The sequence below is a fragment of the Arthrobacter sp. Soil764 genome (assembly GCF_001428075.1).
In the GTDB taxonomy this organism is placed as follows: domain Bacteria; phylum Actinomycetota; class Actinomycetes; order Actinomycetales; family Micrococcaceae; genus Arthrobacter.
The window spans coordinates 55,652-110,238 of sequence record NZ_LMSI01000023.1 but is presented as its reverse complement, the minus strand read 5'-3'; the positions used below and the strand labels follow the sequence as shown (position 1 = coordinate 110,238).

Here is a 54,587-nt window from a genome sequence, read left to right as displayed (position 1 = left end):
AGCCGAGGATGCCGTCCGCCACGCGCCGGTACACGTCCAATCCGGTGCCAAGGCGCGCTTCCTCCAGGACACGGCCATACCCCTGCGGGGCGTCGCCGTGTTCGGTGCCGCCGATCCCCGGATAGCTGAGCTGTCCCGCGTCAGTCATTGCCGCCTGCCTTTTCGAGGCGTGCCCACCCCAGTTGCTCCTGCTGCTTCCGGCTCAAGCCTGACACCACCAGGTCGTACGAGTCCTCCACCATGTCACGGATCATCCCGTCCGGCAGCGAGCCGTCAAGGCGGATGCCGTTCCAGTGGGTCTTGTTCATGTGCCATGCTCCGGTGATGGCAGGGTGGACTGCGCGCAGCTGCGCGGCCAGGGCCGGTTCGCATTTCAGGTTCACGTAAAAGTCGCGTTCGTCCATGGATGACAGGGCGAACAGCTTGGCCTCATGGCGGGCCCCGCCGGCAACGTGGGCCCGTACCTTGAACACCGAGGTCTCCGGTCCGAACGGAAAATCCTCATAGGCTCCCGGAAACGAAAGGCAGATCTCCCGCAGCGCACTTGGGTCCATAAGGGAAGCCTATAAAGCGGACCCGCGCGGTGCTAGTCTGCGAGGATGTCAGGCGACCAGGGAGCCATACCTGTTCTGGATCTAAGTTCCGCACGGCAGCCATACGGGTCCTTCAACCCGGAGTTCATTGAGCAGCTGCGGCATGCCACCCACGACGTCGGGTTCTTCCAGGTCACAGGCTACGGTGGACGGCCGGCCCAGGCCGAAGAGCTCCTGGACATCATCCGGCGCTTCTTCGACCTTCCCCTTGAGGAGCGGATGAAGCTGGACAACCGCCTGTCCCCCCATTTCCGCGGGTACACCCGCATGGGCACGGAGGTGACCCAGGGCCGGGCGGACGCGCGGGAGCAGATCGATTACTCACCGGAGCGCGAGCCGGTCAAGGACTACCCGGACGGCCAGCCCTACTGGCTCCTGCAGGGCCCCAACCTCTGGCCTGACGAAACATTCCCCGAGCTGAAGCCTGCTGCCATGGAGTGGGCGGAGCTGATGTCCGGGGTAGGCATGGAACTGTTGAGGGCCATCGCCGTTTCGCTGCACCTGCCGGAAGACTACTTCGACAAACCCTTCCGGGAATCACCGGCCTGGATGGGCAAGCTGGTGCACTACGTGGGCGGCGTGGTGGAAGCGGCCGGAGACCAGGGCGTGGGCTCGCACGCGGACTACGGCTTCGTGACCCTCCTCCTCCAGGACGACGTAGGCGGCCTCGAAGTGCTGCCGCCCGGTACCAACGAGTGGCTGCCTGTGGAGCCCCTGCCGGGAGCGCTGGTGGTGAACCTTGGCGAGATGCTCGAAGTCGCCACGGAGGGATACCTTGCGGCAACCATCCACCGCGTCCAGGCACCGCCGCCCGGCGTCGACCGTTACTCGGTGCCGTTCTTCTGGTCGCCCCGGCTCGACGCGGTGATCGACCCCGTCCCGCTGGCTCCGGAACTGAAGGCGGCAGCCCGGGGCATCACGGACGATCCGGACAACCCGCTCCTGGCATCCTTCGGCCTCAACATGCTCAAGGGCCGGATGCGGGCCCACCCGGACGTGACCGAACGGCACTATACGGACTTGATGAAGCGTTAAAGGTTGTACTTCCAGGCCAGCTGCGCGGGGCAGGCGTTCATCACCACGTCCAAACCGGCAGCCTTGGCGCGTTCCGCCGCTGCCTCGTCGATGACCCCCAACTGCAGCCACACGGCTTTCGCCCCCACGGCGATGGCCTGGTCCACCACGCTGCCCACCTTCTGCGAGTTCACAAAGCAGTCCACGACGTCGATGGGCTGCTTTTCCGGCGGGATGTCGCCGAGGGTGCGGTAGCCGGTTTCGCCGTGGACGGGGTCGCCGGGCAGGTTGACGGGGATGATTTCCATGCCGAGCCGGTCGCGGATCATCAGCGACACATCGTACGCAGAGCGCCACTCATTGGTGGTGAGTCCGACGATTGCCCAGCGGCCCCTGGTTCGCAGAAGGCGTTCGATGACTGCAGGATCGTTCGTGTGGCTCATGGCAACAGACTACGCTTCCGCCCAAGCAGCAGGCATTCATCGAATAAAAGAATGATGACTAAAGGCTGAAGGTGGTGTGAACGAATATTACGCGGCTCCAGCGAGAGTTTGCTCTCGCAGATTCATTGCTGTGTAGTGGTCTTTGACCATCCCGAGCGGCCGAGAGACCTGGATCGATGACGCCGCAGCAACCCTGGTCGCCGGACGCTCCCCAACAGCCCCGGTGATAGCAAGGACTCCAGCCATGGGTGTCCGGAACTGACCACTCCGGCGAAGGCTGGCTCCGTAGGGTGCTACTGCCAGGACCGATGGAGTGATCCTATGACCGCAGTCCTGTCGCCGCTGCCCGGCGCCGCCACCTCCGCCCATGCGCCTGCCCTTCCGGTGTCCTTCCGCGGCCTGCGCCGCACGTTCGGCACCGGCTCCGCAGCCCGGACCGTCCTGCGGGATGTGACCTTTGATGTTGCGCCCGGCGAGGTCCTGGCCATCCTGGGGCCCTCCGGTTGCGGAAAATCCACGCTCCTGCGCGCCACGGCGGGCCTGGACCATCCCAGTGCCGGCTCAGTCGTCATCGAGGACACCCCCGTGCACGGCATTGACCCGCGGTGCGCCTTCGCATTCCAGGAACCCCGGCTCCTGCCCTGGCACACGCTGCAGGCCAACGTGGCCATCGGGCTGCCGGCCGGATGCAGTGCAAGGGAAGGCAAAGCCAAGGTGGCCCGGCTGCTGGAACTCGTAGGACTGGAACATTTCGCCAAGCACCGCCCCCGCGAGGTATCGGGCGGCATGGCGCAGCGTGCGTCCCTGGCGCGGGCGCTGGCCCGGAACCCGGGCGTCCTGCTGCTCGATGAGCCTTTCGGCGCCCTCGATGCCCTTACCCGGATCAAGATGCAGGACCTGCTCCTGGAAATCCACCGGGCAGAGCCCACCACCGTCCTGCTGGTCACCCACGACGTGGATGAAGCCCTCCAGCTCGCAGACCGCATCATCGTGCTTGGCCCTGATGCCGCCGGAGAGGGCGCATCGATCGCCAGGACTGTTGAGGTACCCGGCAGCCGTCCCCGCGGGCGCGCCTCAGCCGAACTCGCCCTCATGCGGGCCTCCCTGTTGGAAACGCTCGGCGTGGACGGGCACTGATCCCGCTGACGGCCAAGCCACTGACAGGCATGCCGCTGGCTCCCCTCCCCTCACCGTAACCCGCCCTGCTGGCCCGGCCCGCCGTCGGACCCCACTCCTGGCTGGCGGCACCAGCCTTGCCTCCCCCTGATTCATACCGTTCCATCCCCGCTTTCAAAGGAAACCCATGCCGCACGCATTGCCCATCACCCGCCGTTCAGTCCTTGGCGCAGCAGCCCTTGCCGCTTCCGCCGTCCTGGCACTCACGGGCTGTGTTGCAGGGGAAGGTTCATCCGGCAGCGCAGCCGCGGCCGGCAGCAGCAAGGGCGGCACCCTCAACATCGACTTCGCCACCTACAACCCCCTGAGCCTGGTCATCAAGAAGCAGGGCTGGCTCGAGGCAAGCCTCAAGGACCAAGGCGTGACCGTGAACTGGGTCCAGTCCGCCGGGTCCAACAAGGCCAACGAGGCCCTGCGCTCCGGCGCCATCGATGTGGGTTCCACCGCCGGGTCCGCCGCGCTGCTGGCCCGCGCCAACGGCTCGGAAATCAAGACCATCGACATCTTCTCCCAGCCTGAATGGGCAGCCCTGGTTGCTCCCGCCGGATCGGACATCACCTCAGTGGCCGACCTCAAGGGCAAGTCCGTGGCCGCCACCAAGGGCACCGACCCCTACTTCTTCCTGCTGCAGGCACTGGAGCAGGCGGGCCTCAAGCCCGGTGACGTGACGGTACAGAACCTGCAGCACGCTGACGGCCGCACCGCCCTGGAAAACGGCTCCGTCCAGGCCTGGTCCGGGCTGGATCCCATCATGGCAGGCGCTGAGCAGAAGGGCGCCAAGCTCTTCTACCGCAACCTGGACTTCAACACCTACGGCTTCCTCAACGCCACGGAGCCGTTCCTGAAGAACAAGCCTGAACTGGCCCAGGCAGTGGTGAACGCCTATGAAAAGGCCCGCGCCTGGGCAGCACAGAACCCGGACCGGACCGCGCAGATCCTGGCCGACGCCGCCGGCCTGGACCCCGCCGTCGCCAAGATCGTGGTCCTGGAGCGCAGCAACCTGGACGTCGACCCGGCGCCGGGGGAGGCGCAGCGCAAAGTACTGGAGAAGATCGGTCCCACCTTCGTGGAAACCGGTGACGTGAAGACGCAGAAGCAGATTGACGACGCCGTGGCCTCCCTTCTCGATGACTCGCTGGTGAAGAAGGCTGATCCCTCAGCCGTCAAGGCCTCCTGATGGGCTATCCAGGAGAACCAAAGATCACCGGCAGCAGTGTTGCGGACGGGCGTGCTGCAGCCGCCCCCGCAACAACGGCAGACGCAGCCCAGGCGGGTGCCGTGCCGGCACCCGCTCCGGCAACGGGATGGTCTCCCGCCGGAGTCCGCACCAGGAACTGGGCGCGTCTGCCCCTTGGCCTGATCATTCCGGCCGCCCTCCTGGCTGCCTGGCAGGCAGCGTCCGCCAGCGGCCTGTTCACGGTAGTCCAGCTGCCTCCGCCCGCCATGGTGCTGGCCGCTGCCGGCGAACTCGTGGACCGCGGGGAACTGGGCATCCACATCGCCATCTCCACCCAGCGGGTCCTGATCGGATTCCTGGTGGGCGCCGCCCTGGGCCTGGTCCTGGGCGCCGGCGTGGGCCTGTCCAAACTCGCAGACGCCCTGCTGGCACCCACCATCGGCGCGCTGCGCGCCGTGCCGTCCCTGGCCTGGGTGCCGCTGCTGATCCTGTGGATGAAGATCGGCGAGGACTCCAAGGTAACGCTCATCATCATCGGCGCGTTCTTCCCAGTGTTCACCACGGTTTCCCTGGCGCTGCGCCACGTGGACCGCAACCTGGTGGAAGCCGCCCGCGCCTTCGGCCTGAAAGGCGTCCGCCTGCTGACCACCGTGCAGCTGCCCGCCGTCGTTCCTGCGGTGTTCTCCGGGCTGCGCCTGGCGCTCGCCCAGGCCTGGCTGTTCCTGGTGGCGGCGGAACTGATCGCTTCCTCGATGGGGCTGGGCTTCCTGTTGATCGACTCGCAGAACAACGGCCGCACCGACCGGCTGCTCCTGGCCATCGTAATGCTGGCCGTCATTGGAAAAATTACCGACGCCCTGCTGGGGCTGGCCGAAAAATGGGCGGTGAAACGATGGGCCTGAGCACCACCGAAACCTATGACCTGAACGCGGGCGTGCGCCCGGACAACGTCGCCTTCTGGGAGCAGCAGGCACTCCGCCTGGACTGGGACACCCCCTGGCACACAGCGCACCGCTGGATCCCGGCGGACCCGGAGGCCGGCCGCGGCCCGGAAATCACCTGGTTTGAGGGCGGCACACTCAACGTGGCCGCCAACTGCGTGGACCGCCACGTCGCGGCCGGCCGCGGGCAGAAGGTGGCGCTGCACTTCGAGGGCGAGCCGGGTGACCGGAAGTCCATCACCTACGCCGAACTCCAGCGTGAAGTGTCCAAGGCAGCCAACGCGCTCCTGGCCCTGGGCATCACCAAGGGTGACCGCGTGGTCATCTACCTCCCGGTCATCCCGGAAACGATCATCATCACGCTCGCGGTGGCCCGCATCGGCGCCATCCACTCGCTGGTGTTCGGTGGCTTCTCCGCAGAGGCCCTGAAGTTCCGGGTGGAGGACACCGGCGCCAAGCTCCTGGTCACCACCGATGGCCAGTTCCGCCGCGGCGTGGCGGTCCCCGTGAAGGACAACGCAGACGCCGCCGTCGCCGGGGACAACGCCATCGAACACGTCCTGGTGGTCAACCGCACCACCCCGGCCGCCGACCTGGCAACCGTCCCCATGACGGAAGGCCGCGACGTGTGGTGGCACGACGTCGTCGACAACGCCCCGGACGTGCACCAGCCCGAGGCGTTCGACGCCGAAACACCGCTGTTCATCATGTACACCTCCGGCACCACCGGCAAGCCCAAGGGCCTGGTGCACACCTCCGGTGGATACCTGACGCAGGCGTCCTGGAGCTTCGAGCACCTGTTCAGCAACCCGGATGCGGCCCTGCGGGACCAGGACGTGCACTGGTGCACCGCGGACCTCGCCTGGGTTACGGCACACACCTACGAAATCTACGGCCCGCTCTCCAACGGAGTGACCCAGGTGATCTTCGAAGGCACCCCCAACACCCCGCACCCGGGCCGTCACTTCGAAATCATCGAACGCTACGGCGTGACGCAGTACTACACCGCACCCACGTTGGTCCGTTCCCTCATGGGCTGGTTCCCGGACGGCGTCCCGGACACCTACAACCTCTCCTCCATCCGCCTGCTGGGCACGGTGGGCGAGGCCGTCAACCCGGAGGCCTGGCGCTGGCTGCGGGAGAACGTGGGCGCCGGCACCGCCCCCGTGGTAGACACGTGGTGGCAGTCCGAGACCGGCGCCACCATCCTCTCCCCCGCCCCCACGGACACCAGCTTCAAGCCCGGCTGTGCCGCGCGCCCGCTGCCAGGGGTCAGCACCAGGATCGTGGACGACGGCGGCAAGACGGTGGCGCCCGGCGTCCAGGGAAATATCGTGGTTGACTCCCCCGGCCCCGCCATCGCGCGCACCGTCTGGGGCAACCCGGGCCGCTATTTCGATTCCTACTGGAGCAAGTACGCGGACCGCGGCTGGTTCCTGGCCGGCGACGGCGCCAAATACGATTCCGACGGCGACATCTGGATCCTGGGCCGGGTGGATGACACCCTCAACGTCTCCGGCCACCTGCTCTCCACGATCGAGATCGAATCCGCTTTGGTGTCCCACCCGGAGGTGGTGGAAGCCGGGGTCTGTCCGGTCGCGGACCCGAAAACCGGCCATGCGGTGGTGTCCTTCGTCGTCCTGAAGGCAGGCGCTGAAGCCAGGCTTGTTGGCGATGTGGCCCACGAGCTCCGGAACCACGTGGCCAGGGAGATCGGACCCATCGCCAAGCCGCGCGACGTCGTGGTGGTCCCCGATGTTCCCAAGACGCGCAGCGGCAAGATCATGCGCCGGCTGCTCACCCAACTGTTCGAAGGTACCGCGCTGGGCGATACCACTTCACTCCAGAACGAACCGGCGATCGCCGGCATCCAGCACGTCCTGCACCAGCGGGCCCTAGCAAAGGAAAATTCATGACCGAGATCAGCAACGTCGCCCGACTCTCCGAACCGCTCAAGTTCGCCTACTGGGTGCCCAATGTCTCCGGCGGCCTGGTGGTGTCCACCATCGAACAGCGCACCGGCTGGGACTTCGACTACAACAAGAAGCTGGCGCGCATCGCCGAGGAGTCCGGCTTCGAATACGCCCTGACCCAGACCCGGTACGCCGCCTCCTACGGAGCAGACAAGCAGCACGAGGCAACCTCGTTCAGCCTGGCCCTGCTGGCCGCCACCGAGCGGCTCAAGGTGATCGCCGCGGTCCACCCCGGCATGTGGCACCCCGGCGTGCTGGCGAAGTACATCATCACGGCGGACCACATCTCCAACGGCCGCGCCGCCGTCAACATCGTCTCCGGCTGGCTGAAGAGCGAGTTCACCAACTTCGGCCTGGAGTGGCTGGAACACGACGAACGCTACGTCCGCACCGAGGAGTTCATCAACGTCCTGCGCGGCCTGTGGACCGAGCAGGAGTACAGCCAGTCCGGCAAGTACTACAACATCACCGACTTCACCCTGAACCCGGCGCCGGTTGATGTCCCCGGCCGCGCCCACCCGGAAATCTTCTTCGGCGGAAACTCGACGGCGGCCCAGGCCACGGCCGGCCGCGTGGCCGACTGGTACTTCTCCAACGGCAAGGACCTGGAAGGCTTCAGGGAGAACATCGCCGGCGTGGTCGCCTCCGCCGGCGAAACCCGGCGCGGCACCGAGGGCCGGCTGGCAGCGCCGAAGTTTGGCCTGAACGGATTCGTCATCGCCCGCGACTCGGAGAAGGAAGCACGGGACACCCTGCGCGAGATCGTCGAGAAAGCACACAAGCCGGCTGTCCAGGGTTTCCGGGACGCGGTCCAGGAGGCCGGTGCGTCCACCAAGGACGGCAAGGGCATGTGGGCCGACTCCACGTTCGAGGACCTGATCCAGTACAACGACGGCTTCAAGACCCAGCTGATCGGCACCCCGGAGCAGATCGCCGAGCGCATCGTGGAGTACAAGAAGATCGGCGTGAACCTGTTCCTCACCTGCTACCTGCACTTCCAGGAGGAGGTGGCCGCATTCGGCCAGGACATCCTGCCGATCGTCCGCGAACTGGAGGCCGACCTGGCAAGGAAGAACGGCACCGAACTTGACCTGTCCGCTACTCCCGTCGCGCAGGCGGTGGCTGTCTGATGGCTGACCGCACTTTCGGTTTCCGCACCCGCGCCCTGCACGCCGGCGGCACTCCCGACGCCGAACACGGCGCCCGCGCCGTCCCCATCTACCAGACCACGTCCTTTGTCTTCAAGGACACCGACGACGCCGCGAACCTGTTCGCACTGCAGAAGTACGGCAACATCTACTCCCGCATCGGCAACCCAACCGTGGCGGCCTTCGAGGAGCGCATCGCATCCCTCGAAGGCGGCATCGGCGCGGTGGCGACGTCCTCCGGCATGGCTGCAGAGTTCATCACCTTCGCCGCGCTTACCCAGGCCGGAGACCACATCGTGGCAGCCTCCCAGCTGTACGGCGGCACGGTGACCCAGCTGGACGTGACCCTGCGCCGCTTCGGCGTGGACACCACGTTCGTGCCCGGCACCGACCCCGCTGACTATGCCGCGGCGGTCCGGGAGAACACCAAGGCGATCTTCGTGGAGGTGGTGGCCAACCCGTCGTCGGAGGTCCAGGACCTGGCGGGGCTGGCGAAGGTGGCGCACGACGCCGGGATCCCCCTGGTGGTGGACGCCACCCTGAGCACGCCGTACCTCGTGCGCCCGATCGAGCACGGCGCCGACATCGTGATCCACTCCGCCACGAAATTCCTGGGCGGCCACGGCACCACCCTGGGCGGCGTGGTGGTGGAAAGCGGCCGGTTCAATTGGGGCAACGGCAAGTTCCCCACCATGACGGAGCCCGTGGCTTCCTACGGCAACGTCTCCTGGTGGGGCAACTTCGGCGAGTACGGCTTCCTCACGAAGCTTCGCAGCGAACAGCTGCGGGACATCGGCCCGGCCCTGTCGCCGCAGTCTGCATTCCAGCTTCTCCAGGGCGTGGAAACCCTGCCGCAGCGGCTCGACGAGCACCTGAAGAACGCCCAGGCCGTGGCCGAATGGCTCGAGAACGACGACCGGGTGGCGTACGTGAACTACTCCGGGCTGCCCTCGCACCCACACTTCGAACGGGCACGCAAGTACCTGCCGCTGGGCCCAGGCTCGGTCTTCTCCTTCGGGGTCAAGGGCGGACGGGCTGCAGGCCGGAAGTTTATCGAGTCGCTGCAGCTGGCCTCGCACCTGGCCAACGTGGGTGACTCGCGGACCCTGGTGATCCACCCGGGCTCCACCACCCACCAGCAGCTGAGCCCTGCCCAGCTCGAATCAGCGGGTGTGCCGGAGGACCTGGTCCGCATTTCGGTGGGCCTTGAGGACGTCGAGGACATCCTGTGGGACCTGGACCAGGCGCTGACCGAGGCGTCGAACCTTGCGGCCGGAACCGAACCCGTCATCGAAGAACCAGCAGACGCCTGCACGATCGGAGCAAACGCATGAGCACTGCCGAACGTACCTGGTCCGGCCCGTCAGCACCGGAGCGGCTTGCCCTGCTCCGGCAGGCGACGTCGATTGCGATTGTTGGCGCTTCGGACAAACCGTCGCGGGCCAGCTACTTCGTGGCCACCTACCTGCTGTCCTCCACCCGCTACAAGGTGTACTTCGTCAACCCTGTGGTCAAGGAAATCCTGGGCCAGCCCACCTACGCCTCACTGGCGGACCTGCCGGAGAGCCCGGACATCGTTGACGTGTTCCGCAAGCACGACGACCTGCCCGGTGTCCTCGAGGAGGCAGTGGCTGCGGGTGCCAGGACGCTCTGGCTGCAGCTGGGGTCCTGGCATGAAGGCGTGGCCGCGGACGCGGAGGCCGCGGGTCTCAATGTGGTGATGGACCGCTGCGTGAAGATCGAGCACGCCCGCTTCCACGGCGGCCTCCACCTGGCCGGTTTCGATACCGGGGTCATTTCCTCGAAGCGGCAGGTCCTGTCCTGACCGTTTCCGGCACCTAACGGTAGAGCGGGCCCGTTGGACGGGCCCGCTCTTGGTGTATATCAGCTATTTTGCCGGGGACGCCGGCTTCTGGTTGTTTCCCTGGTTTCCGCCCTGGCCTTTTCCGGGCCCGGCGTCTCCAGTCCCCGCGGAGCCTGCCGCTTTCTGCGCCGACCCGGCCGGGTCCACGCCGGCTGAATCCACGCTGCCTGCCGCAGCATCCGGCGCCGGCACCCCGGCCTTTCCCGTTCCGGCCGCAGCCGGTCCCGCCGGGGTTCCGGCCGATGCTCCTGCGGCTGCAGCCGCTCCGCCGCCGTCCTTGCTGCCGCCGGCCCCCGCCAGCCCAGGCGCCCCGGCCGGTATGGCTGCGCACTTCCCGGAGCCCGCGCCGGCGTCGTGCATGACGGGGCCAAGGCACGCCGGCGAGCCGGTGTAACCGGCCAGGCCGGCAGGACCCTGCAGGAGGCGGAACGCGGTTCTTCCCGGTACCGCAGCCCCGCCGGGCGCCGGGGTTGAGGCGGGGGCGGCAAGGTCCGCATTCGCGTCCACCTTTGCCGCTGGGTTGCCTGTGGCGGCGGCCGGCGCGCCAGCGTTAGTGTTGCGCCACGGCGTCCAATCCTCCAGCAGGTGCCCAATGGGGCTGTTTCCGGGTGCAGTGCTGCTGGCGGCTACTCCCCCAACGCCCAGCCCCATCCCGGCCACCAGGACCAGGCCCAGTGCCGTGGGGCGGTGCCGGCGGCGGCGGCGGGCGAGTTCATCGTCCGGCTGATGGCGATTCGACCGGTCACCGTTCGAATGGTCATGGTCCGGCTGATCCTCGGACGGGGCATCACCGGGCTGTTCAGCCGGGGTTCCATCGGAGGCAGCCTCCTTTGCCGCACCGCCGGCGGCAAGCAGCGCGGCGAGCTCCCCGGTGGGTGCCGGAGCGGGCAGCGAAGCCAGGGAACCCAGCGTGACCAGGGCGTCCCGAAGTTCCGCGTCCTGGCCCAGGCCGGCGTCCTGGAGCATATCGTCAACGACCTTAGCGAGGTTGTCCGAAGGGGATGTCATGGCGTGAAATACTCCCTCACTGCCGCAAGTTCCCGGAGTTTCAGCAACGCGCGCCGCTGGAGCTGCTTCACGGCGCCGGCGCTCTTGTTGATGGTCTCCGCTGTCTGTTCCACCGTCAGGCCGCCCACCAGGCGCAGCGACAGCACTTCGCGCTGGTCCTGGGGCAGTCCGTCCAGCAGCCCGAGGATTTCCTGGGGTGAAATGCGCTGCAGGGCTTGTTTTTCCGCTGAACTGTCCTGGCGCTGGTCAAGCTCGGGCTCGAACGGCAGCCTGACCGGGCTTCGGCTCTGGCGGCGGTGGTCATCCACCATCCGTGCGTGGGCAACCGAAAAGATAAAGGTGCGCAGCCCGGCATCTCCTCCATGCACAGTGTCGAGCCTGGGCAGGACTGAAAGAAACACTTCCTGCATGGCGGCCTCCGGATCCTCTACTCCCCGGGCGGTGAGATAGCCCAGTACCTGCGACGCGTATGTCTTGTAGACGAGGCTGAAGGCAGGGGTCCCGGGAGCTGGCTGCTCCGGAGCATCGTCTGTCTGTGCATCGGTCACTGACGTAGTGCTTTCCGTCAAAGAGGGATTTGGCAAGGTCAGCGCTCAGTACATCGGGAACGCTGCCCCTACTTTACCCTCCAGTAACTACCGCTGCAGGCACCGCCGCGGCGCCGGGTTGGCGGGCCGCTGCAGGATCCAGCGTGTGCTGCCGGTTGTGCGGAAAGACAAAAGAGCCGGTCTGGAACGTGATGGGGGACAGGTTCCAGACCGGCACTTCATAGGGGTAATCGCTGCGCACCCCGAAAGGGTTACGCGATACCAAAAAACTTTTTTGGCTTGTTTCGCAGCTCTCAGCGGGCAGCTGCCCTGGTCCACCGGGGCAGTGCCGCCTGCCGGCGCGGCGCCTTTGCCAGCGCCATGGAGTGCAACCTGACGGGCATGCGCTCGTCGCCGCACACGGGTACGACGGCGGTGGGCGGCTCAGCGGAAACGGCGTCACCAGCCGCAACGGGCAGGGTTGCGGGACCGGGTCCGGCCGCAGCGGGACAGAGATCGGTGACCAGGCCGGTGCCGGCGCATTCCCGGACGGCGGCGATGCCGGCTGCGAGGGCCTGCTTGTCCTGGAACGGCCCGGAGACAGCCACCACCGTTCCATCCGGAGCCAGAAGCCTGAACCGGAAAAACGAATCAGCGTCAACGAATGCTTCAAATTTTCCGGCCATGACGGTCCTTCCTTGGGCACCAGGGGGTACTAACGAGTCTCACCGGTGCGCTTGCAGCCCCACAAGACCGCGCGCGTTAAGCCTGTGTAAATTGCTTTCCACCCGGCAGGAAAAGGCCAGGACGCGCAAACGGCAGGCCACCTGCAAAGGTGGCCTGCCGCCGTCGTCATTCTGCCCTGGGTGGGCGTGTCAGTCGTTGATGAGGTCGTTCACCACAATGGTCTGGTCCCGGTCCGGGCCCACGCCGATCGCGGAGAAGCGGGTTCCGGAGAGCTTCTCCAGCGCCAGCACGTAGTTCCGGGCGTTCTCGGGCAGGTCAGCCAGGGTACGGGCGCCGGTGATGTCCTCAGTCCAGCCGTCGAAGTACTCGAAGATGGGCTTCGCGTGGTGGAACTCGGTCTGCGTCATGGGCATTTCGTCGTGCCGGACGCCGTCCACGTCGTAGGCAACGCAGACGGGGATCTGTTCGATGCCGGTGAGCACGTCCAGCTTGGTGACGAAGTAGTCCGTGAAGCCGTTCACGCGGGAAGCGTGGCGGGCCAGGACGGCGTCGTACCAGCCGCAGCGGCGCGGGCGGCCGGTGTTGACGCCGAATTCGCCGCCGGTCTTCTGCAGGTAGACGCCCATCTCATCGAAGAGTTCGGTGGGAAACGGTCCGGCGCCAACACGGGTGGTGTAGGCCTTGATGATGCCGATGGAGCGTGAGATGCGGGTGGGGCCGATGCCGGAGCCCACTGACGCGCCGCCGGCGGTGGGGTTGGAGGAGGTGACGAACGGGTAGGTGCCGTGGTCCACGTCCAGGAACGTCGCCTGGCCGCCTTCCATGAGCACTACCTTGCCCTCGTCCAGGGCCGTGTTCAGGACCAGGGTGCTGTCGATGACCAGCGGGCGGAGCCGGTCTGCGAAGGACAGGAAGTACTCCACGATCTCGTCCACCACTACGCCGCGGCGGTTGTAGACCTTGACCAGGAGTTCGTTCTTCTGGCGCAGCGAGCCTTCCACCTTCTGGCGGAGGATGGATTCGTCAAAGACGTCCTGGACGCGGATGCCCAGGCGGGCCACCTTGTCCATGTAGGCGGGGCCGATCCCGCGGCCGGTGGTTCCGATGGCCCGGCTGCCGAGGAAGCGCTCCGTCACCTTGTCCAGGACCTGGTGGTACGGGGCCACCAGGTGGGCGTTGGCGGAAACCCGGAGCTTCGAGGTGTCGGCGCCGCGCGCCTGGAGCCCGTCGATTTCCTGGAAGAGTGCCTCGAGGTTCACCACGCAGCCGTTGCCGATGATGGGAACAGCATTGGGGCTGAGGATGCCGGCCGGCAGCAGCTTGAGTTCGTACTTTTCACCGCCTACGACGACGGTGTGCCCGGCGTTGTTGCCGCCGTTGGGCTTGACGACGTAGTCAACGCGGCCGCCCAGAAGATCGGTGGCCTTGCCTTTTCCTTCGTCGCCCCACTGGGCTCCTACGATCACAATTGCTGGCATGGGATCCTCCCCCATTCGTTCGGGCTGACCGGGTCCTGCCACCTGGTGGCGGGCCCGCGCAGCGCCGTTCATGAGAATGCCCCGAATCGACCGGTCTTCGCTGGTCCGCGGGGCGGCACGGCGAAGCAAGAGTTCCGGGGCTCTTACCACCCAAGTTTAGCCGATGGGACACTTTGTCCACGGTTGGGGCCCGCCGCGGCCCTTGCGGAAGAAAGGACCGCGGCGGCACCGGGCCGTTACTCGTCTTCCGCTTCCCCTGCAGGCCGGGACGTCTGCTCGGCAAGCGTGTCCCAGAAGGACGTGTCGGTGTCGGCAATGGATCCATCCGCAATGGCCGCGGCAGTGGAGGTCAGTGTGGTGACCGTCTGCTGGATCAGGTAGCCGTTGCTCCGCTGCCCCAGCGCATACCCGTCCAGGTAGTGGTCCGACATGCCGCGCATCTCGAAGAGCAGGGTGGCGATTCCATATTCCACTGAAAGGCCGTTGCGGCTGATGGTCTCGGCGCTGCCGCCCTGGTACTTGCCCAGGTGGCCCCAGCCGGTGGAGTCGACGTTGTTGAAGACAATGGCGCCGAGCTGCTTGGATTTCTCCACGACGGCGGGGTCGGCGTTCGGGGTGGTGGGATACAGGATGGAGCCGGAGACCAGCTTCCCGTCCCGCTCGGCCCGGGTCCCCTGGTGGTGCAGGTCGATCATGTAGTCGATGCGGTACTTGCGCATCACGTTGTTGTGCAGCGCCTGGGTTTCCGGCTGGATCTTGGCCACGTGGTCCCGGTTCAGGTCCACACCCTCCGCGTTGTAGCGGGTGAGATGGCGGTCCCCCTTGGCCAGATAGTCCTCCAGGGAGAAGTTGACGTCCCCCATGGCGCCGTCCGCATTGAGCATGGGCACGATCAGGATGTTCACGCCGTCCAAAATGCCTGCAGACTTTCCGGTCCCCAGGTGCTTGATGAACTCCATGGCACCTTCGGTGGTGAGCTGTTCGTTGCCGTGCTGCTGGGTGAGGTACAGGATGGTGGGCTTGGCCGGATCGGAGATGTACTTGACCAGGTGGATATCGCGGCCCTTTACGGTCTGGCCGATGACCTCCAGCTCCATGGCCGGCTGGCGCGCGTCCTGGTCCTTCAGGAACGAGACCAGCTGGTCATAGGTGGCCAGCTTCGACGTGGTGATCTGGCCATTGCCGTCGTAGGTTGGCCCTTCGCCCACGGCATTGGCAAGCGGAGCCGGTCCTGCCACGACGGCGAGCGCCAGGGCTCCCGTTACGGCAAGGATCCTGAAGGATTTCGTCACAGTGCGTTACCTCTTTCGAGTGCTTCGGGTACCGCCCAGCCGCTTCGTCGCGGCGGCGGGATGTGACACCCAGCCAAGCAAGCCTAACGAAAACTGTCAATACGCTGGACAAAACCTGAAAGTACGCCCCTGCGCAGGGGAAACACCGGGCAGTGGCTTCCATTGGCGGAAGGGGCCCGGCGTTTCGTTTCCCGGGGCTTGGTAAACTGGCAAAGGCCGACCAGGAATCGGCCCACCCCAACTAACCACCGTTGATGATCCGCGCCGCCGTGCGCCCATTTTCACCGGTGGAAGCAATATCAATCCCCGCAGGAGAACCAGCACTTCATGACAGCCCTGGCACCCGAAACATTCCACGAACAGCTCATGAGCCGCCGCTACGAACCCAGCGTTGCCGCCGTCAACGAACTGTGCGATTCCCTGCAGGAGGCCAAGCCCGGAACCGCGGTGCCCTACGTGGACCCCATGCACGACGTGGAGGAAACCCGCATCATCAGCCTGTTCTCCAACATTGGCGAGATGGATCCGTCCGGGTTCATCACGGCCGGGGACCAGGATGCCGCTACCCGGATGCTGGGGATCCAGTGGAAGCTGGGCCTGCGCCCCGAGTTCGTCATGCCGTGGAACGTCCACCCCTGGCACGTTCCAGGCGAAGCCAACGGCAAGTTCACTCCGGACCAGATCCAGGCAGGCCTGAAGCCCCTGCTCAAGTTCCTGGCCCTGGTCCCCCGCGCCTCGGTGATCGTGGCGCACGGCACTGAAGCCAACCGCCTGGCCAACCTCCTGTTGAAGACCGAAGTGCCACTCCTCTGGCGCCGCGGCCTGAAGACCTACAAGGTCCGCTCCCTGAGCGGCCGCGCCTTCGCCGGTTCCCCGGCGCGCCAGGAGGAGTACCTGGAGGACATGCGCGCGGCATACGCAGACGCCATGGCCCGCACGGGTATCGCCAAAGCCTAAGCCAAGGACTTTAACGCCCGACGGCGGGTGGCCACCTTTTCAGGAAAGGTGGCCACCCGCCGTCGGCCGTTTAAGCCTGGGAACTTTTAGGATTTGCCCTCGATCGCTGCCTTTGCGGTGGGGTCGGAGTCGTTCAGGAACTTCTCAATCCGCTCCGGCTCGTCAGCCTCACCGATGGCTGCCGAGGCCCTCCCCAGGGAGTAGAGGGCCCGCAGGAAACCGCGGTTCGGCTCGTGCTCCCAGGGGATGGGACCCACGCCGCGCCAGCCGTTGCGGCGCAGCGCATCCAGTCCGCGGTGGTAGCCCACCCGGGCGTAGGCGTAGGAGTCGATGGTGCGGCCCTCCGTCCACGCCTCCTCGGCCAGGACGGCCCACAGGAGCGAGGACGTGGGGTGCTTCGCCACCAGGTCCAGGGCCTCGTGGCCGGCCTCAAGCTGTCCGTACACCTCTGTTTCGGCGGGCAGGAGCGTGGGCTCCGGCCCCATCAGGTTCCGGCGGAACTCGTCCGACATTTAGAAGGTCTTTCCGGCCGAACCGAGCTGCTTGGTGGCTTCCACCACGCGGGCTGCCAGGCCGGCTTCGGCGGAAGCGCCCCAGACGCGGGGGTCGTAGGTCTTCTTGTTGCCCACTTCGCCGTCCACCTTCAGCACGCCGTCGTAGTTCTTGAACATGTGGTCGGCCACGGGACGCGTGTAGGCGTACTGGGTGTCGGTGTCGATGTTCATCTTGATCACGCCGAAGGAGACGGCGTCGGCGATTTCCTGGTCGGAGGAGCCGGAGCCGCCGTGGAAGACCAGGTCGAACGGGTTCTCCTTGCCGATCTTCGAGCCCACCTGCGCCTGGATGTCCTTGAGGATCTCCGGGCGGAGCTTGACGCCGCCGGGCTTGTAGACGCCATGGACGTTGCCGAAGGTCAGGGCCGTGATGTAGCGGCCGTTCTCGCCGGACCCGAGGGCGTCGATGGTGGCCAGGGCGTCTTCCACCGTGGTGTACAGCTTGTCGTTGATGGCGTTTTCGACGCCGTCTTCCTCGCCGCCGACGGTGCCGATTTCAACTTCGAGGATCATCTTGGCGGCAGCGGTGCGGGCCAGCAGTTCGCGGGCGATGCGCAGGTTCTCCTGCAGGGTTTCTGCGGAGCCGTCCCACATGTGGGAGTTGAACAGCGGGTTGCGGCCGGCCTTGACCTCAGCCTCGGAAGCCTCGAGCAGGGGCAGGACGAAACCGTCCAGCTTGTCCTTGGGGCAGTGGTCCGTGTGCAGGGCGACGTTGACGCCGTAGTTCTTGGCCACTTCGCGGGCGAAGGCTGCGAAGCCCAGGGAACCGGCAACCATGTCCTTGGTGGATGCGCCGGACCAGTAGGCGGCACCGCCGGTGGAAACCTGGACGATGCCGTCGGACTCCGCTTCGGCGAAACCGCGGAGCGCTGCGTTCAGCGTCTGCGAGGACGTGACGTTCACGGCCGGGTATGCAAAGCCGCCCGCCTTCGCGCGGTCGATCATTTCGGAGTAGATCTCTGGGGTTGCAATGGGCATGCTGGCTCCTCTGCTGAGTTTCGTCTGTGGGTGGAAGACCCTCAAGTAGACCGCTTACGGCTTGGCACCATCCTAGCCATTACCGGACCGGGAGTGCTCTGGGTTACGCCCCGCCGCGCCCTGCCCCAACCACCGGCAGAGAACCCTGTGTGTGGGGCCGCCCTTGCGAGATGGCATTTAACGGCGATGCCACACCTCGGGATTGCCCTCAACTGCCATCTCGCGTCCAGCCACAGCCCTGCAGCGCCTCGCGTACCTTTCGTACGACGGCGGGCCGCTCGCCTTCGAGGTGTTGCTTACCGACGCGTACCTCAAGCCACCCCAGTGCGAGGGTCTTCTCGTGCCGATCCATGTCGCGCAGATGCTGATCGGGATCTGCGTGGTGTTGGCCGTCGTACTGCAGCGAGATGCGCCACTGCGGATAGGCGGCGTCGGGCCACAAAACGGGAACACCGCGGAAGTCGCGAACGATGCAGTTGAGTACTGGCTCCGGCAGTCCCGCATTGACCAGAGCCAGGCGCATTCGCGTTTCCGGCGCCGAGTCGGCGCCCACGCGGATGAGTTCGAGTGCTGCCCGTGCAACTTTGACACCACGCATCCCGGGATGGCGTGCAACCATGCCAGCGAGGTCATCAATGCTGCACAATGCCTCCCTGGGACAGGGAAACCCGGGCCCATGGGTGCAGACCAAATGGTCGCCCATTGCAACCAGATCCTCCAAAGCCAGCACGGACGCAAGATCCAGCCACGTTCGCGCAGGCGAGGTGAGGCGGACGCCGTTGTACTCCACCACTTCGCCCGGCAGGAACGTCAGCAGATGCCCTACGACATTGGCCCGCCGAGGAAAGCTGAAACCCCGCCGGCGCGCAAGGTGGATACGCCAGTCACTGCCCGGCCCGCCCGGCAAGGGCGCCTCCCACAGGCGGGCTGCGGACAGGGAGGCAAGGATGGATGTGTCATCCAGGTCCGTGTAGGCGCGCAAGGCTGCTGCGCCTACCGCGCGTGACTGGACCGGCACCCGAATTCCGCGGGAGACCGTCACCAGATCCTTGGCGGCGGTACGCGTGCGGGAGATTCCTGCCTTATCTGAGGTGCGGAGTGAGAAGGATCCTGTAGTCAGGTGGCTGGGAAGAGGGGCCCTGCGCATGCCCTATTCTTGCCCGCCGGCAACAGCAGGATGACGTTATCCACAGACTTGGTCGCCATCCGGAGCGCGAATTGGCAGTTAACCGCAGTAAGTGGGGCCGGGACTGCCGTCAACTGCCATTTCGCGGGGTCTGGTTGAAAACGTGCCGGCGGATCCAGGCGTGCATGGCGATGGCGGCTGCGGAGGCGGCGTTGATGGAGCGGGTAGAACCGAACTGCTCGATGGACAGGGTGGCGACGGCGGCCTGGTGGACTTCCGGGGTCAGGCCGGGGCCCTCCTGCCCGAAGACCAGCACGCAGTCTCGCGGCAGTTCGTACGTCTCCAGCGGGACCGAATCCGGGAAAATGTCGATGCCGATGATCGCCAGCCCCTCCCGCTGCGCCCACTGGACGAAGTCCTCAACAGTGGGGTGGTGGCGGACGTGCTGGTAGCGGTCGGTGACCATGGCGCCGCGCCGGTTCCACCGCCGCCGGCCGATGATGTGCACCTCTTTGGCGAGGAAGGCGTTGGCCGTGCGCACCACCGTGCCGATGTTCAGGTCGTGCTGCCAGTTCTCGATGGCCACATGGAAGTTGTGCCGCCGGGAGTCGAGTTCCGCCACGATCGCCTCGTGCTTCCAGTAGCGGTACTTGTCCAGGACATTGCGGCGGTCGCCATCGGCAAGGAGGTCGGGATCCCAGTGGTCGCCGTGGGGCAGCTCCCCTTCCCAGGGCCCGACGCCGACCTCCGCCTTTGCGGGTTCGGCCTCCCCGGGCTCGTGGCGGGGTTCCTCTGGCAGGCCGGGCGTCTGGTTCACCCCTCAACACTAGACTGGACCACTGGAGCATTCATCACCGGTGGAGGTAGTCGTGGCAGAAGAAGACCAGGTAGCAGGAAACCCCGCGGTTTACCGCAGCGGCCAGGAGATTGAATGCTGGCTGACGGACATGGACGGCGTCCTGGTCCACGAGAACCAGCCCATCCCCGGCGCCGCGGAACTGATCCAGCGGTGGGTGGACACGTCCAAGCGCTTCCTGGTGCTGACCAACAACTCCATCTTCACCCCGCGCGACCTGGCCGCCCGGCTGCGGTCTTCCGGCCTGGAGATTCCTGAAGAAAACATCTGGACCTCCGCCCTGGCCACCGCCCAGTTCCTCAAGGACCAGGTGCGCTCGGAGTCCGGCAACCGCGCCTACACCATCGGCGAGGCAGGGTTGACGACGGCGCTGCACGAGGCCGGCTTCATCCTCACCGACCAGAACCCGGACTTCGTGGTGCTTGGTGAGACGCGCACGTACTCCTTTGAGGCCATCACCACGGCCATCCGCCTGATCCTTGCCGGTGCCCGGTTCATCGCCACCAACCCGGACGCCACCGGCCCCTCGAAGGATGGCCCCATGCCGGCCACCGGAGCCATCGCGGCCCTGATCACCAAGGCCACCGGACGCGAACCATACATTGTGGGCAAGCCGAATCCCATGATGTTCCGTTCCGCCATGAACCAGATCGACGCGCACTCCGAGACCACCGCCATGATCGGCGACCGGATGGACACGGACATCATTGCCGGCATGGAGGCCGGGCTGCACACCGTTCTGGTCCTGAGCGGCATTACGCACAAGGACGACATCGCCGCCTATCCGTTCCGGCCCAACCAGGTGCTGAACTCCGTGGCGGACCTGAAAAACCAGATCTAGAAGATGCTCACCCGGGAACCGCCCCGGGGCAGCGGGAAGAATCCGTCCAGCAGTTCCGCCACCAGGGGCCGGTAGATCTGCGGATTCCAGCCGGGGCTGGCGTGCGCCGGCGCCGCACCGGTGGTCTGCAGGTTGCTTGAGACCATGTTGTCCTTGAAGACCACGGCCCAGGTTTCCGCTGCGGTTTCATAATCGACGGTCCTGTCCCGGGGGTTGCCGATATAGGCCATCTTTGCGGTCCCCAGCTTCCCGGCGAACTGGCGTCCCTCGAAGTGGTAGATGTATGCGGACTCCGTCTGGACCAGCACGTTCGAAGGGGCGATCGGGGACAGCTGCTCCAGCGTCTGGTCCAGGATCTGGCGCCAGCTCCGTTCGTCCTTGTGGATAATGCGCTCGCCCAGCTCATACCCGCCGCGCAGCGTGGACGGGAACCTGAAGCCGCGCTCGTAAAGGAACACCACGCCGTCGAACCAGCTCTGGTCCAGGACATCGTGGGCGCTGTAGGGACTGGAGTCCAGGAGGATGAACTGCACCTGGACTCCCCGCAGGGCAAGCAGCCGGGCTGCCACCTGGGTGGCGAGCATCCCCCCAAAGCTGTGCCCGTAAAAGAACAGTTTGGTGATCTTCTCCGCGGTGATGTAATCGGTGATCGCGTTGACCACCTCGGTGATATTCAGCCCCAGGTTGGAATACCCGACGGCGGCGAGCCGGGCGCGCTTGTTCAGCGCGCCACGCATGGTGTTGAGGATCCATTGGGCCTCTTCCCAGCTGGTTTTGTAGCCCGGGAACAGGAACCAGCTGGCATCCGGGTAGTAGGCGTCGGCGAAGTCATCGGCAACGCTGAGGATCCTGGTGGTCCGGCGCTGCGACTGGACCTCCCGGGTCACCAGCATGTCGGCAGCGAGCAGGCCTGATGCCCCCGCGCCGGCCAGGAAGGTGCGGCGCGAAAAGCGCTTAAGGGCAGCCGCCTTCGACAGCAGCCGGGCACCGGATACCCCACGCCGGCTCTGCGGACTGACCTCCCCCTCATACGGCACACTCCTACCGTAAGCCCAGCCAAACGTGCCTCCGCAACGGGCGGCTGTAACCGTTGGGTGACGCAGGGGTCAGCTGGCGGCCTGGCCTTCCGTGGCGGGGAGGGGGGCCGACGGTTCCTGCTGGCGGCGGTGGATTTCCAGCCCGATGTCGTTGTAGCGGCCCAGCAGGTCCGCGCTGTCCTGCGTCTGCGGACTGTCGAGCAGAGCGAAGAGCGCGTCACTGGCCGCAAGGAGCTCGTCGTTCGAGTATTCCGTGAGTGGCCGGCCGTACAGCTCCTCGATCCACATGACGGGCAGGTGCGGATATTCCCCGGCGAAGCGGCCGCCAGGGAACAGTTCCCTGATGTCATCGTCCATGGGCAGCGGCTGGTCACTGGAGGGACCGCCCGGGGAAGCGGTGCGTGCAAGGGGTGTCAGCTGGAGGGAAACCCCGGCGCCGCTACCGGCCAGGGTGTTGGCGTCCAGCACGTTCAGGTCACTGCGCAGTCCAGCCAGGGCGGTGGACTCCACAAGCCCGGCCTGCGACAGGTCGACGCATATGTGGCAGCGGATGCCCATCCGCCGGACACGGCGGATGATGTGGATCAGGTGGGGGCGGGAACCGCACGTCAGGCTGCCCCGGACTTCAATCCGGACGACGTCTGCGGGGACATCAAAGTTAACAACTGCTTCTAATGCTCGGTCCATAGGTACTCCAAAAGAGGTCTATGGCCGACGGCTCAACCTCCGCAAGCGTAACCTTCACGGGAGCCCCCGCACAACCCGTCCCTTAGGAGCGCACGCCTTGGCTTACCTTGCCCGGTTCCTCGTAGTGCGTCCGGGCACCGGTGCCGCCCACCGAATCCACCAGGGTTTTGGCGATGTCCCGCAGCTTGGTGTTGCTGTTGCTGGACGCCTCGGTGAGGATTTGGACGGCAGCCTGCTGGCTGCAGCGGTTTTGGGCCATGACAATGCCAACGGCGATGTCGATGATGGTGCGGGACTCCAGGGTGGCCCGGAGGTTTGACGCGCTGTCCGCATGCAGTGAGAACCGGACGGCAAGGCGCAGGGCCTGTGAAATCTCGCGGGTGAAGTCCCGTGCCCTGGCCGCGGCATTCCCCTCGAATTTACGGGGAACATCGGAATAGAGGTTCAGGGCCGCCTTGGCCTCGCCCTGCAGGGTGAACGGGAGGGAGAGCACCGAGCGCAGCCCGTGGGACGCCACGGCCGTGGCGTAATCGGGCCCCCACCGGTTCTCCTCCAGGAGGTCGGGAACGTGGACTTCACGTTCCTCCTCAGCGGCCGTAAGGCAGGGGCCCTGGGACAGCGAATACTGGATTTCGTCCACTTCCCGGGCGGAGTCGCTGCTCCAGCCGATGGTGGCCGCCTTGCGGTCGCGCAGCAGGGTGATGCCGCACAGGGCGTCGTCGCCGTCGCCGGCCATCTGGTGGGCGGAGAAACGGGCCAGTTCGTTGAGGAAGTCCTCGAAGTCGGCACTTTCCAGGATGAGGTTCTGGACCTGGTCGGTTGCGCTCAAAGGCTGTTGTGGGGGGAGCAAGGTGCGTGGTCTCCAAGCAACTAAAAAGTGTTACCGCATATCATAAAACAGCGCCAACAGCCCAGCCAACTGCGGTCCGCTTGCCGCCCCGGGCTCTCACCCGGGGCGCTGCAGGACTACGCCAGCCCCAGCTCATCCTTGCCGAAAGCGAACAGATACGGAACGCCTGTTTCCGCTTCGATTTTTTCCTTGGCACCGGTATCCCGGTCCACGATCACGGCCACCGCCACAACGTTGCCCCCGGCTTTCCGGACGCCTTCCACTGCGGTCAGCGCCGACCCACCGGTCGTGGAGGTGTCCTCAAGGACCAGGACCTTGCGCCCCTCGACCGAAGGGCCCTCCACCTGGCGGCCCATGCCGTACGACTTCTGGGCCTTGCGGACCACGAACGCGTCAACGGCCCGGCCGGTATCAGCGGCAGCATGCATCACGGCGGCGCCAACGGGGTCGGCGCCCATGGTCAGTCCGCCCGCGCACTCAAAGTCGATCCCGGCGTCGTCCGCCAGTGCGAGCATTACCTGCCCCACCAGCTTGGACGCCTCGTGGTGCAGGGTGATGCGGCGCAGGTCGATGTAGTAGTCAGCCTCAGCTCCGCTCGAGAGGATCACCTTGCCGCGGACCACGGCGAGTTCCTTGATGAGTTCGAGCAGGCGGGCGCGGGCAGCTGCGGTGTCGACCGCAGTGTCAGTGGGCGAAGTCATGGGCTCAAGTTTAGTGGCTGGGCTGACGGTGAGCGGGCGGGCAAAGCCGGGTGCATGTTCGGGGCGCGGCCCGAAGGCGATAACGCGCGGCAGGACACGCTTGACCACCGGGTTGTGGCGCATGATGAAGAAGGCCAGCCGCTGGATGGAGAGCCCGGCGCGGGCACGATCCCGGGCCAGGACATCCCCGGACAATCTCCCGGCGAAGAGCGGAACGAACACCACCCGGTGCATGATGCGCTGCACGGCCTGCACCATCACCGTGGGCATGCTGCGGCGGCGCTGGATCGCTGCAAGGGTCCGGGTCCGCACCTGGCCCCTACGCAGATCCGGTGCAAGCCGTTCCGCGGCCGCCACCGCGTCCTGGATGGCCAGGTTGATACCCACTCCCCCGGCCGGTGACATGGCATGGGCGGCGTCCCCGATGCACAGGAAACCGTCGGTGTACCAGCGCCGCAGGCGGTTCAGTTTAACGTCCAGCCAATGCAGGTCATCCAGGCTGCGGATCGAATCAACGCGGTCGGCGAGGTCCGGGCGAAGGGCCGCCACGCGCTGCCGGAACCGCTCCACGCCGCCGGCCCTGATCCTGGCATCCGAGCCCTTGGGAGCGAGGTAGCCCAGCTGGTAGTAATCGGTGCGATTGAGGGCAATCATGGCATCCCGGTGGCCCAGTGAGGGCACCACACCCGCCACTTCGCCCTGCTCGGAAGCGTGGCGCGGGAGCCTGAACCACCAGGTGTCGAACGGCACCGGAAACTCCCTGGCGCGCATGCCCGCGGCCTGGCGCAGCACTGAGTGGCGGCCGTCCGCGGCCACCACGACGTCTGCATGGAGGACGTGTTCGGCCCCGCCGGCGTCCCGGTAGCGCACGCCGGTGACCCGGCCGCCGTCGAGCTCCAGGCCGGTGGCCCCGCTCTCCCTGAGGAGCGTGAACGTCGGTTCCGCAGCGGCAGCCGAGGCGAGGAAATCCAGGAAGTCCCATTGGGGCATCATGGCCACGTAGTTGTACGGGGGTTTCAAAGCGTCGAAGGCTGCCAGGGTGACCAGCCCGGTCCCCGGGACCGGTACGGCCACGTTGGTCAGCCGGCTTTGCGGCAGGCTGCGGAACCCGGCGCCCAGGCCAAGTTCGTCGATCAGGCGGATGGTGGAGGCATGCACCGTGTCGCCGCGGAAATCGCGCAGGAAGTCCCGGTGCTTCTCCAGCACTGTCACGTGCACCCCGGCCCGCGCCAGCAACAGCCCCAGCATCATTCCCGCAGGGCCCCCGCCCACCACGGCACACCCCGTTCGCTCCATGCGTTCACGCTACGCCCCGGACGGGCCGCCCGGAACAGTTGAGGGTTGTTGACTGTGCTGGCTAGTCTGGACCACATGCGCGAACTCCAGGCCAAGATCATTGAAGAAATGGGCGTTCAGCCCCGGATCGATCCCGCAGGGGAGGTGCGCAAACGCGTCACGTTCCTCAAGGAATACCTGAAGGCAACCCACACCAAGGGGTTTGTCCTGGGCATCTCCGGCGGCCTGGACTCCTCCCTGGCCGGAAAGCTGGCACAGCTGGCGGTGGATGAGCTTGAGGCCGAAGGCGTGGAGGCCAATTTCGTGGCCGTCCGCCTACCGTACGGCGTGCAGCATGACGAGGAGGACGCCCAGGCCGCATTGGACTTCATCAAGGCCAAGACGGAATGGACGTTCAACATTTCCGCCGCAGTGGACGGTTTTGAAGACGAGTTCGAAAAAACCGTGGGCTCGGAGATCTCCGACTTCCACAAAGGCAACACCAAGGCACGCACCCGCATGATCGCCCAGTATGCATTGGCCGGCGAATTCAACTACCTGGTGCTCGGCACCGACCATGGCGCCGAGTCCGTCACCGGCTTCTTCACCAAGTACGGCGACGGCGGCGCGGACATCCTGCCCCTGTTCGGCCTCAACAAGCGGCAGAACCGGGCCCTGCTGGCTGAACTGGGTGCACCCGCCCGCGTCTGGGAGAAGGTGCCCACCGCCGACCTGCTCGATGACCGGCCCGGACGCACGGACGAGGACGAGCTGGGCCTCAGCTACGACCAGATCGACGACTACCTCGAAGGCCGGGAGGTTCCGGACGCGGTTGCCGAATCGATCGAGCAGAAATACCTCCGGACCCGCCACAAGCGCACCGTGCCGGTGACCATCTTCGACACCTGGTGGAAGCACGAGGGCCCGGAGGAGCCCCGCGCCGGACTCTAGGCAGCCTCGCTGATTTTCCCCACCCTTGGGGAGCACGACGGCGGGCGGCACCGCAACAGGTGCCGCCCGCCGTCGTCGTTCCCCGCCTTTGCCGTAGAGACTCAGCGGGCCCGCGGGCCGCTGCCGCCCCCGCCAAGCTGCTGCGTGATCCGGTGCGCCTCCGCCATGAGGAGGCCGCCCAGTTCCTCCTGCCGTTCCGGCTTGAAGCGCGGCTCAATGCCCGTTAACGACAGCGCCCAGGCAGGTTTCCCGGAGCGGTCGAACACCGCGGCACCCATCCCCCAGCTTCCCTCCAGGACCAGCCCGGGGTTCACCGAATAGCCGGCCAGCCGGGTGCGGGCCAGGTTCTTCCGCACCAGTTCGGGCGTGTGGTTCCCGGCAAACTCACCTGCGTGTTCGTCCCAGCGGCCCAGCAACTCCTCCTGCTCGCTTTCCGGAAGGAAGGCCATGATGGCCGTCCCGGCCGATGCAACCCCCAGTGGGAACCGGACCCCCTCGTGCAGGACGAAGGACCGGACCGGAAAGCTTCCCTCCTCACGCAGCAGGCAGACCGTCCCGGCGCCGCGGCGGATGGAGAAGAAGGCGCTCTCGCCGGTGGCCTGGGCCAGCCGGCGAAGGCTGGGCCGTGCGATATCCTCCATGGGGAACCGCGCCGACGCGACCGAGCCCATGAGCAGGATTTCCGGGCCCAGCACCCAGTTGCCCGTGACGGGGTCATGGTCCAGCAGGCCCTCCGCGGCAAGGGATGTCAGGAGCCGGTGGACGGTGGGACGCGTGAGGCCCGATTCCCGCACGAGGTCCACGAGCGGCATTCCCTCCGCGCTCCGGCCCACCAGCCGCATCAGCCCTGCGATCCGCGTCACCACCTGCGCGCCCTGCACCGGCATGACCGACATAAACCCTCCTAGTGTCCACATTATGGATAGGCGCAATGCTACTGTCCACACTGTAAATGGGCCAGCACGGAATATTGACAGGCCTACAGACCCGCCCGTAGTCTCCAAACTCAGATCCCCGGTATCCACGTAGTGGACACCACCGCGCTCAATGAGGAGACGACATGAAGAAACTCCAGGCTTCTGCCGCCGGCGCCCTGCAAGGGGCACTGCAGGACGGCATGACCCTCGCCGTAGGAGGCTTTGGCTTGAGCGGCATTCCTGCCGATCTGATTGAAGCTGTCCGTGATTCCGGCGTCCGCGACCTCACCGTGGTGTCCAACAACATGGGCGTGGACGGCAAAGGGCTGGGCATCCTGATCGAGGGAGGCCAGGTCCGCAAAGTCATTGCGTCCTACGTCGGTGAAAACAAGCTGTTCGCCGAGCAGTACCTCGCCGGGAGGCTTGAGGTGGAGTTCACCCCCCAGGGCACCCTGGCTGAGCGGCTCCGCGCCGGCGGCGCCGGCATTCCGGCTTTCTACACCAAGACCGGCGTGGGCACCCTGGTTGCCGACGGCAAGCCGCACGAAGTGTTCGACGGCGAAACCTACGTCCAGGAGCGTGCCATCAGGGCCGACGTCGCCCTGGTCCACGCGCACACCGCGGACACGGACGGCAACCTGATTTACCGCTACACCGCCCGGAACTTCAACCCCGTGGTTGCCACCGCCGGCAAACTGACCATCGCCGAGGCGGAAGTGATCGTGGAGCCCGGCCACCTGGACCCGAACCACATCGTGACCCCCGGCGTCTTTGTCCAGCGGCTGGTGCAGGCCACGGACCGGGTCAAGGACATCGAGCAGCGGACCGTCCGGCAGCGCGCCGGCCTGGTCTCCGCCTGACCGCCGGCCAACACCGGAAGAACATCACTCAATGGAGAGAAACGCCGCAATGACCACTACGCAGTTCAACCACCAGGACGTCCGCCAGAAGGGTTTGGCCCTGATGGCTGAAAAGCTGGCCGGCTGGACGCAGAAGTGGTTCCCGGACGCGTACATTTTTGCCCTGGCGGGCGTGCTGCTGGTGGCCGTCGCAGCCTTGGCCATCGGCGCCTCGCCCAAGGCAGTGGTGGATTCGTTCGGCAACGGCTTCTGGGACCTCACCGCCTTCACCCTGCAGATGGCCATGGTGGTGCTGACCGGCTACGTCGTGGCAACCTCGCCGCCCGTGGCCCGGCTGATTGACCGGCTGGCACAGGTGCCAAACTCCGCCCGCACCGCTGTCAGCTTCGTGGCCGTGCTGTCCATGTCGGTGTCGTTCGTGAACTGGGGCCTGAGCCTGATCTTCGGCGGGCTCCTGGCGCGCGCTGTGGCCCGCCGGGCGGACCTGCACGTCGACTACCGGGCCCTGGGCGCGGCTGCCTTCATGGGGCTGGGCGCAGTCTGGGCTTTGGGCATGTCCTCCTCCGCGGCCCAGCTCCAGGCGACAAAGGCCTCCATCCCCCCGGCGCTGCTGAAGATCACCGGCGTCCTGGACTTCGGCACCTCCATTTTCACCTGGCAGTCCCTGCTGACCCTTGTCATCCTGATGCTGCTGACCACCGTCATCGCCCACTTCTCAGCCCCCACCGGCGGCGCCGTCAAAACCGCGGCCGATCTCGGCGTCGACCTTGATGACCAGCCCGAGCCGCCGGCCGAAAAGTCGCGGCCCGGCGAGTGGCTCGAATACAGCAGGGTCCTGCCCATCCTGGCCGGGGTACTGACCCTGGGCTGGCTGGTGTCCCAGCTGCTGACTCTGCCCATCCTGAGCGTGGTCAGCTCGCTGAACGGGTACCTGCTGGTCTTCCTGATGCTGGGGCTGGTGCTGCATGGAACCCCGCGCAAGTTCCTCCAGTCGGTGACCAAGGCTGTACCCGCCACCGCAGGCATTTTGGTCCAGTTCCCGCTCTATGCCGCGATGGCGGCCATCCTGACCAAGGCCACCGGCGCGGGCGGGCTCTCGGTCTCCGAGCACCTGGCGCACTTCTTCACCAGCATCGGCGGCAACGGGGCGTTCGCAGTCATCATCGCCATCTACACAGCCCTCCTGGGCATGTTCGTGCCCTCCGGCGGCGGAAAGTGGCTCGTGGAGGCGCCCTACGTCATGCAGTCAGCCACCGACGTCAACATGAACCTCGGCTGGACCGTGCAGATCTACAACATGGCCGAGGCCCTGCCCAACCTCATCAACCCGTTCTTCATGCTGCCGCTGCTGGCCGTCCTGGGCCTGCGCGCCAGGGACCTGGTGGGCTTCACGTTCCAGCAGTTCCTGTTCCACCTCCCGGTGGTGCTGCTGCTCGCCTGGCTGCTGGGGATGACGTTCGAGTTCGTGCCGCCGGTAATACCCAACTAAGTAGAGCCAAGACCACATAAGGAGAACCCCATGGGATGGACCAGGGATGAAATGGCTGCCATTGCGGCCGAAGAACTAAACGACGGCGACTACGTGAACCTGGGGATCGGCATCCCCACGCTGGTGGCCAACAACCTGCCCGACGGCGTGCGGGTGGTCCTGCAGAGCGAGAACGGGCTGCTGGGCATGGGCCCGTTCCCCTACGAGGGCGAAGAGGACGCTGACCTTATCAACGCCGGCAAGCAGACCGTCACGGTACTGCCCGGCGGAAGTATCTTCGACTCCGCCACCTCCTTCGGGATGATCCGCGGCGGGCACGTCAAGGTGGCCATCCTCGGTGCCATGCAGGTGTCCGGCAACGGGGACCTGGCCAACTGGACCATCCCCGGAAAAATGGTCAAGGGCATGGGCGGCGCCATGGACCTGGTGGCCGGGACACCGCGGGTAGTGGTCCTCACTGAACACAACGCCAAGGACGGCACCGCAAAGATCGTCCGCGAGTGCACGCTCCCCCTGACCGGGCTCAGCTGTGTGGACCGGATCATCAGCGACCTTGCGGTCTTCGACCTTGAAAAGGCGGACGACGGCGGACGGCGGCTCACGCTGACCCGGCTTGCTCCGGGGGTCACCGCGGAGGAGATCCGGGAAAAGACCGAAGCCGCGTTCGACGTCGCCCCCTCCCTCGACTCAACGCCCACTTTTGAAGGAGCCACAGCATGAGCCTCAAGAACCAGTTCGGCAAGGATGTCCTGATCACGGGCTGGGGGCACAGCAAATTCGGGAAACTCAGCGACGATACCCTGGAATCCCTCATCGTCCAGGTGGCCACGGACGCCATCAGCAGCGCGGGCGTTGAACCGGGCCAGGTCGACGAAATCTACGTGGGACAGTTCAACTCCGGCATGATGCCGCTGGCGTTTCCCTCCTCCCTGGCACTGCAGGTCTCCCGCGACCTGGCCAACGTCCCGTCCACCCGTGTGGAGAACGCCTGCGCCTCCGGTTCGGCCGCCTTCCAGCAGGGCACCAAATCACTGCTGGCCGGCACCGCCAGGACTGTCCTGGTGATCGGCGCCGAGAAGATGACCCACGCGGGAGCGGATGTGGTGGGCGCCGGACTGCTGGGCGCGGACTATGACATGGCCGGCAAGCCTTCCACCACCGGCTTCACCGGGCTCTTCGCCGAGGTCGCGAAGCACTACGCCAAACGCTACGACGCCGACGGGAACCTGGGCGACGTCCTGGGCACCATCGCGGCGAAGAACCACCGCAACGGTGTGGACAACCCGTACGCCCAGCTCCGCAAGGACCTCGGCGAGGAGTTCTGCCAAACCGTTTCAGACAAGAACCCGATGGTGGCCGATCCCCTGCGCCGCACGGACTGTTCCCCTGTCTCCGACGGAGCGGCCGCCGTCGTGCTGTCCGTTTCACCCACCGGCGGCGCCACGGCCCCCGTTCGGCTTGCCGGCTTCGGCCAGGCCAACGATTTCTTCCCCGCCGCACGCCGCGACCCCACCGCCTTCGAAGCCACCCGCGTCTCGTGGCAGCGCGCCCTGGCGATGGCCGGCGTCGGGCTGGAAGACCTGGACTTCGCCGAGGTGCACGACTGCTTCACCATCGCCGAACTGCTCATGTACGAGGCCATGGGCCTGACCGAACCCGGCCAGGGCTCCCGCGCGCTGAAGGAAGGCTGGGTCTTCAGGGACGGCAAGCTGCCCATCAACGTCTCCGGCGGCCTTAAGTCCAAGGGCCACCCCGTGGGTGCCACCGGTGTTTCCCAGCACGTCCTGGCAGCCATGCAGCTGACCGGGACAGCCGGGGACATGCAGCTGGCCGCCCCGCGCCGGGCTGCCGTCCAAAACATGGGCGGCGTGGGCATCGCCAACTACGTGAGCATCCTCGAAGCCGTCTAGCATCCTGCGGTGGGGCCCGCCATCGTGGGGCACTTTGACGCCGCCGGCGGCCCTTCCCGGCAATAACGACGGCGTGTCCGTGCCAAAGTGCCCCACGACGGCCAGTGGGGCCCGGATAGGTTAGGCAGCGCCGCGGATCGCCGCCGCGAGCTCCTTGAAACCGAGCCGCTCCGCGTTCTGCAGGGCCGTCCGCCCTTCCGGATCGCGGATGGCAGGGTCTGCCCCGGCTTCCAGGAGGAGCCGCACCACCTCCTGCTGACGCGGGCCGCCGTTGTTGAGCACCACGGCCTCCTGCATGGCGGTCCAGCCCAGGTTGTTCACGTGGTTGACGGGGACGCCGGCCGTAATGAGCATCCTGACCGTCTCCACGTGCCCGTGCTCGCTGGCGGGGATCAGGGCAGTGCCGCCGTAGCGGTTGGTTGCGGCCACGTCCGCCCCGGCCGCCAGGGTCAGCTGCAGCACCTCATTGAAGCCCTCGGCACCCGCATACAGGAATGCCGAATCCTGGATGGAGTCCTTGGCGTTGACGTCCCCTCCGCGGCTGATGAGTTGGGCTACCAAGGGCGCATTGTTGGCTTTCGCGGCAGCAATCAACTCCTGGTCGAGCTGCGACTGCTCAGCGGTTGAAAGGGCAGCAGCGGAGGTGGCGGGAGCCGACGTCGGGGAAGTGCCGTCACGAGATGGCACGGCGGTGCCCGGGCCGCCGGGACTGACAGAGTCAACGGATGGCGGAGAGTCTACTTCTTGAGGTTCACCGGGGCTGGCCTGGCAGCCGGCCAGGAACATGGCCAGGCCCATGCCGGTAATGAGCAATGCCCCGGTGCGGTACCGCCCCATAGGCGCAGCCTACTTTGCAGTTCCGGCGGCGGCGATGGCGTCCGCCCCGGCGGTGGCGCAGGCTTCATCCAGGGCACCGTCGGGCGCTCCACCCACACCGATGCCGGCCACGGAAACGCCGTTGACCTTCAGCGGGACGCCGCCGGCCAAAAAGAGGGTTCCCGGCAGGTCCGCGATCGAGGGGCCGTTGCCGTTGACGCGCTTGGCCAGCTCGCTGGTGGGGGTGCCGAAGGCCGCGGCGGTGTAGGCCTTTTGCTTGGCGGCCTCAATGGTGTGGGCAGCGGCGTTGTCTCCCCGCAGCAGTGCCTGGACGGTGCCAAAGCGGTCAACGAGTGCAACGGTGACGAACGGCAGTTTGTCCGCCTGGCACTTGGCGAGCGCCGCTGAGACAGCCTGGGCGGAGGCTGTGGCAGAGATGCGGTTCTGCTGCACCACCGTCTCCGGCGCTGGCTGGACATCAACGGCAGGTACGACGGCGGGTGTTTCAGGGCCGCTGACACGGCCAGTACCGGCGTTGGCGGCTGCGGTGGCTCCGGCCGTCACCAGGATTGCCCCGGCTGCTGCGGCGGCGAGTACTTTGTGGGACTTGTTCATAATGCGTTCCTTGGGTTGGGTGGTCCTTGTTGCCGGTTTCCATCCTTCAGGGCCGCGGTTGGCGCCGCATCGGGCGTTCGTCTGTCCCTGGCTGGCCCGAAAGGCCAGCCGTATCAGCCAAAAGGCTGAGGGACCGGACCGCCCTGGAGCCCTAGCATGGAAGGCAGTGAATCCAACCATGAGATCCGGACCCCGCATGCCTGGCAGAGACACCATCCCAACCACGGGCCCCGCGGCCGCCGTTGCAGCCGACGGCAACGGGTCCCGTCCGGCGCCGCCCACCCCCAAGGAACGCCTGGGCAGCATCGAGGCCGCAGTCCATCTAGGCTTCGCAGTGCTCCTGGTGGCATCGGTGGTGCGGTACGTCATGAGGCACTCCCCGGCGGACAACCTTGTGGTCCTGGGACTCGCCGCCGCCGCCTGCCTGCTGTACGCCGTCGTGGCCCTGCTCCCGCTGCGGGACCGGCACCCTGCCCCGTGGATGGTTGCGCTGGTGGCGGTCTGGGCGGTCCTGGTAGTGGCAGCTCCGAGCTTCGCGTGGTGTTCCTTCGCCCTTTTCTTCCTGTGCAGGAGTGTGCTGCGCGGTGCCGCGTCCTACGTCCTGGCGGGTGCCATCACCCTGGCAACCGCGGCCGGACTGTTTCGGTTGGGCAACGGCACAGACGTAGCCATGCTGCTGGGACCTGTGGCAGTCGGAGTGATGCTGACGCTTATCTACGACCGGATACAGCACGACGCCGAGGAGCAGCGCCGCCTGAACGCGGAGGTTTCGCGTGCCCAGGTCCAGCTGGCGGCGAGTGAACGCCGTGCGGGCACCATCGCCGAACGGGAAAGGGTGTCCCGTGAAATCCACGACACCGTCACCCAGGGCCTGGCCAGCAGCCTGCTCCTGCTCGAAGCGGCGGGCCGTGCGTGGCCGGGCGCGGCAGCGCAGGAGGATCTTCACCAGGCCGCCGGCCTGCTCCGCACCAACCTGGCGGAAACCCGCAGCCTGGTACACGAGCTTGCCTCCCCTGGGCTGGAATCAACGCCGTTGCCGGAGGCGCTGCTGCTTGCTGCCCGGCAGTACGTGCCGGAAGCCACCCTCACGGTGACGGGCGCGCCGGGGCCGGTCCCGCCGGACGTACGGCACGCGCTGCTGCGGGTGGTGCAGAGCGCGGCCTCCAACATCGCGCTGCACGCTTCGGCAACAGTTGCGGCCCTGACGGTGGGCTTCCTGCCCGACTCCGTCACTTTGGACATATATGACGACGGCGCAGGTTTTGACCCAGCGGCGGCAGCTCCGCCGTCGAGCGCCGGAGGGTACGGCCTGCGGGCCATGCGGCAGCGGGTGGAGCAGCTGGGTGGCCTTTTCTCAGTGCAAAGCACTCCCGGCGAAGGGACCATCGTGGCCGCGCAACTGCCGTTGGAGGCTGCTAAATGAGCAGAATCACGGTCCTGCTGGTGGACGACCACCTGGTGGTCCGGAGCGGCCTGCGTGCGCTTCTGGGAACCCAGCCTGACATGGAAGTCGTTGCCGAGGCATCATCGGGCGGGGAGGCGTTGGAGCTGGTGCGCGTGCACTCCCCGGCGGTGGTGGTGATGGACCTTGCCATGGGCCCGGGCATGGATGGAATCGAAGCGATCAGGCGGATCCGGGATCTCGACAGCCGGCAGGCGATCCTGGTTTTCACCACCTACGACTCGGATGCCGATATTGTCCGGGCAGTGGACTCCGGGGCCATGGGCTACCTCTTGAAGGATGCCGCCCCGGAGGAGATTTTTGCCGCCATCCGGGGCGCGGTGCAGGGCAGGAGCGTGATGAGCCCGCCGGTGGCCTCGCGGTTGTTCCAGCAGCTGCGCAACCCGGACGAGGTGCTCACCCCCCGTGAGGCCGAACTGCTCAGTCTGCTCACCGAGGGCCTGAGCAACCGCGAACTCGGGCGGCGGCTCTTTATCTCCGAGGCCACCGTCAAAACCCATCTGGCGCACATCTACGCCAAGCTCGGTGTGGATACCCGGGCGGCCGCGATTGCCACCGCGATCCGCCGCGAGGGGATGCGGTAACAGGGCTTTATGGCCAATACCCTTGCACCATGGCCCCGCGCCCCGTACGTTGGGGACTGCGGGGGACGTTCTCCGCACACTCCGGGATGATCCCCGGAGAGAGAATCAGAGTCACATGAAGGAATGCAGCCATGGCAACAGGCACAGTTAAATGGTTCAACGCCGAAAAGGGTTTTGGCTTCATTGCCCCCGATGACGGGTCCGCTGACGTTTTCGCCCACTACTCGGCAATCGCCTCCAGCGGATACCGCTCCCTGGACGAGAACCAGAAGGTCGAATTCGATGTGACCCAGGGCCCCAAGGGTCCGCAGGCAGAGAACATCCGCCCGCTCTAAGTCTTCGGCGGCCTCCGGCAACTGCCGGGACCCCATCCAGCGGCCCCTCCACCCCAGGTGGACGGGCCGCTGTTTTGTGCGCCGCCGTTGTCGGGGCCGCTGATTTTTTATGGTCACCGCACCCCGGTTCTCCTTTTGGGATAATTGATCCATGACCGGACAGGAAGAGGACAGGGATCCCTGGGACGAGTTTGACGCCCTCGGACCCGCCGCGCCGGATCGCGTGCCGGGCCAACCCGGCGGGGAGCCGCACGGTTTTGGCTTCCGCACCGGGGTACGCAGCGCCAAGGTGGCCGTCGGTTTTGCCGTTTACGCGCTGGCGCTGGGAACCATTTTGGCCCTGACCGGATGCATCGTCTTCATTAGCCGGCAACAGTGGCTGCTGACCGGCCTCATGCTGGTGTTCGAGGCGGTCTTCGTTTTCGCTTTCACCCGGTTGGTTGCCCAGGCACGGCGCCGCTCTCCGCGGGGGCGCCAGGTCCGCTGACAGACCGGCGCCCTTGACCTTGACGCAGCGTCAAACCCTAGGCTCGGAGCATGGAAGAAACCCCCGCAACGGGCGGACGGGACTGGTCCATCCAGGACGTCGCCAGGATTGCCGGCACCACCAGCCGCACGCTGCGCCACTATGACGACATTGGACTGCTGAAGCCCAGCCGGGTGGGCAGCAATGGTTACCGCTATTACGACGGCGCCGCCCTCCTTCAGCTGCAGCGCATTCTCTTGCTGCGGGAGCTGGGACTGGGCCTGCCGGCCATCGCGGAAGTCTTCCACCGCCACACCGATCCGGTCACCGCGCTCACCCGCCATCTCGACTGGCTTGGCCAGGAGCAGCAGCGGCTGGCACGGCAGATCCAGTCGGTGCGGCAAACAATCGAAACAGTAAGGGCAGGAGGCCAACTGATGGCAGAGGACATGTTCGAGGGCTTCGACCACACCCAGTACAAGGATGAGGTGGAGCAACGGTGGGGCAAGGATGCCTACGCGACATCCGACGCCTGGTGGCGCGGCATGCCGGCGGACGAAAAGCGGGAATGGAAGTCCAGGGTGGAGGCTCTTGGCCGGGACTGGGCCGCTGCGGCCCAGTCCGGAGTGGCCGCGGACGGTCCGGAAGCGCGGGAGCTGGCAGCCCGGCACGTCGCGTGGCTGAAGTCCATTCCCGGTACTCCCGCAGCCGACCACGGCGGCGACACCAAGGCATATGTGTTGGGGCTGGCGGACATGTACGTGGACGACCCGCGCTTCGCCGCCAATTACGGCGGGGTGGAAGGGGCCGGCTTCGTCCGGGCAGCGCTTCGCAGTTTCGCGGCGAAGTTCCTTTAGGGCGACGGCGACGGCGGCGGCGGCGTCAGCGTCAGCGGCTGCGCCTCCACAGCACGGCGGCGGCCCCGGCCGCCGCCGTGGCAACAACCATCCTGCGCCGCCCCGTCCGCCGTCCGCCGTGCCAGCCACCGCTGACCGCGGCCTTGCGGGTATGGCCCGACGGCTCATAGAGGACTCCCGTCGAGGCTGTTGCCGGCTTCTTCCGGGACAGGTGGGTTTTCTCCACCTGTACGGCCATGGCCCCTTCCACTTTGGCCGGCGTGAGCTTGTGCTGGAGGACCAGCAGCCGGCCGGCCGGACCCACCACGGCTTCGCGGCGCGGTTTGGCTGCCAGGCTGACGATGGTTCGGGCCACCCGCTCCGCCGCATAGACGGGCGGCATGGCCACCACTTTCCGTCCCGTGTAGTTGGCGGCGTGCTGGAAGAAGGGAGTGTCGATGGCCGCGGGCAATACGGTGCAGACCTTCACCTTGCGGTTGCCGTCCAACTGCAGCTCTGAACGGATGCTCACGCTGAGGGCACGGACAGCAGCTTTGGACATGGAGTAAGCCGCGGTATAGGGCTGGGAAACCTCGCCCACGATGGATCCGACGTTGATCAGGACTCCGGAGCGCTGGGCCCGGAACCGCGGCAGGGCGGCCCGTGCACCATTGACGTATCCACCGATGTTCACGTCCAGGACGCGCCGGAAATCCGCCAGGGGAACATCAGTGATCCGGCCGAAGACACCGACGGCGGCGTTGTTCACCCACACGTCCAGGCGCCCGAACTCCTCCACTGCACGGGCCGCCAGTGCGTCAACGCTGTCGGCGTCCGTCACATCCGTGGGAACCGCCACCGCCCTTCCACCCCGCTTGCCCACCTCGTGCACCAGGCTTTCCAGAGCACCGGCGCTGCGCGCGGCAAGGACCAGACGGGCACCTTTGTCCGCAAATTCGAGCGCCGTGGCACGTCCGATGCCGCTGGAGGCTCCTGTGATGACCACGACTGCCTTCTTGACCCGCATCCCGCCTCCGTCCCGCGCTCCCTGGGCGCCAACAAAAACACTAAGTATGCTTACCAGTGCGATGCTATCGGGAGGCGCGCTGCGGGACAAGGTTCCGGCAGCCCGGTTTTAAGCGCGGAAAGCCTGCTGTGGCAGGGCTTGGGCGGCTGCGACTCAGCGGCTGGGACTCAGCGGTTGGCGCCGGCGCGGCCAGCCCTGGCCCTCTTCGTACGGCGGATGACGAGCAACACTACGGCAACGGCCAGTGCGGCGTAGACGGCGTAGTTAAGGAACCGGGAATACTCCTCGATGAGCCGGTACTGGGTGCCCAGGAGGTAGCCGAGCCCGATGAGGGCGCCATTCCACAGCCCGCTCCCGGCAAGCGTGAAGAGGCTGAAGGTGGCCAGGGGCATGCCTGCCGCCCCGGCCGGGAGCGAAATAAGGCTGCGGACGCCGGGCAACAGGCGGCCAAAGAAAATGGATGACCTGCCGTGGCGGCGGAACCAGCCTGCCGCGTGCTCGAAGTCTTCTCGGTCAACCAAGGGCAGTTTGGACAACCACCGGATGGACCGTTCGAGCCCCAGTTTGGCGCCGAGCCAATAGAGCAGCAGCGCACCCAGGTACGCCCCAAGGGTACTGGTGGCAAAGACGAGGAGGAGGTTCAGGGAGCCCTGTTTGGCGAGGTAGCCCGCCAAGGGGAGGATCACCTCGCTGGGGATGGGAGGCACCACCGTTTCGGCAAGCGTGAAGCCGCCAACGCCCCACTCCCCCAGAGTATCGATGGCCCTCGCCGCGAAGCCGACGATTCCAGTGAGTCCCTCAGTGGGGCTGGCTGCGCCGGTCATGATTGTCCACATACGCCCATCCCATCCGCCTGCATGCCTTGGCCGCGCGGCGGCCCGTCTTCCCTACCTTACGGGTCGCCGCGCAGCGTGCCGTGCCGGTTCATCCGCCGCCCTGCAAGCAACCGGACAGGCCGCCGGACCAGTTCCCCGGAAGCGGCACCCGGCTTAACGGTGCCGAAATTCAGGCTGGCGCTTCCCCGTGAACGCCGCCATGCCTTCCTTCTGGTCCTCGGTGGCGAACAGGGAGTGGAAGAGCCGCCGTTCGAACAGCACCCCCTGGGCCAGCCCGGTTTCGAAGGCGGCGTTTACCGCTTCTTTCGCGGCCATGGTGACCGGTTTGGACTTGGACGCGATCACTTCTGCGGCCTTAATGGCCTCACTCACCACATCCTCCGCCGGCACCACCCGGGACACCAGGCCGCACCGGTCCGCTTCCTCCGCATCGATGAACCTGCCGGTCAGGATCAGATCCATTGCTTTTGCCTTGCCTATTGCACGGGTGAGCCGCTGCGAGCCGCCCATGCCGGGAAGCACGCCAAGGTTGATCTCGGGCTGGCCGAACTTGGCGTTGTCCCCGGCGATGATGAGGTCGCACATCATGGCCAGTTCGCAGCCGCCGCCCAGGGCAAACCCGGACACCGCCGCGATGGTGGGAATCCGCAGCCGCGTGAAGTCCTCCCAGCCCCGGAACCAGTCCGCCGTGTACATGTCCATGTAGCCCTGGTCCGCCATCTCCTTGATGTCGGCTCCCGCTGCAAAGGCCTTGCCGGAGCCGGTAATCACCACGGCCCCGATTCCGGGATCGGAATCCATGGCGGTAACGGCTGCGACAAACTCCTCCATGGTGGCCTTGTTCAATGCGTTTAGCGCGGAGGGCCTGTTGAGGGTCACCAGCCCTACCCTGCCCTGCTGCTCCACCAGGATGTTGGCGTACTCCGTCATTCGGGGCTCCCGTCGTCGTGTGCTGTTGTAGTGCGGCGCCGGTCCGGCAACTGGGTGCCGGCGCGCTCCCCTGCCGGGTCACCGCCGTCGTGCTGTCCATGGACCTGCGATGAGTCGCGGATGTCCGTAATGATGGCCGAGAAGTCGCGGCCTGCGCCGCCCTCCGCGGCAAACCTATCGTAGATGCGGGCGGCCAGCGGTCCCATCTGTCCCGCCACCCCCGTGCTGTCCAGGGCGTTGACGGCGAGATTGAGGTCCTTGGCCATGAGCGCTGCGGCGAAGCCTGGCTGGTAGTCCCGGTTGGCGGGGCTGGCGGGAACCGGTCCGGGCACGGGGCAGTTGGTGGTCAGTGCCCAGCACTGGCCGGACGCTGCGGATGCGACGTCGAACAGGGCCTGGTGGGTCAGGCCCAGCTCTTCGCCGAGCACGAAAGCCTCGCTGACTGCAATCATGGAGACGCCCAGGATGAGGTTGTTGCAGATCTTGGCGGCCTGGCCGGCTCCATGCCCGCCGCAATGCACCACCCGCTTGCCCATGACCTCCAGGAGCGGCAACACCGCCTGGAAATCCGCCACGTCGCCGCCGGCCTGGAACGTCAAGGTGCCTGCCTCGGCCCCCACCACCCCGCCGGAGACGGGGGCGTCAACGGAACGGTGGCCCGCTTCGATGGCCAGCCGGGCGGCCTCCCGGGCCTCGTCCACATTGATGGTGGAGCAGTCCAGGAAGATCGTTCCAGCGGCTGCCGCGGCCAGCAGCCCGGGTCCGTCAGGGCCGCCCAGGTAGGCATCCAGGACGTGGCCGCCGCTGGGGAACATGGTGAGGACCACGTCGGCACCGTCCACCGCCTCCAGGGCGCTCCCTGCCACCGGAATGCCCTGGGCGCGGGCCGCTTGGAGGGCTTCGGGCACCACATCGAAACCAGCCACCCGGTAACCGGCGCGGACCAGGTTCAGGGCCATGGGACCGCCCATGTGGCCCAGGCCCAGGAAGGCCACCCTGCTCTTTTCAGGCACGGTCCGCCTCCTTTCCCTGCACTTCAGGCTGCGGGTTCTGTTCAGGCAGGGAGCGCCGTTCAGCCTGTGGGTGCAAATCCAGTTCCCCGCCGTCCAGGGGCTGGAAGAACCTGTCCACCTGTCCGGGAAGCACCTCTGCCAGGGTGGCAGGTTTCCAGTGCGGGTTCCTGTCCTTGTCCACCACCTGGGCGCGGATTCCTTCGCGGAAATCAGGTCCGGCCAGGAAGCGGATTCCTGCCCGGTACTCCTGGGCCAGCGATTCGTCCAAGGTCAGGGCGGCGGCGCGGCGCAGGGACGCCAGGGTGACCTTGACCGAGGTAGGCGACTTGGCTTCGATCGTGGCGGCGGCTTCCGCGGCTTCTGCCTCCCCGGGCCCGGTCCAGGCCCGAAGCCGGGCGACGATTTCCCCTGCGTCGTCCGAGGCGTAGCAGGCATCAATCCACTCCCGCTGCCCGGCCAGCACCGAGGCTGGCGGCTCCTCGACAAAACGGGCGACGGCGGCGTCCGGACTTTCATGCTCCAGCGCAGCCACGAGGCCTGGCAGCGCGTCCGACGGAACGTAATGGTCCGCAAGGCCCAGGAACAAGGCATCCCCCGCTCCCAGGTGCGCTCCCGTCAGGGCGGCATGGGTTCCGGATTCCCCTGGTGCACGTGCAAGCAGGAAGGTCCCGCCGACGTCCGGCGCAAAGCCAATGGTGGTTTCCGGCATCCCCATCCTGGTCCGCTCGGTGACCACGCGGACGTCCCCGTGCGCGGAGATCCCCACCCCGCCGCCCAGGACCAGCCCGTCCATGAGGGCCACGTAGGGCTTGGGGTACCGGGCAATCAGCGAGTTCAGGCGGTATTCGGTCTGCCAGAAATCCGCCGTCGCGTTTCCGCCGTGCAGCATGTCCTGGTAGATGGCCACGATGTCTCCGCCCGCGCACAGGCCCCGCTCCCCGGCGCCCTGCACCAGGACGGCGGCCACGCCGTCGTCCCCTGCCCATGCGGTTAGCTGCCGCAGGAGCAGGTCCACCATTCCCGCGGTGAGTGCATTGACCGCCCTGGGCCGGTTGAGGGTGATCACGCCCAGCGGGCCGCGGCGTTCAAAGAGTACGTCCGCGCCTGCGCTCTCCGCTTCGCTGTGCGTTGTGTTGTCCGTGGCTGCTGTCATCGGCTGGGTGCTCCTTCGCATGGTGGCCGGATGAGTGATCCAGGTCATTCTGTTGCGAATATACCCGCCGCTTCATACCCGTAACCAACCGCGCCGGATCGTGGGCGTGGGGGCATCCAAGGCTTTAGCGGGCGTGCGGCCGCCAAGGTAAGTTAGGAACCGTGAAGATAGCTACCTGGAATGTGAATTCGCTCCGTGCCCGCGCCGACCGCGTTGAAGCCTGGCTCCAGCGCAGCGACTGCGACGTCCTGGCCATCCAGGAGACCAAGTGCAAGGACGACAATTTCCCCTGGGAGCTCTTTGAACGGATGGGCTACGAGGTGGCCCACTTCGGGGTGAACCAGTGGAACGGCGTGGCCATCGCTTCCCGGGTGGGGCTGGAGGACGTGGAGCGGACGTTCCTGGACCAGCCCTCGTTTGGCAAGGCCGGCAAGGATCCCGTGCAGGAAGCCCGGGCCATGGCTGCCACCTGTGGCGGCATCCGCATTTGGAGCCTTTACGTCCCCAACGGCCGTTCACTGGACGACGAACACATGCCGTACAAGCTGAAGTGGCTGGAAAGCCTCAAAACGCACGCCCAGGCCTTGGTCACGGACAACCCGCAGGCGCAGGTGGCATTGATGGGCGACTGGAACATCGCCCCCTTCGACGATGACGTCTGGGACATCGACCTGTTCATCAGGAACCGGGCCACGCACGTCAGCCCCCCGGAGCGGGAGGCGTTCCACGCCTTCGAAGGAGCCGGTTATACCGATGTGGTGCGCCCCTACACTCCGGGCCCCGGCGTCTACACCTACTGGGACTACACGCAGCTGCGGTTCCCCAAGAAGGAAGGCATGCGGATCGACTTCATCCTGGCCTCCCCCGCCCTGGCCGCACGCGTCACCGGCGCCTCGATTGACCGCGAGGAACGCAAGGGCAAGGGCGCCTCAGACCACGCTCCCGTGCTGGTGGAACTGGCGGACTGATGACTGCAACCTGGACCCATCCAAGGAGACCGTAATGACGGGAAACCTCTACCGGGGCCAGGCCGGCCTGCCTTTTTCCTCAACCCTGCGCGTCTACGAACCCCTGGAAGCCTTCCCGGAGGAACAACGCCCGGCCATCCAGGCAGCGGGTGCCCAGGCCGTCTCGCGTGCCGCCGTCGAAAACGCTGAACTGCTCGCCTCGCTGGGACGCATCACCCGCTCCGGCGGCGACCCCTTCCCCACCGGCCGCACGGACCTGGTGCGCGTCACCACCGCGCCGGCCCCGGATGGCGGAACGTCCGACGACGGTGCTGGCGCCGACACCGAGCCTGTCCTCCTGTACTGCCCCAGCCAGTTGGTCCTGCGGGCCGGGCTGGCGGCCAACGCCCTGATGGAGGGAATCCACGGTCCGCTGGCCGAACTGCTGATCCCTGAGGAGCAGCGTGACCGGCACCAGGAGCGGATTGACCAAGCGAAGGCCCGGGACGGATCCATCCGGGTGCACACCAGGGCGTCCACCTGGGGAATCCCGTTCAGCTGGTTCTCACTGTTCATGGAATCGGACCGCAAGGATGTGGTTGAAGCCGCGGGACGCATCCTTACCGTGCGGGTCTGGGCATCCATCACCGATGCCTTGGAGCGGGCCCGTTATGCGGTGGCCAACCTGGCACTCGCCGCCCCGGACCTGGACATGCTCGATGACCTGGCGCAGCTGACGGAGTGGCTTGAGCAGTTCCACGTGAACTCCATGGTGGAACTGGACTACGGGGCCGTGGCGGACAAGGTCTACCCTGACGAATCGCCCATGGATATCCGGCTGGGCATCGAGTGCCTCGCGGAGGGTGACATGACCGGGGCCGCGGCGGCCTACCGCCGGCTCGCCTCCCGCTGGATCCCCATCCGGCAGCTGGCCCGCGCGTCCTGACCGCTCGTCAATTCCTCACCCTTCAGTTTCTTGGGGGTGCGGTGGTGCGCCGGATGATCAGCTCATGGGGCGCGACGGCGGAGTGGACAGCTCCGGTCTCGCCGTCCAGTTCGTCAAGCAGCATCTTGGTGGCCAGTTCGGCCTGCTCGTCGGGGCGTTGCCCCACGGTGGTCAGGCCCATGGCGTCGGCGAAGTCGTGGTTATCGATGCCCACGACGGACAGTTCGCCCGGCACGTTGACGCCAACGCGGTGGGCCTCGAAGATGACGCCCATGGCCATCTCATCGGAGGCGCAGAAGATTGCGGTGGGCTTTTGGCCGGGACGGGACCACAGGCGGCGGAAGGCTTCCTGGCCGCTGCGGACCGTGAAGTCTCCCCATTCGTCCCATTCCGGCCGGGTGGGCAGGCCGGCTGCGGCCATCACGTCCTGGAACGCCAGGATGCGAACCCGGGGGACGTCGAAGTTCAGGTCGGTCTCATCGTCGCCATGCAGCAGGGCGATGTCCCGGTGGCCCAGGTCGATCAGGTGCCGGACGGCGGTGGAGGCGGCGGCGTAATCGTCGATGCCGATGTAGGGGCATTCCTCAACGTGGCCGCCAACAACAACCAGCGGGATGTCAATTTTCTGCAGGTGCTCAATCTCTTCGTGGCTGAGCGCCATACACAACACCAGCAGGGCGTCGATCTGTTTGTAGACCATGGTCTTGCTGAAGAGCCGTTCACGGTTGCTGCCGTGGCCGCCGAGGTTGAAGAGGGAGAGGTTGTAGTGCCGGGCGTGCAGCTCGCGGTCGGCGCCCTCGATGGCTTTGGAGAAGAACCAGCGGCTGACGAACGGGGCCAGGACGCCGATGGTCTTGGTCCGGCCGGTGGCCAGGCCGGAGGCGGAGGAGGAGGCGACGTAGCCCAGGTTCCCGGCCACCTCCAGGATCTTTTCCCGGGTGGCAGGCGAGACACGTGGCAGACCGCGTACGGCCCGGGAGACAGTGGCTGTTGAGACCCCGGCGGCTGCCGCCACGTCCTCGATGCTGACGCCGTTATGGCCGCCCCGCTGGGACCTTTCCGTTGTCCGTGCCACCGTGTCCCCTCTTCAACTCCTTTTCGGCGTAGGGCCGAACAGCCCTGCGTTTACCCCCGGCCATGAATCTTCCCATTCCGCGGCCGGGCGGTGATAACCCGGGCAAAGATGACAGCAGCACGAAGCCGCCGCCATCAGCCCTATCTGCGGGCGGGAAGCTTTCGGCGCAGCCGAACCATTCCGTACAGCGCCAGCAGTGTTGCCAACAGGCCCAGGGCCCAGCCGAGGGCCGGTTGGGCAGTGACTTCCATCCACACGGTGACGACCAAAAGGACCAGCGCCCAGAATGCGAGGAAACCGATGATGATGTCGAAGTCCTCCCCGGAGCGGACCAGCTTGCTGCGGTTTCCCGCCCCCGGTGTGCGGGGGCGGGAACCGTTGTGCGTCACTTGACTGCACCAGCCGTCAGGCCGGCGACAATCTTGCGCTGGAACACCAGCACCAGGATCACCAGCGGGATGGTGACAATGGTGCCCGCGGCCATGATGGCCGTGTACGGGATCTGGTTGGGCTGGGCACCGGCGAAGTTGGCGATGGCCACCGTCACCGGCTGGGTTGCGTCGCTGGACAGCTGGCTGGCGATCAGGAATTCATTCCACGAGGAAATGAAGGCCAGGATGGCCGTGGTGAAGATCGCCGGTGCTGCCAGGGGCATGATGACCTTGCGGAAGGCCTGGCCCTGGGTGCAGCCGTCAACGCGTGCCGATTCCTCCAGCTCCCACGGCATTTCCCGGAAGAACGAGGTCATGGTATAGACCGTCAGCGGGAGGACGAAGGAGATGTTGGGGATGATCAGGGCCTGGTAGCTGCCCATCCAGCCGATGTTGGTGAACAGCTGGAAGAGCGGGGTGATCAGGGCGACGCCGGGGAACATGGACGCTCCCAGGATGAAGCCGAGCACCAGGAACTTGCCCCGGAAGTTCAGCCGGGCCAGGGCGTAGGCCGCAAATACGCCGATCAGCAGCGAGATGGCGGTAACCACCCCGCCGATGAAAACACTGTTCAGCAGTGCCTGGCCGAACCTGTTGCCGAAGGACGTATCAAAGGCTGTATTGAAGTTGTCCAGGGTGACATGGGTGGGCAGGATCGAGGTGTCGTAGGTGAAGCCCACGTCACGGAACGCCGTGACTACCATCCAGTACGCCGGTGCCAGGCACCAGATCAGGATGACGGCGGCGCTGATGTAGGTGCGCCCCTGCGCCCACTTCTCGCGGTTCTGCGCAGTTTTGCGTCCCTTGTCCTGACGGGCCCGCAGGGCAGACGCGTCTGCTGTTGCCGTGGTCATTTCTTCCCCTTTCCGGTGGCGCCGCTCTGCTCAACCACGTTGGCGCCAAGGAAGCGGACGAAGATGAAGGCGACGAGGAAGATGATGATGAAGGTGATGGTGGACAGCGCGGCGGCCGAGTTGAACCCTTGCCTGATTTGGTTGATCACCAGGATGGACAAGGTGGTGGTGTTGTTCGCACCGCCGGTGAGGATGTAGGGCAGGTCGAACATGCGCAGTGCATCCAGGGTACGGAACAGGATTGCCACCATGAGGGCCGGCTTGACCAGCGGCAGGGTGATCAGGCGGAACCGTTGCCAGGCAGTGGTGCCGTCCACTTTCGCTGCTTCGTAGACTTCGGCCGGGATCATCTGCAGGCCGGCCAGGATCAGCAGTGCCATGAACGGCGTGGTCTTCCAGACGTCCGCGATGATGACAGCCCATTTGGCAGGCCACTCGCTGCCCGTCCACAGGATGGTGGTGTTGAACAGTTTGTTGGCAATGCCTTCGAAGGCGAAGATGAAGAACCACAGCTTGGCCGTCACGGCCGTGGGGATGGCCCAGGGCACCAGGACGGCGGCACGGACCAGACTGCGTCCGCGGAACGTGCGGGCCATGATCATGGCCATCCAGAAGCCCAGTACGGTCTCCAGCGTTACCGTCACGATCGTGAAGAAGAAGGTGGTGGCGGTGGCGGACCAGAACTGGCCGCCCAGGGTGCCTGGAGGGCAGGCTACGGTTCCGCCGCCCGGCGCTGAGCACTGCTGCGCCAGCCAGTTCACGTAGTTCTGGATGCCCGCGGAGCCGCCTGCAGTGAAGAGGCCGGTGGCGGGATCCAGGCCGGCGTCCTTCTGGAAGGACATCACGATGGCGCTGATGATGGGGTAAATAATCACTACGCCCAGGGCGACGATGGTGGGGGCCAGGAGCCAGGATGCCCACCGGCCCTGGCTTGCAATCCTGTTGTCCTCCCCTACGCCCTTGGGCGCGTGATGGACGGGGGTACCGCCCGACGCCGGCTTCTTAACCGGCGTCGGGCCTAGTTCGGTTGCCATGGCAGAACTACTGTCCCGCACCAGCGGATTCGATGGACTTCTGCATATCAGTAAGCGCGCTTTCCACTGACTTTTCTCCCTTGATGGCCGGGTATGCGTTGTCTTGGATTGCCTTGGTGACTGCCGGGTAGAACGGCGTCACGGGACGCGGTACGGCGTTCTGGATCGAGGTCTGGAGAACAGACAGATAAGGCAGCTTGGCCACAAGTGCCTGGTCTTCGTACAGCGACGTCAGGATCGGAGCCAGCGAGGCCTGGTTCGCAAAGAACTTCTGGTTTTCCTCGGTCTCAATGAACTTGATGAAATCCAAGGCCGTGGCCTTGTTCTTGGAATACACACTGATGGCTGCGTTGTGCCCGCCAAGGGCGGAAGCGCCGGGGCCGTCCTTGCCCGGCAGGGGCGCCATGCCGAACTTGTCCTTGACGGCAGAAGAGCCTTCAGTGCTCATCAGGCTGTAGACGTAGGGCCAGTTGCGGAGGAACAGCAGCTTGCCGCTCTGGAAAGCCTGGCGGCTGTCCTCTTCCTTGAAGGTGATGGCTTCCTTGGGGATGTTGCCGTCCGCGTATGCTTTGGCCAGGTTCTCCAGGCCGGCCTTGGCTTCCGGCGTGTTCAGGTTCGGCTTGCCGTCCTTGTTGAGAACCGAACCGCCGGCAGAGTTGATGGCCTCGGAAGCGTTAACGGTGAGGCCTTCGTACTTACTGAACTGGCCGGAGTAGCACCCGATGTTGTTTTGCTTGGCGATGGAGCACATGCCCATCATCTCGTCCCAGGTCTTGGGCGCGTTGGGGACCAGGTCCTTGCGGTAGAAGAGGATGCCACCGTCGGAATCCTTGGGCGCAGCGTAGAGCGTGCCCTTGTACGATGCCGCTTCCACCGGTGCCTTGAGCATCTTGGAAGTGTCGATAGCCATTTTGTCCTTCAACGGCTGCAGCCAGCCCTTGGCCGCAAACTCCGCGGTCCAGATAACGTCCACGCTGACCACGTCATAGTCGGACTGCTTGGCCTGGAAGTGCTGGACGAGGTCGTCGTGCTGCTGGTCCGCCTGGTCGGTCTGCTCTTTGAACGTGACCTTTTCATCAGGGTGGGCCGCGTTCCACTTCTCAATGAAGGGGCGCACAACGTTGTTGTTGTCCTTGCCCTGGACGTAGGTGATGGGGCCGCGGCCGTCGAGGTTGGCTTCAGCGTCGCTGCCACCACCGCCCGTGGTGCCGCCTCCACCTCCACCCCCGCAGGCGGTCAACGTAAGGGCCAGAATGCCGGCAGTGGCAGCCGGAAGCAGGAATCTCGGGGTTTTCATTAGCTTGAAGCTCCTCGCTGAGTGACAAGTAAGTCGACAGTGCGCTTGCTAGGTGAGGTTGATGTGGTGACCATCACACTAGTAAGGTTGCTGTCGGGAATGCAAGCGTTTACATCAAAAAGTTATCAGAGGGGAACCAAATGCCCGACATATCCGTTCCGGCGCCCCAACCACAGCCATCACCCTGGTGGGCCGACGCCGTGGTCTACCAGATCTACCCGCGATCCTTTGCCGACGGCAACGGTGATGGAATGGGCGACCTGCGCGGCGTCCGGGACCGGCTCCCCTATCTCGAAGGGCTGGGCGTGGACGCCATCTGGCTGTCGCCGTTCTACAAGTCGCCGCAGGCCGACGGCGGCTACGACGTTGCGGACTACCGGCAGGTGGACCCGCTTTTCGGTTCGCTGGCGGACTTCGATGCCATGTTGCAGGAAGCTCACCGCCGTGGGCTGAAGGTCATCGTTGACCTGGTGCCCAACCACACTTCGGACGAGCATGCCTGGTTCCGGGAGGCGCTGGCGGCAGCGCCGGGAAGTCCTGAACGCGACCGCTACATCTTCCGGGACGGCAAGGATGAGATCCCTGGATCCGGGGACGGCAGGAGGCCGCCCAACAACTGGAAGTCCATTTTTGGCGGCCCGGCCTGGACCCGTGTGACCGCGGCGGATGGATCTTCCGGCCAGTGGTACCTGCACCTCTTCGACACCAAGCAGCCGGACCTGAACTGGGAGAACCCGGACGTGCACGAGGAGATGCGTTCGGTACTGCGCTTCTGGCTGGACCGCGGCGCGGACGGCTTCCGTGTGGATGTTGCCCACGGCCTGGTCAAGGAAGCAGGACTTCCGGACTGGGAGGGGGCAGCTGCGATGGTGGAAGGAACCTCCGCTCCGCGCCGGGAGAGCCACCTGCCCGGTGATGCACCCCACGCCCACACCGACGCCGAGGAACCGCACCGGGCTGTCTCCCCGATGTATCCGCCGTCACCGTTCTTCGACCAGGACGGCGTCCATGCCATCTACCGCGACTGGAACCGGGTCCTGGGAGAATATGGCGGGGACCGGATGATGGTGGCAGAGGCCTGGGTGGAACCGGCCGAACGGCTCGCCAGGTATGTCCGGCCCGATGAGATGCAGCAAGCCTTCAACTTCGATTTCCTGCTTGCCGGCTGGGACGCCGAACGCATGGCTGAGGCCATCGACGCATCCCTGGCAGCTGCAGCATCCGTGGGGGCGCCATGCACCTGGGTCCTCAGCAACCACGATACAGTCCGGCACAGCACCCGTTTTGGGCTCAAAGACCCCACCACTTTCCCCAAGGGCATCGGTGCCGCAGACGAACAACCCGATGCAGCCCTGGGTCTTGCCCGCGCCCGGGCCGCCACCATGGTTGCGCTGGCGCTTCCGGGGTCGGCCTACCTTTACCAGGGCGAGGAACTGGGTCTTCCGGAGCACACCACCCTTTCCGACTCCGCCAGGCAGGACCCCACCTTCTTCCGCACCCAAGGTGCGGAGATCGGCCGGGACGGCTGCCGCGTCCCGCTGCCGTGGGCTGCGGACCAACCCGGCTTTGGTTTCTCTGGAACACCGTCCGGAGACGCTCCCGGCCCGTGGCTCCCCCAGCCGGAAAGCTTCGGTCCCCTGGCCGCCGACCAGCAGGACGGCGAGGAGGGCTCAACGCTGGAGCTTTACCGGGCGGCCCTGGCCTTCAGGTCAGCCCGGCAGCTGGGCCGCGGCAGCGTGGAGTGGACTGACGGGCACGCGCCGGACAGCGGTCTGCTGGCGTTCCGGAACGGCCAGGTGGTGGTGCTGTCCAACATGGGCTTCGCCTCGGCCCCCGTGCCCGAAGGTTACGTGGTGGTGCTGTCCAGCGGTCCCGAACCGGCCGAAGACTGGGCCGAAATGCGTGAGGTCCCGGTGGACTGCACGGTGTATCTGCAGAGGATGTAGCGGCAAAAAGACTTCAGCGGACCCGCTCGGCGTGGCCGAAGCGGGTCCGCGCCCCGGCCCCGATGTGGACAAGGACGGGAATCTCCTTGCCCACGACAGTTTCCAGGGCGTCCAGCAGCCCGGCGACCTCGGCTGCGAGCAGGTGCGGGGCCACGCCCTGGCGCGGCAGGAGGCGCACCTTCAACGCCGGTGAGCCTTTCACGTCGTAGGTGGTGACGGTTGCACCGGCAAGGTCCGGTCGTCCCTCGAGGGCCTGCCTCAGCGCCTGTTCCGCTACCCCGCCGCCAATCCGGACATCGCCCGGGGTGTCGCCGGGATCGTATTCGGCGGCCAGCAGGTTTGACCGCCCTTTTCCTTGCTGGGCAATCCAGGCCACCATCAGCCCCATCAGTGCCAGGAGCGCCAGTGCCGCCACGATCCACAGCCAGCTTTCCGGGCGGCCGGGGAACCGGGTGGAGTCAAAGAGCCGGTTAATGCCGTTCCACGCCCCGGCTGACCAGGAGTGCCACCAGGAGGCCACCGGAGGAAGGGTGGCCAGCAGCACTAGCAGGACGCCTACCCCCAGCAGGATCAAGCCCAGCACGGTGAGCAGGATGCGGTTGAGCAGCGCCGGCGTGCTGTTCATGCGCCGATCACCCCGGAAGCAGTGACATTGATGCGGGGAACCGGTGCCGGTTCCAGCAGCATCTGGTCCAGCTCGTCGCGGACGGCTTCCAGCACCCTGTCCTGGTCCACGGGAACACCGGAGGTGGGCCGGACGTTGACCAGCACCTGTCGCTGGGAGACAACCACCATGACCTGTTCGGGAGTGACATTGGCGGCCAGCCTGGCGCGGCGGGCGAGGGAGGATGCGATAACCTCGTCGTCCACCACCACGGCCGGGAGCCTCTCCCCCCGTCCGCCGCCAAGGAGATGGCGGGCCCGCTTTCCCGGGAGGACGCCATTGAGCAGGAAGATCAGGCCCACCATCGCCAGCACGGCACCGAGCGAGGCAAGCAACAGCGGTGAGGTTCCGGCAGGAAGATCCACCATGCGCTGGGCCGCCACCTGCGGCTCAATCAGCCACGCCGGCTGGCCCACGGCGTGGACTCCCGCTTCGAGGACACCGTAGGCGGCCAGCACCAGGACAAGGACAGCGGCAACAACGGACACCGCGGCCCGCGCGGAATGGGTTTCGCGGAACAAGATCCTGCGCATGTCCGGTCCGCTGCTTCTACCCGGTGTGCCGTCCGCCCGGCGGTCTTCCACTGTGCTGCTCACCGCACCCGTCCTCCTGTGCTGATCCTTGCCCCGCTGATGCGGATGTCCACCCGGCTCAACCGGGAACCACTCAATGCCGAAACCGTGGCCAGGATGCTTGCCTTGGCCCTGACGGTACGGTCCCAGATGGACCCGCCGAACGCGTCCACCCTTGCGGGATCCAGTACCACGGACTGCAAAGGCGGGACGCTGATGGGGCTGACGAGGGACAAAGCCAGCAGGCCGTCGTCGTCCGCCCAGTCCGCCCTCACGTCCTCTGCGTCCACGCCGAGCGCCTGCGCCGCAGCCGCTTTGGCAAGGCTTGTCAGTGCCTGGGTGCTGATCCGGTTATGGCCGCTTTGCGCCTGCCCACGCACAACGGGCGCGGGCGAGCTCATGAGGACGAGCGCCGGCCGGTGATGGCATCGAACACCCCGCGCAGGTCAAGTTTCCCTTCGGCGGCACGGCCCAGGAGCGCGCCGATGGCCATGAAGAGCAGGGAGACCAGGAAGCCCCACAGGCCGAACTGCAGGGACATGAAGGCCACGAAGGCGCCCACGGCGGTGCCTGCCACGGTGAGGTTCACAGCAGCGCCTCCCGTTCGGGTGCAGCGGGCGCGATCGTCTTGACCGGTGGCGGCACGTAGACGTCGGTGATCTCGACATTCACTTCGATGACCTGCAGCCCCACGAGTTCCTCGACGGCGCGGTATACAGCGGCGCGGACATCGTTGGCCAGTGCATGAAGCGGTGTGCCGTAACTTGCCACCAGGGTGATATCAACAGCCACCTGCGTTTCGCCCACTTCCGCGTGGACGCCGGCAGCGTGGTCGGAACTTCCAACGGCGTCGCGGATAGCGCCCAAGGCACGGGACGGGCCCGAACCCAGGGAGTAGACGCCGGGAACCGAACGCGCGGCGATTCCCGCCACCTTGGCCACGGCAGTCTCTGAAATTACCGTCCGGCCCGGACCCGGAGCCGGGCTTGCCGCAGGACGGTTTGGCACCACGGGTTGTGGGTTCTGGTATTCCATCAGGCACTCCCCCTTCTGTTGTTTCCACCCTATCCCCAGGCCGCGGCACATGCGCTGGAAAGTCTGCGGCCTGCCGTCAAGGAATCGGGCCGCAGCCCGCGGGGAACAAACGGGTTGAAAAGGAACAGGCGGGGAGCCCCGAAGGACTCCCCGCCTGGATCAGTGCCGCATGGAGCTCAGTGCCCCATGGACCGGCAGGGACGGTGCGGCCTACTTGTAGAGGCCCTCGCCGCCAACCCTGACGTTGGTGGGCAGGTAGCCGAACGGGCCGAGGCCGTTCCGGCCAAAGCTCCTGTCCACCTGGGATACGCCGTCACGGAAATTGATCTTCACCGTCGGCGACAGGGAACCGCCGCGGACGCCGTTGACGTTGTCGATGAAGGACTGCACCAGGCCACCGGGCTGAACATAGTGCGAATATGCCTGGAACTGCCGGCCGTTCTGCTTGGCGGACGGGCTCTCCGGGGCGTTGGCGGGCAGGTTGAGGTCGGTGGGGGACCCCAGCGCCAGTCCGCTGTTGTTCATGGGCTGGTAGTCCGAGCGGACGCCATCGCCCACGAAGCCGTAGACGCCGTCGGGGCCGCGCATGCCGGCTGCGTAAGTGAACTGGTGGCTGATGGTGAACAGGTAGTACTTGTTCTTGCCGCCCTCATTCTGGATGAAGATCTGCGGACGCTCCGTCTGGTCGTTCACGCAGTTGGCGGAGAGGATGGGCGGCAGGAAGGACCACTTGGTGAGGTCCTTGTTGTCCGCCACGGCCAGGCCCACGTTTGCGGTCTGGTAGTACGCGCCGCTGCTCTGGACGTCGTTGACGTTCTCGGCGTGGGGGTCGCCCGGCTGGTAGCCGAGGTCCTCGCCCTTGCACTGGTAGTCGCCGCGGTTGCCGCCGGTGTTGCCTTCGAACACCATGAAGGTCTTGCCCGGGTGGGCCGGGTCGGCGAACGTGTAGGGGTCGCGGAAAGCGAAGCCGGGGTTCTGTGCCTTGGTCTGGTACATCTTTCCGTCCGGCTCCAGCAGCTTGGTGTGCTCGAAGCCGTCGAACGTGACGCCGTTCTGGTCCGCGTGGATGTTGCCCAGCGCCTTGGCAATGGCTGCGTCAGGAGCAATTCCGCCGCCGCCTGCGTTCCGCTCGGCCACGTCATAGAAGGTGGTGGCCGTGTAGAAGACGTTTACGTGGTTGCCCTGCATGAGGCGGGTTGACCCGGACCACTCGGTGTTGCCGATGGAGGTGTTGTCCAGGAACAGGTGGCCGCCGTAGTTCCACTTGTCCTTGGCCGGATCCGCGTTGGTCTTCCGGAAGAAGTAGCCGATCCTGGCGTTCCAGTGGCGCTGGTCGAAGCCGTAGCCGGCATGGCGGTCAGCCACCAGGGAGAAGATGACGTCCCAGCCCTTGTAGCTGATCTGGTTGGCGTTCTCGTCCGTCAGGGACCAGGTGTCCCAGACCCAGACGTCGTCGTTCATGGTGGGGAAATCCTCGGGGATTTCCGGCATGGTGACGTCCGGGCTCATGGAGTTCGTGCCCGGGGAAACCGATTCGTCGCTCTGCGCCATGATCTGCTTGGCGTCCGCGCGGGTCCACTTGGAGGTGAAGTCCGACGCCGGGTCGAAAGCCTGCTGGGTGTGTTGCGTCGGCAGGGGGAAGCCAGGAGTGGGGGCCGGCATCTGCTCGACGGCGGGCGGATCAGAGGGCTCGTTGGCCTGGGCCGAGGGGACGGCCAGGAAGGCCGAGGCCGCAACGGCTGCCGCCAGTGCCGCGGCGGCCGGGCGCCACCGCAGCAGCCGGTGTTGGGGGTGCTTGTGCATTTCTTGCTCTTCTCGCGGAGTTGTAACTGTTCGTGGAAGACGGGCGTATGCCCATGCCCCGGAACAACCGCGGACCCGGCAACACCGCAGGCGTCATCAGGGACGCCGTTGTGTTGGGGGATCAGGGCCTGGGTGCGGCCCTGTTGGCCGATGGAAAGCATGCTTCCCCTCTGCCGCGCTCCACGCTAGACGGGGCGCCGCGGGCAGTTCAAACCCTGTTTCGTGGGCCGGAACGGGCTACCGGCGAGTAGAGTGCAAGCGCTTACGCAACCCAACGCGCGCGCGTGCCACATCGGTTTGGCACTAAGCAAATGTTTCACCGGCGGCCCAAAGATTTCCCTAGCGGGAGCCCTATTGTTGCCGCGGTCACAACTGCCGCCCGCGGTTCAACAAGAACGGGAGCCTGGTCTGGGGCTTGGCGCTTCGGGTCATCGTTAGTGCACGGTGCAGGCGCGGGCCTCGACGGGGCGAATAGCCGGCTAACCCGGCCGACTGTGACCCTGGCGACCGCCCGTCGAAGGGGGGGTTAAACGAAGAAAAGCACCAGTTCCGAAGAACTGATGCTTCCCAGTGGTGGCTCCGACCGGCGTCGATCCGGTG

59 protein-coding genes, 1 tRNA gene and 1 pseudogene (2 of these 61 running past the window's edge) are annotated in these 54,587 nt (G+C 66.2%); 23 read left to right on the top strand and 38 right to left on the bottom strand.

Features of this window, described 5'->3' with window-relative positions; translation table 11 throughout:
- A protein-coding gene (locus ASG86_RS17315) for a DUF1990 family protein (protein WP_056337228.1) crosses the window boundary here: on the bottom strand, positions 1-148 show its 5' portion. Its footprint begins 395 nt before the window's first position; the window shows 148 of its 543 coding nt (coding positions 1-148); the start codon lies at positions 146-148; its stop codon lies off the left edge, out of view.
- Positions 141-554 (bottom strand): MmcQ/YjbR family DNA-binding protein, encoded by a 414-nt coding sequence (locus ASG86_RS17310; protein WP_056337224.1) that lies wholly within the window; start codon positions 552-554, stop codon positions 141-143. Before ASG86_RS17310 ends, ASG86_RS17315 begins: the two co-directional genes overlap by 8 nt.
- 45 nt (positions 555-599) lie before the next feature.
- On the opposite strand from ASG86_RS17310, the gene ASG86_RS17305 reads away from it, so the two are divergent.
- Positions 600-1,628 carry an isopenicillin N synthase family dioxygenase gene (locus tag ASG86_RS17305; RefSeq protein ID WP_056337217.1) on the top strand — a complete coding sequence of 343 codons (1,029 nt, stop codon included), beginning with the start codon at positions 600-602 and terminating at the stop codon, positions 1,626-1,628.
- Here ASG86_RS17305 and ASG86_RS17300 read toward each other — a convergent pair.
- On the bottom strand, positions 1,625-2,050 hold the full coding sequence (locus ASG86_RS17300; protein WP_056337200.1) for a CoA-binding protein: 426 nt from the start codon (positions 2,048-2,050) through the stop codon (positions 1,625-1,627). The two genes, ASG86_RS17305 and ASG86_RS17300, sit on opposite strands and share 4 nt — an antisense overlap.
- Positions 2,051-2,371: 321 nt before the next feature.
- Here ASG86_RS17300 and ASG86_RS17295 point away from each other — a divergent pair, with 321 nt between their 5' ends.
- The 7 genes from ASG86_RS17295 to ASG86_RS17265 all read left to right on the top strand — a co-directional run bounded on the left by ASG86_RS17295 (position 2,372) and on the right by ASG86_RS17265 (position 10,290).
- Positions 2,372-3,187, top strand: a complete 816-nt coding sequence (locus ASG86_RS17295) for an ABC transporter ATP-binding protein (RefSeq protein ID WP_056337197.1) — start codon at positions 2,372-2,374, stop codon at positions 3,185-3,187.
- 166 nt (positions 3,188-3,353) lie between these two features.
- Complete coding sequence (locus ASG86_RS17290) at positions 3,354-4,403, top strand: aliphatic sulfonate ABC transporter substrate-binding protein (RefSeq protein WP_156386214.1); 1,050 nt, start codon at positions 3,354-3,356, stop codon at positions 4,401-4,403.
- A complete protein-coding gene (locus tag ASG86_RS17285; protein WP_082566835.1) occupies positions 4,403-5,305 on the top strand; it encodes an ABC transporter permease in 903 nt (300 codons plus the stop codon). Before ASG86_RS17290 ends, ASG86_RS17285 begins: the two co-directional genes overlap by 1 nt.
- The gene (acs, locus tag ASG86_RS17280; protein WP_056337481.1) at positions 5,296-7,260 is read left to right on the top strand and encodes an acetate--CoA ligase; all 1,965 of its coding nucleotides are present in this window, start codon (positions 5,296-5,298) and stop codon (positions 7,258-7,260) included. Before ASG86_RS17285 ends, acs begins: the two co-directional genes overlap by 10 nt.
- Positions 7,257-8,447 carry a dimethylsulfone monooxygenase SfnG gene (sfnG, locus tag ASG86_RS17275; protein WP_056337195.1) on the top strand — a complete coding sequence of 397 codons (1,191 nt, stop codon included), beginning with the start codon at positions 7,257-7,259 and terminating at the stop codon, positions 8,445-8,447. Before acs ends, sfnG begins: the two co-directional genes overlap by 4 nt.
- Entirely contained in the window at positions 8,447-9,799 is a 1,353-nt protein-coding gene (locus tag ASG86_RS17270; RefSeq protein WP_056337191.1) for an O-acetylhomoserine aminocarboxypropyltransferase/cysteine synthase family protein, read from the top strand. Before sfnG ends, ASG86_RS17270 begins: the two co-directional genes overlap by 1 nt.
- On the top strand, positions 9,796-10,290 hold the full coding sequence (locus tag ASG86_RS17265; RefSeq protein WP_056337189.1) for a CoA-binding protein: 495 nt from the start codon (positions 9,796-9,798) through the stop codon (positions 10,288-10,290). The genes ASG86_RS17270 and ASG86_RS17265 overlap by 4 nt, the downstream gene beginning before the upstream one ends.
- Positions 10,291-10,353: 63 nt before the next feature.
- Here the strand turns inward: ASG86_RS17265 and ASG86_RS20585 are convergent, their stop codons facing one another.
- From ASG86_RS20585 to ASG86_RS17240, 6 genes are all read right to left on the bottom strand, one after another.
- Entirely contained in the window at positions 10,354-11,337 is a 984-nt protein-coding gene (locus tag ASG86_RS20585) for a hypothetical protein (RefSeq protein WP_056337187.1), read from the bottom strand.
- Positions 11,334-11,885, bottom strand: coding sequence for an RNA polymerase sigma factor (locus tag ASG86_RS17255; RefSeq protein ID WP_056337184.1), 552 nt, complete (start codon positions 11,883-11,885; stop codon positions 11,334-11,336). The genes ASG86_RS20585 and ASG86_RS17255 overlap by 4 nt, the downstream gene beginning before the upstream one ends.
- 73 nt (positions 11,886-11,958) lie before the next feature.
- Complete coding sequence (locus ASG86_RS20580) at positions 11,959-12,126, bottom strand: hypothetical protein (protein WP_156386213.1); 168 nt, start codon at positions 12,124-12,126, stop codon at positions 11,959-11,961.
- Positions 12,127-12,178: 52 nt separating this feature from the next.
- The gene (locus ASG86_RS17250; RefSeq protein ID WP_056337180.1) at positions 12,179-12,550 is read right to left on the bottom strand and encodes a YegP family protein; all 372 of its coding nucleotides are present in this window, start codon (positions 12,548-12,550) and stop codon (positions 12,179-12,181) included.
- 189 nt (positions 12,551-12,739) lie between these two features.
- A complete protein-coding gene (locus ASG86_RS17245; RefSeq protein WP_056337478.1) occupies positions 12,740-14,029 on the bottom strand; it encodes an adenylosuccinate synthase in 1,290 nt (429 codons plus the stop codon).
- Positions 14,030-14,265: 236 nt separating this feature from the next.
- Positions 14,266-15,321, bottom strand: a complete 1,056-nt coding sequence (locus ASG86_RS17240) for a M14 family zinc carboxypeptidase (protein ID WP_056337177.1) — start codon at positions 15,319-15,321, stop codon at positions 14,266-14,268.
- Positions 15,322-15,648: 327 nt separating this feature from the next.
- Between ASG86_RS17240 and ASG86_RS17235 the strand changes: the two genes are divergently transcribed.
- The gene (locus tag ASG86_RS17235) at positions 15,649-16,278 is read left to right on the top strand and encodes a uracil-DNA glycosylase (protein WP_056337174.1); all 630 of its coding nucleotides are present in this window, start codon (positions 15,649-15,651) and stop codon (positions 16,276-16,278) included.
- 86 nt (positions 16,279-16,364) lie between these two features.
- Here the strand turns inward: ASG86_RS17235 and ASG86_RS17230 are convergent, their stop codons facing one another.
- The 4 genes from ASG86_RS17230 to ASG86_RS17215 form a co-directional block, all read right to left on the bottom strand.
- A complete protein-coding gene (locus ASG86_RS17230) occupies positions 16,365-16,790 on the bottom strand; it encodes a DUF3151 domain-containing protein (protein ID WP_056337171.1) in 426 nt (141 codons plus the stop codon).
- A complete protein-coding gene (gene fbaA / locus ASG86_RS17225; protein WP_056337168.1) occupies positions 16,791-17,810 on the bottom strand; it encodes a class II fructose-bisphosphate aldolase in 1,020 nt (339 codons plus the stop codon).
- Positions 17,811-18,018: 208 nt separating this feature from the next.
- Complete coding sequence (locus ASG86_RS17220) at positions 18,019-18,852, bottom strand: hypothetical protein (protein WP_235565219.1); 834 nt, start codon at positions 18,850-18,852, stop codon at positions 18,019-18,021.
- A gap of 214 nt (positions 18,853-19,066) precedes the next feature.
- Complete coding sequence (locus ASG86_RS17215) at positions 19,067-19,753, bottom strand: TrmH family RNA methyltransferase (protein ID WP_056337163.1); 687 nt, start codon at positions 19,751-19,753, stop codon at positions 19,067-19,069.
- A gap of 40 nt (positions 19,754-19,793) precedes the next feature.
- Here ASG86_RS17215 and ASG86_RS17210 point away from each other — a divergent pair, with 40 nt between their 5' ends.
- On the top strand, positions 19,794-20,633 hold the full coding sequence (locus ASG86_RS17210) for an HAD-IIA family hydrolase (protein ID WP_056337160.1): 840 nt from the start codon (positions 19,794-19,796) through the stop codon (positions 20,631-20,633).
- Here ASG86_RS17210 and ASG86_RS17205 read toward each other — a convergent pair.
- The 5 genes and pseudogenes from ASG86_RS17205 to ASG86_RS17190 form a co-directional block, all read right to left on the bottom strand.
- Entirely contained in the window at positions 20,630-21,670 is a 1,041-nt protein-coding gene (locus ASG86_RS17205; protein WP_056337157.1) for a thioesterase domain-containing protein, read from the bottom strand. The two genes, ASG86_RS17210 and ASG86_RS17205, sit on opposite strands and share 4 nt — an antisense overlap.
- Positions 21,671-21,739: 69 nt before the next feature.
- Positions 21,740-22,357: a hypothetical protein gene (locus tag ASG86_RS17200; RefSeq protein WP_056337155.1), complete on the bottom strand. Its 618-nt coding sequence runs from the start codon at positions 22,355-22,357 to the stop codon at positions 21,740-21,742.
- An 82-nt stretch (positions 22,358-22,439) separates the two neighbouring features.
- Positions 22,440-23,186, bottom strand: coding sequence for a GAF and ANTAR domain-containing protein (locus ASG86_RS17195; protein ID WP_235565218.1), 747 nt, complete (start codon positions 23,184-23,186; stop codon positions 22,440-22,442).
- Between the two features lie 137 nt (positions 23,187-23,323).
- Positions 23,324-23,908 carry an orotate phosphoribosyltransferase gene (gene pyrE / locus ASG86_RS20815; RefSeq protein ID WP_200946287.1) on the bottom strand — a complete coding sequence of 195 codons (585 nt, stop codon included), beginning with the start codon at positions 23,906-23,908 and terminating at the stop codon, positions 23,324-23,326.
- Between the two features lie 48 nt (positions 23,909-23,956).
- A pseudogene (locus ASG86_RS17190) lies at positions 23,957-25,204 on the bottom strand (FAD-dependent oxidoreductase); the annotation flags it as partial.
- Between the two features lie 75 nt (positions 25,205-25,279).
- On the opposite strand from ASG86_RS17190, the gene nadE reads away from it, so the two are divergent.
- On the top strand, positions 25,280-26,134 hold the full coding sequence (gene nadE / locus ASG86_RS17185) for an ammonia-dependent NAD(+) synthetase (protein ID WP_056337150.1): 855 nt from the start codon (positions 25,280-25,282) through the stop codon (positions 26,132-26,134).
- A gap of 101 nt (positions 26,135-26,235) precedes the next feature.
- On the opposite strand, the gene ASG86_RS17180 is transcribed toward nadE, so the two are convergent.
- A complete protein-coding gene (locus ASG86_RS17180) occupies positions 26,236-27,030 on the bottom strand; it encodes an IclR family transcriptional regulator (RefSeq protein WP_056337147.1) in 795 nt (264 codons plus the stop codon).
- A 164-nt stretch (positions 27,031-27,194) separates the two neighbouring features.
- Here ASG86_RS17180 and ASG86_RS17175 point away from each other — a divergent pair, with 164 nt between their 5' ends.
- The 4 genes from ASG86_RS17175 to ASG86_RS17160 are packed head-to-tail and all read left to right on the top strand — an operon-like array spanning position 27,195 to position 31,310.
- Entirely contained in the window at positions 27,195-27,911 is a 717-nt protein-coding gene (locus tag ASG86_RS17175; protein WP_056337142.1) for a CoA transferase subunit A, read from the top strand.
- A gap of 49 nt (positions 27,912-27,960) precedes the next feature.
- Entirely contained in the window at positions 27,961-29,400 is a 1,440-nt protein-coding gene (locus tag ASG86_RS17170) for a short-chain fatty acid transporter (protein ID WP_056337139.1), read from the top strand.
- A gap of 30 nt (positions 29,401-29,430) precedes the next feature.
- Positions 29,431-30,120 carry a CoA transferase subunit B gene (locus ASG86_RS17165; RefSeq protein ID WP_056337137.1) on the top strand — a complete coding sequence of 230 codons (690 nt, stop codon included), beginning with the start codon at positions 29,431-29,433 and terminating at the stop codon, positions 30,118-30,120.
- Positions 30,117-31,310, top strand: a complete 1,194-nt coding sequence (locus ASG86_RS17160; RefSeq protein WP_056337134.1) for an acetyl-CoA acetyltransferase — start codon at positions 30,117-30,119, stop codon at positions 31,308-31,310. The genes ASG86_RS17165 and ASG86_RS17160 overlap by 4 nt, the downstream gene beginning before the upstream one ends.
- 120 nt (positions 31,311-31,430) lie before the next feature.
- Here ASG86_RS17160 and ASG86_RS17155 read toward each other — a convergent pair whose 3' ends face one another.
- Positions 31,431-32,147 (bottom strand): ankyrin repeat domain-containing protein, encoded by a 717-nt coding sequence (locus ASG86_RS17155; protein WP_056337131.1) that lies wholly within the window; start codon positions 32,145-32,147, stop codon positions 31,431-31,433.
- A gap of 9 nt (positions 32,148-32,156) precedes the next feature.
- Positions 32,157-32,741, bottom strand: a complete 585-nt coding sequence (locus ASG86_RS17150; protein WP_056337129.1) for a GlcG/HbpS family heme-binding protein — start codon at positions 32,739-32,741, stop codon at positions 32,157-32,159.
- Positions 32,742-32,937: 196 nt separating this feature from the next.
- On the opposite strand from ASG86_RS17150, the gene ASG86_RS17145 reads away from it, so the two are divergent.
- The 5 genes from ASG86_RS17145 (at position 32,938) to ASG86_RS17125 (ending at position 36,445) form a co-directional block, all read left to right on the top strand.
- Complete coding sequence (locus ASG86_RS17145; protein WP_082566830.1) at positions 32,938-34,164, top strand: sensor histidine kinase; 1,227 nt, start codon at positions 32,938-32,940, stop codon at positions 34,162-34,164.
- On the top strand, positions 34,161-34,787 hold the full coding sequence (locus ASG86_RS17140) for a response regulator (protein WP_056337126.1): 627 nt from the start codon (positions 34,161-34,163) through the stop codon (positions 34,785-34,787). The genes ASG86_RS17145 and ASG86_RS17140 overlap by 4 nt, the downstream gene beginning before the upstream one ends.
- 131 nt (positions 34,788-34,918) lie before the next feature.
- Complete coding sequence (locus ASG86_RS17135; RefSeq protein ID WP_013599688.1) at positions 34,919-35,122, top strand: cold-shock protein; 204 nt, start codon at positions 34,919-34,921, stop codon at positions 35,120-35,122.
- A 151-nt stretch (positions 35,123-35,273) separates the two neighbouring features.
- Entirely contained in the window at positions 35,274-35,609 is a 336-nt protein-coding gene (locus tag ASG86_RS17130; protein WP_056337123.1) for a hypothetical protein, read from the top strand.
- Between the two features lie 50 nt (positions 35,610-35,659).
- Positions 35,660-36,445, top strand: a complete 786-nt coding sequence (locus ASG86_RS17125; RefSeq protein WP_056337119.1) for a MerR family transcriptional regulator — start codon at positions 35,660-35,662, stop codon at positions 36,443-36,445.
- Positions 36,446-36,476: 31 nt separating this feature from the next.
- Here ASG86_RS17125 and ASG86_RS17120 read toward each other — a convergent pair whose 3' ends face one another.
- The 5 genes from ASG86_RS17120 to ASG86_RS17100 form a co-directional block, all read right to left on the bottom strand.
- Positions 36,477-37,451, bottom strand: a complete 975-nt coding sequence (locus ASG86_RS17120) for an SDR family oxidoreductase (RefSeq protein ID WP_056337115.1) — start codon at positions 37,449-37,451, stop codon at positions 36,477-36,479.
- Positions 37,452-37,618: 167 nt separating this feature from the next.
- Positions 37,619-38,287 carry a DedA family protein gene (locus ASG86_RS17115; protein WP_056337112.1) on the bottom strand — a complete coding sequence of 223 codons (669 nt, stop codon included), beginning with the start codon at positions 38,285-38,287 and terminating at the stop codon, positions 37,619-37,621.
- A 153-nt stretch (positions 38,288-38,440) separates the two neighbouring features.
- A complete protein-coding gene (locus ASG86_RS17110; protein ID WP_056337109.1) occupies positions 38,441-39,217 on the bottom strand; it encodes an enoyl-CoA hydratase in 777 nt (258 codons plus the stop codon).
- Entirely contained in the window at positions 39,214-40,230 is a 1,017-nt protein-coding gene (gene mmsB / locus ASG86_RS17105) for a 3-hydroxyisobutyrate dehydrogenase (protein WP_056337107.1), read from the bottom strand. The genes ASG86_RS17110 and mmsB overlap by 4 nt, the downstream gene beginning before the upstream one ends.
- Positions 40,223-41,383 (bottom strand): enoyl-CoA hydratase/isomerase family protein, encoded by a 1,161-nt coding sequence (locus tag ASG86_RS17100; RefSeq protein ID WP_056337104.1) that lies wholly within the window; start codon positions 41,381-41,383, stop codon positions 40,223-40,225. Before ASG86_RS17100 ends, mmsB begins: the two co-directional genes overlap by 8 nt.
- A 161-nt stretch (positions 41,384-41,544) precedes the next feature.
- Between ASG86_RS17100 and ASG86_RS17095 the strand changes: the two genes are divergently transcribed.
- Positions 41,545-42,351 carry an exodeoxyribonuclease III gene (locus ASG86_RS17095; RefSeq protein WP_056337100.1) on the top strand — a complete coding sequence of 269 codons (807 nt, stop codon included), beginning with the start codon at positions 41,545-41,547 and terminating at the stop codon, positions 42,349-42,351.
- A gap of 34 nt (positions 42,352-42,385) precedes the next feature.
- The gene (locus tag ASG86_RS17090) at positions 42,386-43,276 is read left to right on the top strand and encodes a hypothetical protein (protein WP_056337097.1); all 891 of its coding nucleotides are present in this window, start codon (positions 42,386-42,388) and stop codon (positions 43,274-43,276) included.
- A 22-nt stretch (positions 43,277-43,298) separates the two neighbouring features.
- Here ASG86_RS17090 and ASG86_RS17085 read toward each other — a convergent pair whose 3' ends face one another.
- The 5 genes from ASG86_RS17085 to ASG86_RS17065 form a co-directional block, all read right to left on the bottom strand.
- A complete protein-coding gene (locus tag ASG86_RS17085) occupies positions 43,299-44,351 on the bottom strand; it encodes a LacI family DNA-binding transcriptional regulator (protein ID WP_056337095.1) in 1,053 nt (350 codons plus the stop codon).
- A gap of 140 nt (positions 44,352-44,491) precedes the next feature.
- Positions 44,492-44,740: a hypothetical protein gene (locus tag ASG86_RS17080; protein ID WP_056337092.1), complete on the bottom strand. Its 249-nt coding sequence runs from the start codon at positions 44,738-44,740 to the stop codon at positions 44,492-44,494.
- A complete protein-coding gene (locus ASG86_RS17075; RefSeq protein ID WP_056337090.1) occupies positions 44,737-45,636 on the bottom strand; it encodes a carbohydrate ABC transporter permease in 900 nt (299 codons plus the stop codon). Before ASG86_RS17075 ends, ASG86_RS17080 begins: the two co-directional genes overlap by 4 nt.
- Positions 45,633-46,670 (bottom strand): carbohydrate ABC transporter permease, encoded by a 1,038-nt coding sequence (locus ASG86_RS17070; RefSeq protein WP_056337086.1) that lies wholly within the window; start codon positions 46,668-46,670, stop codon positions 45,633-45,635. The genes ASG86_RS17075 and ASG86_RS17070 overlap by 4 nt, the downstream gene beginning before the upstream one ends.
- A 7-nt stretch (positions 46,671-46,677) precedes the next feature.
- Positions 46,678-47,967, bottom strand: a complete 1,290-nt coding sequence (locus ASG86_RS17065; RefSeq protein ID WP_056337083.1) for an ABC transporter substrate-binding protein — start codon at positions 47,965-47,967, stop codon at positions 46,678-46,680.
- A gap of 140 nt (positions 47,968-48,107) precedes the next feature.
- Here ASG86_RS17065 and ASG86_RS17060 point away from each other — a divergent pair, with 140 nt between their 5' ends.
- On the top strand, positions 48,108-49,913 hold the full coding sequence (locus ASG86_RS17060; protein ID WP_056337079.1) for a glycoside hydrolase family 13 protein: 1,806 nt from the start codon (positions 48,108-48,110) through the stop codon (positions 49,911-49,913).
- A gap of 13 nt (positions 49,914-49,926) precedes the next feature.
- Here the strand turns inward: ASG86_RS17060 and ASG86_RS17055 are convergent, their stop codons facing one another.
- From ASG86_RS17055 to ASG86_RS17025, 7 genes are all read right to left on the bottom strand, one after another.
- On the bottom strand, positions 49,927-50,538 hold the full coding sequence (locus ASG86_RS17055) for a hypothetical protein (protein WP_056337077.1): 612 nt from the start codon (positions 50,536-50,538) through the stop codon (positions 49,927-49,929).
- Positions 50,535-51,173, bottom strand: coding sequence for a hypothetical protein (locus ASG86_RS17050; protein WP_056337074.1), 639 nt, complete (start codon positions 51,171-51,173; stop codon positions 50,535-50,537). Before ASG86_RS17050 ends, ASG86_RS17055 begins: the two co-directional genes overlap by 4 nt.
- Positions 51,170-51,550, bottom strand: coding sequence for a hypothetical protein (locus ASG86_RS17045; protein WP_056337071.1), 381 nt, complete (start codon positions 51,548-51,550; stop codon positions 51,170-51,172). Before ASG86_RS17045 ends, ASG86_RS17050 begins: the two co-directional genes overlap by 4 nt.
- On the bottom strand, positions 51,547-51,738 hold the full coding sequence (locus tag ASG86_RS17040) for a hypothetical protein (RefSeq protein WP_056337068.1): 192 nt from the start codon (positions 51,736-51,738) through the stop codon (positions 51,547-51,549). The genes ASG86_RS17045 and ASG86_RS17040 overlap by 4 nt, the downstream gene beginning before the upstream one ends.
- The gene (locus ASG86_RS17035; RefSeq protein ID WP_056337066.1) at positions 51,735-52,184 is read right to left on the bottom strand and encodes an Asp23/Gls24 family envelope stress response protein; all 450 of its coding nucleotides are present in this window, start codon (positions 52,182-52,184) and stop codon (positions 51,735-51,737) included. Before ASG86_RS17035 ends, ASG86_RS17040 begins: the two co-directional genes overlap by 4 nt.
- Positions 52,185-52,394: 210 nt before the next feature.
- Entirely contained in the window at positions 52,395-53,987 is a 1,593-nt protein-coding gene (locus ASG86_RS17030) for a glycoside hydrolase family 68 protein (RefSeq protein ID WP_056337062.1), read from the bottom strand.
- A 571-nt stretch (positions 53,988-54,558) separates the two neighbouring features.
- Positions 54,559-54,587: transfer RNA gene (locus ASG86_RS17025), tRNA-Phe, on the bottom strand; it runs 47 nt beyond the window's last position.

Excerpts from the sequence above, each read along its gene's own strand:
- ASG86_RS17070 (WP_056337086.1), bottom strand. The coding sequence starts at position 46,670 with ATGGCAACCGAACTAGGCCCGACGCCGGTTAAGAAGCCGGCGTCGGGC.
- ASG86_RS17120 (WP_056337115.1), bottom strand. The coding sequence starts at position 37,451 with ATGCGGGTCAAGAAGGCAGTCGTGGTCATCACAGGAGCCTCCAGCGGC.
- ASG86_RS17250 (WP_056337180.1), bottom strand. The coding sequence starts at position 12,550 with ATGGCCGGAAAATTTGAAGCATTCGTTGACGCTGATTCGTTTTTCCGG.
- ASG86_RS17065 (WP_056337083.1), bottom strand. The coding sequence starts at position 47,967 with ATGAAAACCCCGAGATTCCTGCTTCCGGCTGCCACTGCCGGCATTCTG.
- ASG86_RS17265 (WP_056337189.1), top strand. The coding sequence starts at position 9,796 with ATGAGCACTGCCGAACGTACCTGGTCCGGCCCGTCAGCACCGGAGCGG.
- ASG86_RS17100 (WP_056337104.1), bottom strand. The coding sequence starts at position 41,383 with ATGACAGCAGCCACGGACAACACAACGCACAGCGAAGCGGAGAGCGCA.
- ASG86_RS20585 (WP_056337187.1), bottom strand. The coding sequence starts at position 11,337 with ATGACATCCCCTTCGGACAACCTCGCTAAGGTCGTTGACGATATGCTC.
- ASG86_RS17235 (WP_056337174.1), top strand. The coding sequence starts at position 15,649 with ATGACAGCCCTGGCACCCGAAACATTCCACGAACAGCTCATGAGCCGC.
- ASG86_RS17305 (WP_056337217.1), top strand. The coding sequence starts at position 600 with ATGTCAGGCGACCAGGGAGCCATACCTGTTCTGGATCTAAGTTCCGCA.
- ASG86_RS17165 (WP_056337137.1), top strand. The coding sequence starts at position 29,431 with ATGGGATGGACCAGGGATGAAATGGCTGCCATTGCGGCCGAAGAACTA.
- ASG86_RS17310 (WP_056337224.1), bottom strand. The coding sequence starts at position 554 with ATGGACCCAAGTGCGCTGCGGGAGATCTGCCTTTCGTTTCCGGGAGCC.
- ASG86_RS17175 (WP_056337142.1), top strand. The coding sequence starts at position 27,195 with ATGAAGAAACTCCAGGCTTCTGCCGCCGGCGCCCTGCAAGGGGCACTG.
- ASG86_RS17230 (WP_056337171.1), bottom strand. The coding sequence starts at position 16,790 with ATGTCGGACGAGTTCCGCCGGAACCTGATGGGGCCGGAGCCCACGCTC.
- ASG86_RS17060 (WP_056337079.1), top strand. The coding sequence starts at position 48,108 with ATGCCCGACATATCCGTTCCGGCGCCCCAACCACAGCCATCACCCTGG.
- ASG86_RS17125 (WP_056337119.1), top strand. The coding sequence starts at position 35,660 with ATGGAAGAAACCCCCGCAACGGGCGGACGGGACTGGTCCATCCAGGAC.
- ASG86_RS17160 (WP_056337134.1), top strand. The coding sequence starts at position 30,117 with ATGAGCCTCAAGAACCAGTTCGGCAAGGATGTCCTGATCACGGGCTGG.
- ASG86_RS17055 (WP_056337077.1), bottom strand. The coding sequence starts at position 50,538 with ATGAACAGCACGCCGGCGCTGCTCAACCGCATCCTGCTCACCGTGCTG.
- ASG86_RS17295 (WP_056337197.1), top strand. The coding sequence starts at position 2,372 with ATGACCGCAGTCCTGTCGCCGCTGCCCGGCGCCGCCACCTCCGCCCAT.
- pyrE (WP_200946287.1), bottom strand. The coding sequence starts at position 23,908 with ATGACTTCGCCCACTGACACTGCGGTCGACACCGCAGCTGCCCGCGCC.
- ASG86_RS17135 (WP_013599688.1), top strand. The coding sequence starts at position 34,919 with ATGGCAACAGGCACAGTTAAATGGTTCAACGCCGAAAAGGGTTTTGGC.
- ASG86_RS17150 (WP_056337129.1), bottom strand. The coding sequence starts at position 32,741 with ATGAACAAGTCCCACAAAGTACTCGCCGCCGCAGCAGCCGGGGCAATC.
- ASG86_RS17270 (WP_056337191.1), top strand. The coding sequence starts at position 8,447 with ATGGCTGACCGCACTTTCGGTTTCCGCACCCGCGCCCTGCACGCCGGC.
- ASG86_RS17115 (WP_056337112.1), bottom strand. The coding sequence starts at position 38,287 with ATGTGGACAATCATGACCGGCGCAGCCAGCCCCACTGAGGGACTCACT.
- sfnG (WP_056337195.1), top strand. The coding sequence starts at position 7,257 with ATGACCGAGATCAGCAACGTCGCCCGACTCTCCGAACCGCTCAAGTTC.
- ASG86_RS17300 (WP_056337200.1), bottom strand. The coding sequence starts at position 2,050 with ATGAGCCACACGAACGATCCTGCAGTCATCGAACGCCTTCTGCGAACC.
- nadE (WP_056337150.1), top strand. The coding sequence starts at position 25,280 with ATGCGCGAACTCCAGGCCAAGATCATTGAAGAAATGGGCGTTCAGCCC.
- ASG86_RS17145 (WP_082566830.1), top strand. The coding sequence starts at position 32,938 with ATGCCTGGCAGAGACACCATCCCAACCACGGGCCCCGCGGCCGCCGTT.
- ASG86_RS17140 (WP_056337126.1), top strand. The coding sequence starts at position 34,161 with ATGAGCAGAATCACGGTCCTGCTGGTGGACGACCACCTGGTGGTCCGG.
- ASG86_RS17035 (WP_056337066.1), bottom strand. The coding sequence starts at position 52,184 with ATGGAATACCAGAACCCACAACCCGTGGTGCCAAACCGTCCTGCGGCA.
- ASG86_RS17180 (WP_056337147.1), bottom strand. The coding sequence starts at position 27,030 with ATGTCGGTCATGCCGGTGCAGGGCGCGCAGGTGGTGACGCGGATCGCA.
- ASG86_RS17030 (WP_056337062.1), bottom strand. The coding sequence starts at position 53,987 with ATGCACAAGCACCCCCAACACCGGCTGCTGCGGTGGCGCCCGGCCGCC.
- ASG86_RS17285 (WP_082566835.1), top strand. The coding sequence starts at position 4,403 with ATGGGCTATCCAGGAGAACCAAAGATCACCGGCAGCAGTGTTGCGGAC.
- fbaA (WP_056337168.1), bottom strand. The coding sequence starts at position 17,810 with ATGCCCATTGCAACCCCAGAGATCTACTCCGAAATGATCGACCGCGCG.
- ASG86_RS17200 (WP_056337155.1), bottom strand. The coding sequence starts at position 22,357 with ATGGACCGAGCATTAGAAGCAGTTGTTAACTTTGATGTCCCCGCAGAC.
- ASG86_RS17290 (WP_156386214.1), top strand. The coding sequence starts at position 3,354 with ATGCCGCACGCATTGCCCATCACCCGCCGTTCAGTCCTTGGCGCAGCA.
- ASG86_RS17110 (WP_056337109.1), bottom strand. The coding sequence starts at position 39,217 with ATGACGGAGTACGCCAACATCCTGGTGGAGCAGCAGGGCAGGGTAGGG.
- ASG86_RS17170 (WP_056337139.1), top strand. The coding sequence starts at position 27,961 with ATGACCACTACGCAGTTCAACCACCAGGACGTCCGCCAGAAGGGTTTG.
- ASG86_RS17045 (WP_056337071.1), bottom strand. The coding sequence starts at position 51,550 with ATGAGCTCGCCCGCGCCCGTTGTGCGTGGGCAGGCGCAAAGCGGCCAT.
- ASG86_RS17075 (WP_056337090.1), bottom strand. The coding sequence starts at position 45,636 with ATGACCACGGCAACAGCAGACGCGTCTGCCCTGCGGGCCCGTCAGGAC.
- ASG86_RS17090 (WP_056337097.1), top strand. The coding sequence starts at position 42,386 with ATGACGGGAAACCTCTACCGGGGCCAGGCCGGCCTGCCTTTTTCCTCA.
- ASG86_RS17155 (WP_056337131.1), bottom strand. The coding sequence starts at position 32,147 with ATGGGGCGGTACCGCACCGGGGCATTGCTCATTACCGGCATGGGCCTG.
- acs (WP_056337481.1), top strand. The coding sequence starts at position 5,296 with ATGGGCCTGAGCACCACCGAAACCTATGACCTGAACGCGGGCGTGCGC.
- ASG86_RS17245 (WP_056337478.1), bottom strand. The coding sequence starts at position 14,029 with ATGCCAGCAATTGTGATCGTAGGAGCCCAGTGGGGCGACGAAGGAAAA.
- ASG86_RS17130 (WP_056337123.1), top strand. The coding sequence starts at position 35,274 with ATGACCGGACAGGAAGAGGACAGGGATCCCTGGGACGAGTTTGACGCC.